Below are 56,444 nucleotides of genomic sequence, written 5' to 3' on the forward strand. Positions count from 1 at the left end.
CGGGCTGCCGGGCGGTGCCGTGACGTTCATCGGCGCGGTGGTCGGTGGCGCGCTGCTCAACGCCGCGGTCATCGGCTGGTGCGCCCGCACACTGCGCCGCGGCGGCCGTCCGGACCCCGCCGACTGAGCGGCGGGGTGCCGCGCGCCACCCCCTGGCGTCACGATCCCGGCAGGCGCCGTCAGGTGTCGTCAGCTGTCGAAGCGGTGGCGGCGGGCGACCGGGCGCATTTCGGCGGCCGCCACCCGGCCACCACCCGGTCGGCACCGTCGTCGGCGTCAGCGAGTTGACGTTCCCCGGTCAGATCGTCGAGATCGGCTGCGTCGTCGACACGGGGCCGGCGGCGTAGGTCCGAGAACCGCGTCCGTCGACGGCCGGCGGTGTCCGGGCGACGCGGCCACGCGGCCGAAGGGATCAACGGGCGGGTGACACGAACTCGGGCTGGTCGAGCAGGCGCAGCCAGCTTCCGTCGGGCTGGCGCCGGACGACCTGCGCGCGGGCGCCCGCCCCGTCCCCCGGCGGCGTCGAGGTGAGGGCGATGTCGCCGCTGACCAGGGTCGGAAGCGGCTGTTCCGGCTCGAAGCGGGGGCGGTGGGCCAGCACCTTCTCCCACAGCGCGCGGATCGCCTCCCGGCCCACGGTCCGGTCGCCGGGCGGGTACGCCATCACCGCGTCCTCTTCGTAGAGCGCGGCGACTCCGGCCGCGTCACCGGCGTTGGACCGTTCGACGAACAGGCGGGTGATGTCCTCGGGCCGCATGGCCTTCTCGTACGCGGACCCGCCCTCGTACTGGTGCCCCGATGTTCCCGGCATGGCTGCCTCCCGATCTCGCTCGGACTTCGATGCCTCCAGCGTGGTCGCCCACCGGTCAGAAGTCCAACAGATGGATCTGCTGGGAACTAGAATCCACAGTCATGGAACTGAGGCAGCTGGAGTACTTCGTCGCGGTCGCCGAGGAGCGGAACTTCACGCGGGCGGCCGAGCGGGTCCGCATCAGCCAGTCCGGGGTCAGCGCCCAGATCCGCCGGCTGGAACGGGAACTCGGCGCCGAGCTGTTCGACCGGTCGTCGCGTGCCGTCACCCTCACCGTCGCGGGAAAGGCCGCGCTCGGACCCGCCCGTGCCGCGCTCGCCGCGGCCGGGGCGGTGGGCCGGGCGGTGGGCGAGGTCACCGGCCTGCTCCGGGGCCGGCTCACGGTCGGGATGGTCCTGGGCTGCACGGTCACCCCGCTGTTCGACGCCCTCGCCGCCTTCCACCGGGCACACCCCGGGGTGGAGATCGCTCTGCTGGAGGACAACTCCGACCGGCTCGTCGAGGGCGTACGCGCCGGCACCGTCGACCTGGCCCTCGTCGGAACCGCGGCCACCGCCCCGGACGGGCTGGAAGCGCTGACGATCATCAGTGAGCGGCTCGTGGCGGCGGTCCCGGCCGGGCATCCCCTGGCGCGGCAGCGGCGGGTCACGCTGCGCGACCTGGCCGCCCATCCGATCGTCTGCATGCCCTCCGGCACAGGGCTGCGCACGGCGTTCGACCTGGCCTGTGCCGCACAGGACCTCCGGCCCGTGATCGCGCTGCAGGCCGGCGCGGCGGACGCCGTCGCGGACCTCGCCGCCCGCGGACTCGGGGTCGCCGTCCTCAGCGAGTCGATGGCCGCGGGCCATGGCGACCGGCTCACCGCCCGCCTCATCGACGACGTCGACACACCGGTGATGCTCGCCCTGGTCTGGAAGAGCGGACAAAGCGCTTCCGCGGTAAGGGAGTTGCTGCACCACAGCCGACGGGCGTTCGCCGAGCCCGCCCCCGCCCCGGCCCCGGCGTGACCGTGCGGGTGGCCGGTCCCGCAGGTCTCCTCCGTAGGCCTGGACCCATGGCACCCCGTCCGTCATGATGACGTCGCCATGACAATTTAGTCCTCGGGGTGGTGACCGTGCGCGGATCCTTCGGCAGGGCGATTCTGGCCGCCGTACTTCTGCTGGCGCCCGTGACGCCCGCTGCCGCCGCCACCGCGATGCCGCAGGAGTCCGCAGGCGGACCCCCCTCCGTCTCCGGCCCCGCGACGACGGCCGGCACGAGCGCCGCGTCCGCCACAGTCGGCACGTCCGCCGCCTCCGCCCCCGACTGGTCCGCGCCGCTCAGCACGCGCGGCCGCTGGATCGTCGACGCGGACGGTGACCGCTTCAAGCTGCGTTCCGGCAACTGGCATGGCGCCAGCGGCACATGGAACGGTTCGGGCAGCGTGGACGACGACGCCAACCACCACGCGGGCGAGAACGCCGGCCGGATCCCCCTCGGCCTGGACCGCGCCCCCATGACCGAGATCATCTCCGGCTTCCACGAGATCGGGATCAACAGCGTCCGGCTGCCTTTCTCCAACGAGATGATCCACGACACCCGCCCCGTGACGGACGGCGCCGTCGCCGCCAACCACGCCCTGCGGGGGAAGACCCCGCTCGAGGTCTACGACGTCGTGGTCCGCGAACTCACCGCCTCCGGACTCGCGGTGATCCTCAACAACCACACCAACACCACCCGTTGGTGCTGCGGTGTCGACGGCAACGAGCGCTGGAACGCGAGCCGGTCCACCGAAGCCTGGGAGAGCGACTGGCTGTTCATGGCCCGCCGCTACCGGGACAACCAGCGCGTCGTGGGCGCCGACCTCTACAACGAGGTACGTCGGACCGTCTGGGACGACCCCAACTGGGGCCTCGGCGACCACCACGACTGGTTCACCGCGTCCCAGCGCGTGGGCGACCGCATCCTGACGGAAGCCGACCCCGACCTTCTCATCATCGTCGAGGGCATCAACTGGACCGGCATCCCCGTCGACGGATTCGCGCACGGACGCCCCACCCTGGAGCCCGTACGCCATCTCTCGCACACGCTCGTCGACTCCGGCAAACTCGTGTACTCCGCCCACTTCTACGGGTACACCGGCCCGAACCACAGCGGCGCCACCGGAATCGGTGAGACCACCGACCCCCGCTACCAGGACCTGAGCCCCACCGAGCTGACCGACGTCCTGAACCGGCAGGCCCTCTACGTCACCGCCGAGGGGGAGCGGCACTTCACCGCCCCCGTCTGGATCAGCGAGTTCGGCGTCGGCGGCCGTGAGGAGACGGGAGCGAAGCAGCGCGCCTGGTTCACGAACTTCGTCGACCACCTGATCCGTACCGACGCCGACTTCGCGTACTGGCCGCTCGTCGGCTGGCACGACAACCGCAGGGGCAACGGCTGGGCGCTGCTGCACTGGGACGCCGCGGGCCACCGCATGGGCCCGTACGACGGTGACGACTGGCGGGCCGCCGACTGGACCCGGCTCGTCGGGGCCCCGGGCCGCACCGGGCACATCGCCCCGGTGGCCGACTGGTCGATGCTCAGCCCCGACCACGCCGACTTCATCGCCTCGCGGCGCATGCGCGCGCTCCCCGACTGGAACTCCGGCGCCCGCAAGGCCGTCTGCCCCGACGGACAGCGCCTTCTCGGCCTCAGCCACACCGGCAACCGCGGCCTGTGCTCCGACGTGACCGCCGGACCCCTGGCGGCCCCGGCCGGCGGACACGAGGTGGTGGTCGACGAACGGCACGTCGGGCCCGGCGGCGACTGGGCCTCCGGATACACCAAACTCCAGTGCCCCGAAGGCCACTTCCTCACCGGTTACAGCGTCCGCGGCGCCGCCGTCTCCGCCGCCCTGTGCGCGGCCGCCCGGCCCGGCGCGATCACCGGCACGAGCGGCCGTACGGTCTGGTTCGACCGCGGTGACAACAGGGGCCCGGCCCCCCAGGGCGGCGACTTCGCCCACGGCCACTACAAGGGTCAGTGTGCCGCCGACGAGTACGCGGCCGGCATCGCCTACACCGGCCGCCTCGGCTCCTCCCGCACCCCGGACGCGCTGCACTGCCGCAAGCTGACCTGACCTGACCTGACCTGACCTGACCTGACCTGGCCTGACCCGTGCCGGTCGCTCGATTCCGCGGGGCCGGCCACGAGGTTGCGTCCGTACGTGGCATGGCGGTGTGCGCGAACACGGCCAGATGATCCGAAGCGTGGCGCACTGGCGTCGGACGGCGGTCGTGTGCTGCGGGGGAAGGCGCGGACGAGGACGGAACCTCTGTGCGCGCCGGCCGCGCGCCTCGGTGCTGCCTGCCGCACGAGCCGACCGTCAGGGGTGGGTGGGCGCCGCGATGGGCGTCCGCGGCCGGGAGATGTCCGGGCGTAAGCCGTTACCGCGGAGACCTCGGACCGGTCACGGCGCCAACGCCGTCACAGGCCGCACCGGCCGGCGCGGACGGACGGCCCGGCGACGAGAGCGCGTTCCGCACCGCCGGGCACATCAGGGCCGTTGGTCCCTCCGCCCGGCGGACAGTGGGGACTGTTCGGCCCTGTCCGACCCCCCTGCCCCGGCGGCGATCATGTGGCAGCGGCCGGGAAGCGTCGCGTCCACTCCCGTCCACTCGGCATCTCCCGGCTCGCCGACGCCTGTCCGAACACCTACGGACAGGAGCGGAGCGTGAGCAGAAGGAGAGGGCACCGGCGGTGGCCGAGGGGCAGATACAAGAGGTGGGGACCGCGGGGGCGCACGCCGTGGCCCCCGGCGCGGGCGAGGCGCTCGGGCGCCCCGGGAACACCGCGCCGGAGACAACGCGCGCGTCGTGGGTGGACTGGCTGACGACCACCGACCACAAGCGGATCGGGACGCTCTACCTGGTCTCCGCGTTCGTGTTCTTCGCCGTCGGCGGTGTGCTGGCGCTGCTGATGCGCGCCGAGCTGGCCCGGCCCGGTCTGCAGGTCATGTCGAACGAGCAGTTCAACCAGGCGTTCACGATGCACGGTTCGATCATGCTGCTGATGTTCGCGATGCCGCTGTTCACCGGGTTCGCGAACTGGATCATGCCGCTCCAGATCGGCGCACCGGACGTGGCGTTCCCGCGGCTGAACATGCTGGCCTTCTGGCTGTTCCTGCTCGGCTCACTGATCGCGGCCGGCGGCTTCCTCACCCCCGACGGAGCGGCCAGCTTCGGCTGGTTCCTGTACGCCCCGCTGTCCAGCGAGCTCTACTCCCCGGGCATCGGCTCCGACCTGTGGATCATGGGCGTGGCCCTGTCCGGCTTCGGCTCGATCCTGGGCGCGGTCAACTTCATCACCACGATCATCTGCATGCGCGCTCCCGGCATGACGATGTTCCGCATGCCGATCTTCACCTGGAACGTCCTGCTGACCGCTCTGCTGGTCCTGATGGTGTTCCCGGTGCTCGCGGCGGCGCTCTTCGCGCTCGAGTACGACCGGAAGTTCGGCGGGCACATCTTCGACGCCGCGAACGGCGGCGCCCTGCTGTGGCAGCACCTGTTCTGGTTCTTCGGGCATCCGGAGGTCTACGTCCTGGCCCTGCCGTTCTTCGGCATCGTCTCCGAGGTGCTCCCGGTCTTCTCCCGCAAGCCGATGTTCGGCTACATGGGCCTGATCGGCGCGACGATCGCGATCGCGGGCCTGTCGGTGACGGTGTGGGCGCACCACATGTACGCCACGGGCGGTGTGCTGCTGCCGTTCTTCTCCTTCATGACCTTCCTGATCGCGATCCCGACCGGGGTGAAGTTCTTCAACTGGATCGGCACGATGTGGAAGGGGTCGCTGAGCTTCGAGACCCCGATGCTCTGGGCCACGGGCTTCCTGGTGACCTTCCTCTTCGGCGGTCTGACGGGCGTCATCCTGGCCTCGCCGCCGCTGGACTTCCACCTCACCGACTCCTACTTCGTGGTGGCGCACTTCCACTACACGCTCTTCGGCACCGTCGTGTACGCGATGTTCGCCGGCTTCCACTTCTGGTGGCCGAAGTTCACCGGCAAGATGCTCGACGAGCGGCTCGGGAAGATCACCTTCTGGACGCTCACGGTGGGCTTCCATCTCACCTTCCTGGTCCAGCACTGGGTGGGCGTCGAGGGCATGCCCCGCCGCTACGCCGACTACCTGGCCGCCGACGGCTTCACCGCCCTCAACACCCTGTCGTCCATCGGGTCGTTCATGCTGGGCATATCGGTCCTGCCGTTCTTCTACAACGTCTGGAAGACGGCCAAGTACGGCAAGAAGGTCGAGGTCGACGACCCCTGGGGCTACGGCCGTTCGCTCGAATGGGCCACCTCCTGCCCACCCCCGCGCCACAACTTCACCTCCCTGCCCCGCATCCGCTCCGAATCCCCCGCCTTCGACCTCCACCACCCGGAGATCACCGCCCTCGAGACGGTGAACTGAACCATGGCCCATTCCGTCCTGGCCCTCGGTGCGGCGGTGGTGACCGCGGCCGGCTCCGTCTGGTACCTGCCGGCCCTCGCCGATCTGCGGGCCGGGGCCGACCGGCCCGCTTCCCGCCGCACCGGGGCGGTGGCCTGCCTCAGCGGCTGGAGCACGGCCGCCGCCGTCGCCGTACTCCTCCTCCTGACCGACAGCTGGTGGCCGCCCTGCGCGGCGGCCCTGGCGGGCGCGACCGCCACGACCGGCCTGTGGACCCGCGCGGCCGTCCACCGCCGACGCGGCGCACGCGAAGCAGCCCGCATCTGGGCACAACTGGGGTGGTCCGGTCCTCCCGAACGTTCCCGCACCGCCTTCGTCGCCGTCGTCCTGACCGGGGGCCTGGTCGCGGCCACGGCCACGGCCGCAGGCGTCCTCTGGGCCCACGGCCAGGACACGGCCCCGCTCTGGCCGGCCGCCGCCACTTCCCTCACCCTTGCCGCCCTCGCCCTCACGGCCACCCGCAGAGCCCACCACCGCGAGCACGGCGCCCCGGCCCGCACGGCAGGGGAACGAACGACATGACGTCCCGGGACGATGACCCGTCTCCGCAGACGCGCTCCTGCGCGCCCGATCAGCCGTGCGACGCACGGGCACGGCGCCGGCCCCCGCTCCTTGATCAGACCGAATCGGGCCGAATCATGCTGAATCTTCTCCGATCCGGATCTTCTCTGATCCGGACTGATTCAAACAAAAGGTCCTATCCGTAGACCACCGACCACGGGCGCGGGGAATCGTCCGGTGGGCGGGGAACACCGTCGCGCCACGGGGTCGCGGTGTGGTCGCGGGCCAGGACGTCGGCCGCGAGTTCCGCGAAGCGGCGGGCAGCCGGGTGAGCGCCGCGACCGGAGGGCCAGGCGCCGCTGATGCGCAGGGTGAGGGGGCGGCCGGCCAGGGGCCGCCAGGCGACGCGGGGCTCTTTACGGGCCACCGGCCCCTGGTCGAAGGCGACGCCGTGTCCCGCCGTCACCAGCGCGAGCAGGAACTCGGGGTTCGACGCGTGCCGTACCCGGCCGGGTACGAAGCCCTCCGCGCGGCACACGTCGAGGATCCGGTCGTACCAGCCGGGCGCGTGGGCCCGTGGGAAGAGCACCAGGTCGTGGCCGGAGAGCTCGCCGAGCGCCACTTCCGGCAACCTTGCCAGAGGTGACGTACGCGGCAGGACGACACCCAGATCGAGCGAGATCTCGGGGCCGAGCCGCAGTTCGGTGGTGTCGACCGGATGGTGCACGAGTCCGACGTCCAGCCCGCCGGAGGAGAGCAGCCGTACCTGCTCCTCGGTGGTGACCTCCTGGAGGTCCACGGACAGCCCGGGGGCGTGGTGCGCGCAGGAGGCGAGCAGGGCGGACAGCACGGCGGCCGTGGTGTCGGGCGGTACGCCCGTGCGGAGCGTGCCGAGGCCACCGTCGGCGGCGCGGTGGGCCAGGGTGCGCAACCGCTGTTCCCGGGCGAGCAGTTCATGGGCCTCGTCCAGCAGCACCGCCCCCGCGGCGCTCAAGCGGACGCCACGCTGCGAGCGGTCGAACAACTCCGCACCGAGTTCCCTCTCCAGCCTGCGGATCGCCTGGCTGAGGGGCGGCTGTGCCATGCCCAGCCGCTCGGCGGCCCGGCTGAAGTGCAACTCGTCGGCTACGGTGACGAAAAGGCGCAGGTGGCGCAAGAGATCCACGGTCGATGACCTTACGGGAAGGCCGTGGTGAGGATGACGCATCCGTGGCCGGGTCCCCCGGACGGTGGCCGGGTCCGAAGGACCGTCGGCCGCGACGCGTTGACGACCGGACGGAACCACCGACCGGGACGGGCCGATGATCAGGTGCCGGGGTGCCGGGGTGCCGGGGTGCCGGGGTGCCGGGGTGCCGGTGACCGGGGGCAGGTGACCGAGGGCGAGGGGCGGGGCCGATGGTCGAGGACCGAGGACCGAGGAGAAACAGTGATCGAGGAGCGGATCCGACAGGTCTTCGCCGAGGCGAGGGCCGAAGGCCGGCTGCACGCGGTACCGGTCCACGGGCCTGCGGGGGCGCTCGGGGAGACGGGTGCCGGGGCGGGTGCGAAGTCCGCGGCAGGGGCCGACGCGGCGACCGGCGCGGAGGAGCCGGGTGGGTGCGAGGTCGGCATCGGGGCCGACGACCCTGTCGTGATCGCCTCGATCTTCAAGGTGCTGCTGGTCCTGGAGTTCGCCCGGCAGGTCGCCGCCGGCCAGCTGGACCCGCGGGAGCGGGTGCGGGTGACCGCGGCCGACCGGCTCGGCGGCTGGGGGACCGCCGGCTGTCTGGACGACGTCGAGCTGTCGCTGCGCGACCTGGCCCACTTCGCGATGTCGGTCAGCGACAACTCGGCGGCCGACCTGCTGCTGGCCCGCGTGGGCCTGGACACCGTACGGCTGCTCGCGGCGGAACTCGGCCTGGAGCGGACCCGGATCGTGGGCGGACCGCGAGACCTGCTGGAGTCGATGCTCGCGGAGGTCGGGGCGCGCGACGAGCGGGACTTCGCCGTCCGCTACCCCGCCCTGCCGGACGACCGCAAGAGACGGCTGGCCGTGCTGGATCCCCGCCGCACCACGGCGAGCACGCCCCGCGAGATCACGCGGCTGCTCCGGCTCATCTGGACCGACGCCGCCGGCCCGCCCGAAGCCTGCTCGCTCGTACGTGACTTGATGGCTCGTCAAGTCTTCCGGCACCGGTTGGTGTCGGGCTTCCCGGACGACGTCACGGTCGCGGCCAAGACCGGAACCCTGCCGGGACTGCACATGGAGGCGGGCGTCGTCCGCTACCCCGACGGCGGGTGCTACGCGGTCGCCGTCTTCGCCCGCACGCACGCCCTGGCCGCTTCACGCCCCACGGTGGACGCCGCGGCGGGCAGGGCGGCCGGAATCGCGGTCGGCTTCCTGCGCGGTGCGGGCCGGTGACCGGAGCGCATATGCGTTCGCATATCGGTGTAGCCGAATTACGGTCTTGGACAAGGGAGTTGGCGTCCTGATCTTCTGACGCCATGACCCAGGACACACGTGTCACAGACCGAACGGACCGACCGGACGCGCCTTCCCGACGGGGCTTCGACCGTCGTACGGTGCTGCGCGGCGCCGCGCTCGGCGCGGCCTCCCCGCTGATCCCGGCCGCCACCGCCACGGCCGCCACGGCCACCGCTGCTGCCACGGCCGCCCCCGCCACCGCTCGTGGCAGTGGCCGAGCCGCCGGTTCGGCATCATGGCGCTGGCTCGGCACCGCCGGCTGGCGCATCGACGTCGGCGACCGGACCGTACTCTTCGATCCGTATCTCACCCGCTTCCCCACGGGCCTCTTCGACGGCGCCTTCGACCCGGGGACCCGTCTGCGCACCCGGCCGGAGGTCGTGGACGCGCACATCGGCCGTCCCGAACTCGTCCTGGTCAGCCATTCCCACTGGGACCACCTCGGCGACGTGCCGCACATCGCCAGAACCACCGGCGCCCGCGTCGTCGGCACCGAGACCACCTACCACCTGCTGGTTTCCCTGGGGGTCGACCCGGGACAGATCTCCGTGGTGAAGGGCGGCGAGGTGCTGGACTTCGGCGGGGGGATCACCGTGGAGGTCGTGCCGAGCCTGCACAGCCGCAACAAGAAGTGCGCCTACTTCGCCCCGGGCACGCTGAACGCCCCGCCCATGACGGCCCCGGAAACCATCTCGGACCTGCCGGAGGGCGACACCCTCGCCTTCCGAGTGACGGCCGGGGACAGCGGTCCGTCGGCGTTCCTCATGGGCGCCAGCGACTTCTCCGAACGGGCGGTGAGGGGTTTGCGCCCCGACCTCGCGATGATCGCCGTACCCGCGGGCACCGCCACCCATCGGTACGTACCCCGGCTGCTGCGCGCGCTGGACAGCCCGGGCGTCGTCGTCCCCGTCCACTGGGACAACTTCGAGGTGCCACTGAGCGGCTCCCCCGTACGGGACCCGTCGATGGACCTGGAAGCGTTCCTCACCCAGGTCGAGAAGGCGTCTCCGGCGACGCGGATCGTCGTCCCGGACTACCGCACCGTGTACGACGCCGCCATGCGTCCGGGAGGAAGCCGCCGGTGAGACCGGGACCCGGGACCCGGGAGCTGGGAGCCGGGGACCGGGGAGCCAGGGAGCCGAGGTAGACGGATCATGACCTGGGTACTCGTCCCGTCCTGACGGAAAACGTGAACCGAACCCCGGCCGGAGGCGGACATGAGCGACGAGAACAGGGCGGACGACGTCTACCAGCCCACCGGTGGCAACGAGCAGCAGGAGGACGCGTCGCCGCTGGACCTGCAGGACGCGGTGGACGAGCGTTCGTACGACGACATGCTGGACGAGGGCTACCGGATCTAATCGCAGTGCACCGGGCTTCAGCCCGGTGGTGAAGCGATTCTGAGAACTGTTCTGGCCTTCGTTGTGCGCACGGATCTGCACTGATGGCCTCGGCCGAAGCGGAGGATCAGGCCGGCCGGTTCTGCTGCTCGATGTACTGCTTCACGATCGACAGCAGGGCTCCGCCGACCGAGCCGGCGAAGTACGAGCCGGGCCACAGCCTGTTGGCCTGCCAGTAGTGCCGGACGAGGTCGGGGAACTCTCCCCCGGCCTTCGGCCGGGAGGTGCCCCCAGACGGAGTCTGCGGGAGGACACGCCTGTGAGGGAGTTCACCGGCTTCGACAGGGCGACCTTGGGCGGGAAGGTCACCAGCAGGTGGACGTGGCTTTTCTCACCGTTGAACTCGACCAGCTCGCACTCGAAGTCGGCGCACACGGCCCGCATGACTTCCTCCATGCGTGTCAGATGCCGGTCGGGGAACACCTTGTGCCGGTACTTCGTCACGAAAACCAAGTGCACATGAACGACGAAAGCACAGTGACGGCCCGTGCAAATGTTCTGATACGTGGCCGTAAGTCAACTGCAGTACGGTGATCGGCGTGCAGCTTCGGTACTCCTTCCGTCTGTACCCGAACGGTCCTCAGCGTGCCGCGCTGGCGAGGGCGTTCGGGTGTGCGCGAGTGGTCTACAACGACGCGCTGCGCGCCCGTGAGAGCGCTCGCGCCGCAGGCGAGGCGTTCCCGAAGACCGGGGACCTGTCGAAGCTGCTGATCACCGAGGCCAAGCTCACCGATGAGCGAGCTTGGCTCGGCGAGGTGTCCGCCGTGGTGCTCCAGCAGTCCCTGCGGGACCTGGACACCGCTTACCGGAACTTCTTCGACGGTCTCACAGGCAAGCGTCCGCGCATGGGCGCACCCCGGTTCAAGAGTCGCAAGGACAACCGGCAGGCCGTCCGGTTCACCGCCAACGCCCGCTGGAAGATCACGACCGGCGGCGACCTGTCCCTTCCGAAGATCGGCGACGTGCGGGTGAAGTGGTCCCGCAACCTGCCCTCGATTCCGTCCACGGTGACCGTGATCAAGGACGCGGCCGGGAGGTACTTCGCGTCCTTCGTGGTCGCGACCGATCCCGTCACGCTGCCCGGGACCGAATCCGTCGTCGGCATCGACCTCGGCCTGGGACACTTCGCCGTCCTCTCCGACGGAACGAAGATCGACGCCCCGCGCTTTCTGCGCAGGGCCGAGAAGAAGCTCAAGAAGGCACAGCGGAACCTGAGCCGCAAGGCGAAGGGCAGCAACAACCGGGACAAGGCCCGCATCAAGGTCGCCCGCGCTCACGCGCAGGTGGCCGACGCGCGGCGCGAGTTCCACCACCAGCTCTCCACTTGCCTGATCCGCGACAACCAAGCGGTCGCGGTAGAGGACCTGGCGGTGAAGGGGCTCGCCTGTACGCGCCTGGCCAAGTCCGTGCACGACGCGGGATGGTCCGCGTTCGTGGCGATGCTGGAGTACAAGGCCGCCAAGTTCGGTCGCAGTTTCCACCGTATCGGGCGGTTCGAGCCGACCTCTCAGGTCTGCTCGGTCTGCGGCGTCAAGGACGGCCCCAAGCCCCTCCACATCCGCTTCTGGGAGTGTGGGGCCTGCGGAACCCTCCTCGACCGGGACATCAACGCGGCGGTCAACGTCGCCAGGGCCGCCGGACTGGCGGTTTCAGCCTGTGGAGCGCAGGTGAGACCGGTACTTGTACCGGCACAGCGCGTTGAAGCAGGAACCCACCGAGACGGTCGGACGACCGTGGTAGGAATCACCTCCCTCTAGGGAGGTGAGCGGAAGTCAATCCCCGCCCGAAAAGCCGCTGGGCGTCACCAAGCCCGGCACCACGGCCGCTGAGCAGTACGAGGGCGAGTCCCTCGACGAGAGGCTGCGACAGGAGGTTCCCGACGTGGAGGTGCCGGCCGGGGACGGTGTGGGCGACCTGCCCGGCGGTGAAGGGGAACCGCGGGACCCGGAGACCGGCACCGACCGCGCGGGGCGCATGGTCGCGCCGGACGAGGGCACGCGGACGGACACCACCGCGGAGCTGGTCGCCGACGACCAGGGCATCGACGGCGGGGCGGCGGGCGCCGAGGAGGCCGCGGTCCACGTGGTGCCCGAGGACCAGTCGCCCCCGGCGGACGGACGCGGGGAATGAGCGGACGGACGCGGGGAATGAAGGGAACGGCCACGCGCGCGGCCTGTGGCCTGTGCGGTCCGTGGACCCGTGGGGAGCAGGCCGGCCTGCTCCCCGGGAGGGCGACCGCCGGAGCCCCCGTGAGGTGGGGGACGGATGCCCCGCGATACGAGGGTCTTCACACCGCTGGAGCTGGGTACCCGGCGTCGTGCGGAACGGCCGCAGACCAGGAGGAATCAATGAGCACGGTGAAGGAAGCGGTGGACGTCGAGGTGCCCGTCCACACCGCCTACAACCAGTGGACGCAGTTCGAGGACTTCCCGAAGTTCATGGAGGGCGTCGAGGAGGTGCGGCAGCTCGACGAGCGGCGTAACCACTGGCGGACCAGTATCGGCGGGGTGCGGCGCGAGTTCGACACCGAGATCGTCGACCAGCTGGCGGACGACCGCATCACCTGGCGGTCCGTCGACGGCGAGACCCGGCAACGGGGATCGGTCAGGTTCGAGCGGCTGGACGACACCCGCACCCGCGTGGAGCTCACCATGGACGTCGAGCCGTCCGGCGTGGCCGAGAAGGGCGCGGACATGCTGGGCATGATCGACCGCCGGGTCAAGGGAGACCTTCACCGCTTCAAGGAGTACATCGAGCGGCACGGTGGAGAGACGGGTGCCTGGCGAGGACGCCTCCGGCCCGGGGACGCCGGTTAGGCCCACTGAGGCCGGGGAGAACTTCGTGCGGTCGGCGGATCAGCAGAGGGAGCCGGCCGGCGGGCACGCGGAACAGGCACGCGGAAGGCGGGGGCTCCTCCGGAACCGGAGGAGCCCCCGCACGCCACCGACGTCCACGCCGGAGGCGAGGAATCGGCCTACCGGGGCCGCCCCCGCGCCGTCACCTGCGAGGGCGTGCCGGCCGCTCAGTCCTCGCCCCGCACCACGTTCCAGTCGCCCCTTCGCCGTATCCGCCCAGCGTCGGCGTCGAGCGTCGCGCGCTCACAGGTGCGTATGCGCTGCCCGCGCAGACGGCGCGCCCTCGCCCAGCCCGTTTCGGCCGGGCGCACGGTGTACTTCTTCCTGACTTCCGCAGTCACGGCGGTCCATCTTCCTTCTGAGTCATTCCCGTTGGGGCCGGCTTGATTTCCGGCTCCTCCTGCCTTTCCCTCTCGGGTGTCCCATTGGGGCCATGGAAAACGTTGCCCGGCCGGCTCGCCCGACCACCGGCCGTCGATCGGCCGCATGTGCCGGGGGTCGTCCGGATGGTGGTCGGCCGACGTCCGTGGCCAAGCCCCTGCCCCTGCCCCGCTCCTGCCGGAACGAGCCCGCAGCGCGCACGGCACACTGGGGCGGGGAAGGCGCCGACGCTTCGGGCAGGGGGAGACGTGAACGAGGGCTGGCCCAAGCGCTGGTGGTCTGCGGCTCTCTTGGCCGCGGTGCTGACCGGCATCGTGATGTGGGACGTCCGGCGGGCCGTGGGGATCCTCACGGAGCCGGTGGTGGACCGGTGGGAGCTGCTCGGGCTGTGCGTGGGAGGCACTGTGTTCGCCCTCTTGGCGATGCAGACTGCCGTCCGCGCGGTCGGCCTTCGCCGAACGGCACGAGCCGTCGGCTCTGAGACGCGCGTCGACGACTGAGATCGCGGACAGGCCCGCGCCGGATGCGGGACACCCACCCGGCGCCGCTGACGTCCGACAGGGACGCGGTGCCGGCTGGAGCATGACCGGCCGGAACGTGGCGTGTGGCACGCGGGCGTATCGGGTCCGTCACCCCCGGAAGAACCCCTACGGGGGAAGGACGCGGCGGTACGCCGCAACGGAGTGGTGGAGGACCGGAGCCGGGCGTTCGATGCGCCGCGTGCGCCGGCCGGGACGCCCGACCGGACGCCGGCCGGCACACTGCTTGCTCCGCGTACCCCGTGCGAGCGGGCGGGCCCGGCCGGCCGCGCCCCCCACGAAGGCTCCGAGGCCCAGCACCCCAGGTCGAAGTACCCATGAGCCCGGAAAGCCTCACGGCCCCACCCGCGATCGACCGTGGCCGCCGCACCGTGGCCGCCGCGAGGTCCGGCGGTTAGGGTCGTGGCTGTTCAGCGCCGAGGAGGGGGATCCGAGGATGACCGGGACAGTGACGGCAGTCAGCAGCAACGGCGTGTACTCCTTCACCAAGCCGAACCGGGACAGCGTCGTGCTGCTCGCCGGGCTCGGTGTGGAGGGCGACGTCCATGCCGGCGTGACGGTCAAGCACCGCTCGCGGGTCGCGCAGGACCCCACCCGGCCGAACCTGCGCCAGGTCCACCTCATCCATGAGGAGCTCTTCGCCGAGGTCGGTGGAGAGGGGTTCGAGGTGGCGCCCGGTGACCTCGGTGAGAACATCACCACCCGCGGCATCGACCTGCTCGGTCTGCCGGTCGGCACGCTGCTGCGCATCGGCGACGACGCGGTGCTGGAGGTGACGGGCCTGCGCAATCCCTGTCTGCAGATCGACAACTTCCAGGACGGGCTGCTGAAGCAGGTGGTCGGTCGCGACGAAGCCGGGAACCTCGTGCGCAAGGCCGGAATCATGAGCATCGTGAGGGAGAGCGGTGCGGTGCGCCCGGGCGACGCGATCAGAGCGGAGCTGCCCAGCGGACCGCACTGGCCCCTGGACCGGGTCTGACGCCCTCCGTCGGGCAGGCCGCAGCTCGCCACGTCCTCGCGTGGATGAAGATCACGAGTGCCGTGGCTCCCACGGCGAGAACGGATCCCGTCCACACCGCCATCAGCCCCACGCACCGGAAGGTCACGTAGGACCGGGAGCAGCCGGCGTTCCGGACTGCCCCGTGCGCCCTGGCCGCCGCGTCCCGCCACCGACGGCACCCGGCGACAACGCCTTGCGGCCCCTGAGCATGCGCGGGAAGCGTTACACGACCAGGGTCACCACCATGGCGACCAGTCCGATCACCACCAGTGCCACCACCGCCATGATCAGGACGAGCGGCACCGCTCCCCACCCCTTGCGCAGCTCGGGCGGCTCCGGATACGAGATGCCGTACGTGCCGCCTTCGGCGGGAGGCGTCTCACCAGGGGAGACGCCGCTCCTCGGTGCGGCTTCCGGGGTTTGCCTCGGGTCGGGATCAGGAGTTGTCATGGCACACGCTCCTCTTGGCGCTCATCCGCCTGTGGGCTGGTTCTCCTCGACACCGCACCGCCTTCGCTCATACGGAGGGGGTGCGCTGCTTGTCGGGCCTTGCGGCGCTGATGTCGCCGAGGTCAGAGGTTCGGCGGTCGCCGGGGCACTCGTCATGACATCGCTGACACGCTGAGCCATGGGACCGTCCCTCCGCGAAGTGGGCGGTGCTCTCCGCCGCTCGGCCTGCCGAGTACCCGTGGGCGACCGGTCCTCACATGGTCGCCAGGGGCGTGTGGACGACGGTCGGGACCGGTGATCGTCCCGCTACCGCGATACGGGTACCGGGATGGGACCTTCCTCGCTGAGGGGGGCTCCCGAGGGGGTCGGGTGGGCCACGTCCGGAGGCGAGCCCTGCCGGCCGCCCAGCGCCACCGCCGCTCCTTGTGAGCGGGCCCGGGAAAGCACCGTCCGCGCCTGGTTCCCGTACACGTCGGCCCTGGTCGGGACGGACGTGTACGGCGGTGCGGCGGGCGTGGGAGGGTCCCGGTCGTGCGCGGGGTCCGGTGGCGCAGGCGGGCGAGGGGGCGCCGGGCCGCCCGGGTGGTGTGGGCGGGGGCGGGCCGGCGGTTCGCGGCGTCGACGGCGTTCGTGACGCCGTGGGTACTACGTCCCTACGGCGAACGGATTTCCGTGCCCGGGAAGCGGTTCGCCCGGCGGCACATACCGCAGCCGTCCGTCCTGGTCGGTCACCAGGGTGAACCCGGCGGCCTGCAGGAGAGAGGAGTACTTGGCTTTGTAGTGTCGGTTGATGGTGAACCCGATGGGTATCAGGGCCATCAGCGCGGCCCAGATGACGCCGACGAGGACAACGGCCGTGGTGCCCTCGCCGAGCGCGAAGCCGAGGGGCAGGGCCAGCGGGATGGCGGCGATACCTGTGATCAGGATCAGCTGCCTGTCGGTGTACATGGCGGTTATGTCGAACGCGATGCGTGCCTCGAGGAGCTCGAGCGCCTCGGGCACGAAGGGCGGCAGCGCGCCCCCGTCGCCCGCGTCCGGGTACCGCGCCCAGTTCTGCGCGGCCCGCGCCTGGGCCTGCGGGCTGGGGTCGGGCTCGATCCACATCACGTACCTGTCGTCCTGCTGCATGTCCGCGTAGTCGTACCCGAACTGCTGGGCGATGAAGGCGAGTCGGCTGAAATTCTTCAGGGATGCCGCCGTGGCGGGGGCGACCTTGACCGGCTCCCCGCTCGCCATCTGCCGCAGCATCTTCCGCACATGCCGTTCCTTCATCGGTCCCCCATCACCCGCACGGCCTCGGTGGCCATCGGCGGCGTCGTCGCTTCTCATGAGCATCACCAAGCTTGCCGATCACCAACTGTCGCCGCAATCAAGCGAACTCGCGCCTCAACGCCCCGGCCCCTCCGGTCGTACGAGTGATCAGATCAGCCCCGGGCCTTGAAAGGGAGGACGACCTTTAGGCTGCTGTTATTGATCAGCTCATCAGATCATCGACTCAGAGGGGCGGGGGGACGAGGACCGATGAACAACGCGACTGAGGTGTTCCGGCCGTTGCAGGCGGACGATCCGCCTGCGGTGGCCGGCTACCGCCTCGCTGCCCGGCTCGGCGCGGGAGGCATGGGGCGCGTCTATCTGTCGCACACGCAGGGTGGACGACCGGTGGCGATCAAGGTGGTACGGCCGGAATTGGCCGACGACCCGGCGTTCCGGCGGCGGTTCGGCCGGGAGATAAAGGCGGCCCAGCGCGTCCGGGGCGCGTACACCGCTGAGGTGATCGACGCCGACGCGGACGGCATACCGCCCTGGCTGGCCACACTGTACGTGCCCGGGCCCTCCCTGACGGAGGCCGTCGCCCGGCGCGGACCGCTGCCGGTGCCGGCGGTGCTGTGGCTCATGGCCGGGGTGGCCGAGGCGCTGCAGGCCATCCACGGTGCGGGAATCGTGCACCGGGACCTGAAGCCGTCGAACGTGCTGCTGGCCTCCGACGGCCCGCGGGTGATCGACTTCGGCATCTCGCTGGCCGCCGACGCCACCTCGTACACCGCCACGGACGCCGTCGCCGGCACGCCCCAGTTCATGGCTCCCGAGCAGGCGTCCGGGGGCGAGGTCACGGCGGCGACCGACATCTTCGCGCTCGGCCAGACAGCGGCGTTCGCGGTGCTGGGCGAGCCGCTGTACGGGAACGGTTCCTCGGCCGGCGTGCTGTACCGGATCGTGCACGTGAAACCCGACCTGTCCCTCATGCCCCCGCAGCTCCGTCCGCTGCTCGCCCGGTGCCTCGCCGCCCGTCCGGAGGAGCGGGCCACCCCGGCGGAGATCATCGAGTGGTGTCGGCAGCAGTTGGGCCAGGACGCCGACGCAGGGGCGGGTCCGGCCGTCTGGCGGGAGGTCACAGGGCCGGAGGTGATGGTTCCGCTTCCGGTCCCCGATCCCACCCCGGTGCACCACACGCTGCCGTTGCTCGCACGGACGCAGCCGGTCGGGCCGGACGAGCGGAAGGCCCGTCGACGGAACATCGCGCTGATCACGGCCGCCGCAGTGACGGCGGGTGCGCTGCTGCTGACAGGCATGGCATGGACGGTCAAGGACGCGATGGACCGGCTCCGCGACCGGAACGCGGCCGCCTCCTCGACGTCCGGACCGACAACGTCCGGACGGTCGTCGACCTCTTCGTCGGCACCCACGCCGGCCGCGGAGGCCGACGGCCGGACACCAGAGGTGCCACGCCCCTCCCCGACCGCGTCCAAGTCGCCGCAAGCCGTCGCGTATCCCCAGCAGTGGCTGGACGAGAAGAACTCACTGGACATCAAGGAGCCGGTCGAGCGCGAGGACCGCAAGGGGGACATCCGCTTCGTCTGCGAGGAGACCTGCGCGCTGGAGAGCGACACCAGCGTGATCAGCCTGCGCTACGGCAAGCCGGGCGCCTCCCTGGACTCGTGCCGCCTCGACCTCACCGGAGCCGACAGCCACGACCTCCCGCTGGCCGCAGTGGCGAACGGCAGTGAGATCTGCGTCAAGCACCCCTCCGGAGACATCGCCCTGCTCGTGGTCCAGGTGAAGTCGACCGCGCTGCCGGCCAGCGGGGTCAGCTTCGTGATGGCGGACATGACGGTCTGGCGGGCTGCCTAGAAGTCGTCTGCCGTCAGAGGCCGGATCCTCCATCCACAGGACGGACCCGGCGACGACCGCCGTTGTCCTCCGCTGTTGGTGTCAGTCGCAGATGTCAGCCGCAACGACAGGGCGTGACAGCTCTGGGCACTACACCATGATCAGTCCTGGACAGGCGTCCGGGCGTCCGTACTCCAGGATCCGGGGCGGCACTTCACGCATGCGCGCCACGTCTTCCACCGGCGCTTGGAGCACGACCTCGATGACGTGGTCCTCCAAGCCGAGGTCGTACAACGACCCAGGATCCGAGGTCACGCGCGACAGCTCCCGGTCGAGCTCCATCGTGTTCGCCGATCTGCGCCAGTACCTGCGGGAGGATGACGCGAGGCGCAAGGGCGTGGCCGACGAGCCGATGGAGCTGGACCAGGAGCTGGGGCCGCGCTGACATGACGCTCGTCGTGAGACGGACTCCGACTCGCGTGCCGGAAAGCAGCCGGGTGATCATGTCATCGCCGTCATCGCCGTCATCGCCGTCATCGCCGTCATCGCCGTCATCGCCGTCATCGCCGTCATCGCCGACTCGTCAGGTCTCCTCGCCTCCCTCGGCTCGACGTACCCGGAGTGGCGATGATCAGCAGGCGCAACACCGTTGAGCATGAGTGTTGTTGACACTTTCGGGGCTCGAAGAGGGCGAGGGCCCTGTGTGTGGGGGAGGCGTTGAAGAACGAGGTGGTGAACCGTTGGCCAACGCCGTACGCTCCCTCTGATCAATCAAAGACTTCGGGGGGACATTCATGCGCGCCACCACGCGCCTCACCCTGCTCAGCACCGGCGTCGCGCTGGTCGTCACCACAATCGGCGCCACCGCCGCCCAGGCGGAAGACGGCGGCAAGGGCAACATCACGATCGACAAGGTCGTCGTCAACGGCGGCAAGCCGGTCGTGGTCGGTACCACCGAGGTGGTGTCCGCCAAGGTCTCCGTGACCGCTTCGGACGATTCGGGCATCGCCGGGACCACGTACATCAGTGCCTCCGGTCCGAAGCCGAACTACGCGCAGATCTGGGACGACGAGATCACGTGCGTCAAGGCGAGCGCCACCACGTCGACCTGCACGGGCACGCTGACGTTCGACCCGCAGGCGTCGACCGGCTTCGTCGGCAACAACGCGGCGGCCACCTGGAGCCTCGGCACGCTGGTCTCCGCCAACGACTACGACTACATCCACCGGGACGCGGCCACCACGTTCAAGGTGCAGCGCCACTCGAAGCTGACGGTCAACGCCGCGCCGGAGCCGGTGAAGAAGGGCAAGACCCTCACGGTCACCGGCAAGCTGTCCCGCGCCAACTGGGAGACCAACAAGTACGCCGGCTACACCAACCAGTCGGTGAAGCTGCAGTTCCGCAAGAAGAGCTCCAGCACCTACACCACCGTCAAGACCATCAAGACGAACTCGACGGGCAACCTGAAGACCACGGTCACGGCCTCCGTCGACGGCTACTTCCGCTACAGCTTCGCGGGCACGGCGACGACTCCGGCGGTCAACGCGGCCGGCGACTTCGTGGACGTCCAATAGCCACGTGCAGCCACGTGCTGAGAGCGTTTCTGAGACCTGAGGCGGAGAGAACACCGATTCGCCCCAGGCGACCGTCACAGCACGCCTGGTCGGGTCTCAGTGGATGTCCGGCAGGGGCGCCGTCCTCAGGGGACGGCGCCCGGGTACCCGGGCGGCTCCGCGCGCCCCGGCCCGGTCACTGCGTTCGCCTTCACCAAGCCCGACACTGAGCCCCCTGGCCTGAGCAGCGAGCCGAAAAAGGGTTCGCCGGAGTACCGCGGACGCCACGCGGGAGCCCGCGTGGCGTCCGCGATGTTGCCGCCGGCCGCACCGCGCCCCGGTGAAGAAGGGACGCCCGGTGCGGCCGGCGGCGGCTGTGTCGCGGGATGCCGGGGCGGTTACCAGACGAGGGCGTCCGCCGCGTTGTCCTGCCAGTAGGTGACGGTGGCGGCACTGTTGAAGAAGACACCGCCGTTCGGCAGCTTCAGGGTCTTCTCGTCGTCGAGCGCGTTGCCCTTCTTGTCGGCGAGGAACACGCCCAGGGTCTTCGCGGTGCTGCCCCCTTCGCCGTCGGGGGAGAACGTCGTGATGCCCGCGTACGCGGACTGACCGGGCTTGAGCACCACCACAGCCTGCGGGGTGGTCTCCTTGGCCCACGGCAGCGGGGCCTGGGCGTCGGCGCCGGCCCTCAGGTGGGGGGCGCTGTAGGCGTAGCAGGGCTTGGTGCCGGTGTTGGTGGCCTTGAGCAGCAGGTGGTTGATCGGGCGGGACACCTCGGTGACGGTCAGCTTGGTGTTCGCCGTGGTGCAGGTGACGGCCGAGGGGGCCTCCTTCGTGGCGGCGGAGGCGGTCTGCCCGGCGGCCTGGAAGCCGACGAACGCGAGGGCGGCGGCGACGACCATGGAAGAGGCGGCCGTGCGGGAGGCGAAACGAGTGGCGATACGCATGAGTGGACTGCTTTCTCTGAACATCAGGAAGATGATTTTTTGGCGGTGAACCGCGTCGCCGACCGGCGGCCCGGCGGCCCGGCGGTCGGTCGGCCGGTCGGTCGGTCGGCCGGTCTTGTCCTGGCCGTGCTGCGCGGGGCGCGGGTGGGCACGCCGGAAGCGTGGGTCGTGAAAGGGAGTTGGGCGAGGCGGATCACCGTGTTCGGTGAGGCGCCGTGCTTGGATGACCCAAGGCTGTGTCATGCGGCGTCCCACGCGCCATTCCCTCGGGATTTTTGGGACGTTGGGATGCGCGACCGGCTCTGAGCTGGGGAAACGTGACCTTCATGGGATGCCGAACGGGATGGGGGACTGGTGGGGGCGGCTGAGGAGATTGCCGATTTCGCGGCACTGCTGCGTGAGTTGAAGCAGCGATCCGGGCTGAGTTACGAGGCTCTGGCGAAGCGGGCGCACATGAGCACCTCGACGCTGCACCGGTACTGCAAGGGGGAAGGCGTACCGGCCGACCACGAGGCCGTCTCCCGCTTCGCCCGGGTGTGCAAGGCGACTCCCGAGGAACGGGTCGAGTTACACCGGCGCTGGGTCCTGGCGGACGCGGCACGGGAACGTGCCCGGCGGGCCGCAGCGGAGGCGGAACCGGACTCCGCGGAGCGGGCCGGAGCGTCCACACCCGGCGGCTCGGACCCGGAGCCACGCTCCGCGCGGGTACGCACAGAGGGCCGGCCCCGGCCGGAGCCCGTGCCGGACGCCCCGCCCGCGCCGGGGCCCCCGACCCCGCCCGCGCCGGGGCCCCCGACCCCGCCCGCGCCGGGGCCCCCGACCGGACCCGCACCGGGGCTTTCGACCGGACCCGTGCCGCCGACCGCGTCCGCATCCACGACCCCCTCCCTGAGCGAGCCCGGGGACCCTTCCGAGTCCGTCGCCGAACCGTCGTCGGAGGAGACGGCTGTCCTCACTCGCCGCACGCCGGCGCCCCTCCGGACCGCCCGCAGCCGGTGGGCCCTGATCGCGGCGAGCACCGCCGTCGTCGTCGCCGTGTCCACCGCGCTCACGATCGGCCTGAAGGGCGGGGAGAAAGACCTGGCGGAGAACGGCCGGCCGGCCGACACCGTGACCTCCTCCGGAGAGTCGGCCTCCGCCGCCTCCACGCCGCCCCCCTCGGCGTCCACGTCCCCCTCCGCGGGTCCGAGCCGCTCCCCGGCCCCTGCTCCGGCCCCCGGAAAGCCCGACGCCGAGCCGTCGGCGCCCAGCACCGGCACGGGCCGCGCCCGGGGCGGCGACGAGGCCCCGCTCACGGTGAGCACCCGCACCTACGCCTGGGACGACCCGCAGTGCGAGGGGAAGTACCTGATCGACCGGCCTCCCGACGAAGTCTCACCGCCGGTGATGGGGCAGGACGTGCCGGGCTGGGTGAAGGCGCACGGCGCCATCGCCGCCGACCGGCAGCGGGTGGCGCTGACCGTCCAGGGCACCGGGGACGAAGCCGTCGTCATCGAGTCCCTGCACGTCCGCGTGGTCGGCTCGAGCGCGCCCCCGGCCTGGAACGCGTACCTGGGGTCGTCGGGCTGCGGTGGAGGCGTGGAGACGAGGTCGTTCGACACGGATCTCGACGCCGGTCACCCCACCGTCGTGCCGAAGGCCGGCCAGCGCGGTTTCCCCTACAAGGTCAGCCGGTCCGACCCCGAGGTGCTGTACGTCACCGCCCGTGCCCGTGCCCACGATGTGCACTGGTACGCGGAGCTGCAGTGGTCCAGCGGCGGCCGGCAGGGAACCACACGGATCGACGACCACGGAAAACCGTTCCGCACCAGCGGCAGCCAGGGCCGTCCCGTCTACGAGCACTTGCTCGGCGGCACCGAATGGTTCAGCGTGGCGGAGAACTGAACCCCGGGGCTCCGACACCGAGGACGTGTCCGGGCCGAAGCGTCGACGACGCCGGGCGCGTGCCGCGGCAGGTGCGGGTGAGGGCCGGTGATCGGACCGGTCCCGGATCGGAGCCTTCGCCGCTCACATGGGTGGGACGAGGCGGGGCACCCGTATGTCGGTCCACCAGCAAAGGAAGCCGATCATGGTAGTCGTCGCCGTCATCGCCGTGTGTGCGGTCCTGGCCGTCCTGGCCTTCCTCGTCCCCGGTCTCTCCCGCCGTCCCGAACGCGGCACGCACCGTACGCTCGGTGCCGGGGCGCGGGCCGGTGGCAGGGCGCCCGGCATCCTGGGCCGGCTCTTCAGCAAGCCCTTCCACACCGGTTCGCGCGCGGTGAGCCGCAGCGGTTCGGCAGGTCGCCGCTCCCGCGGCCGTATGTCCTTCTGACCGACTGTGCGGACCGAGCGGACCGAGCAGACCGAGCGGACCGAGCGGGGAGACCGGTGATGAACGCCGAAGAAGCGGACAAGCTGCTGGACGGGCTGACGGTGGACGCCAGTCGGCGGGAGCAGCCGATCGTGCTGGACGCGGACGGGCGTCCCATCCGGACATGGCAGGAGAACCATCCGTACGACCGCAAGGTGAGCCGCAGGGAGTACGAGCGGACCAAGCGCATCCTGCAGATCGAGCTGCTCAAGCTCCAGCGGTGGGTCAAGGACACCGGCGCACGCCTGGTCGTCGTGTGCGAGGGGCGTGACGCGGCCGGCAAGGGCGGCACGATCCAGCGGCTCACCGAGCGGCTCAACCCGCGTGGCGCACGCGTGGTCGCCCTGGACAAGCCCACCGAACGCGAGGCGGGCCAGTGGTACTTCCAGCGCCACATCGCGCATCTGCCGACGGCCGGTGAGATCGTCTTCTTCGACCGCTCCTGGTACAACCGGGCCGGCGTGGAGCGCGTGATGGGATATTGCTCCAAGGACGAGTACGAGCTGTTCCTCGACCAGTGCCCGGCCTTCGAGCGGATGCTGGTCGACGACGGCGTCCTGCTGGTGAAGTTCTGGTTCTCCGTGTCCCGCTCCGAGCAGCGCACGCGCTTCGCGATCCGGCAGGTCGACCCGGTCCGCCAGTGGAAGCTCTCGCCCACCGACCTGGCGTCGCTGGACCTCTGGGACGACTACACCGAGGCGAAGGTCGACATGTTCCGCGCCACGGACACCGCCCACGCCCCCTGGACCGTCGTCAAGAGCAACGACAAGCGGCGCGCCCGGCTGGAGACCATGCGCAGTCTGCTGTCGCGCATCGACTACGCCAGCAAGGACAGTGAGGCGGTCGGCACACCCGACCCCCTCATCGTCGGCGCCGCCGACACCCTTCTGGAACCCGGTGAGGAGGACACCACCCTGTCGCCCACTCCGCTGTTCCCCGGCGCCGAGGGGCCCGGCAAGCACCCCGGGACCGTATGACGCCCACGAGCCCCGCATGAGAGGACCCGGGCCTGCGTCATCGCTGCGCGGAAGCGCGCCTTCCCCGCGACGGTCGTAGTACGCCCCCACGGTCACCACCGTCACGGCAGTCGGCCCGACCGCCGGGACCCGCACGGCATCGGCATCACCCGCGAGGACGCCGAGTCCGCGACCCGGGATGTGTGAATCTTCGACAAGCACACGTTCGCCCACTTCGGCTCGCGGTCGTACACCACCAGGGACGAGGCCAGGGGCATCACGACCGACACGCTGTACGGCATCGACGCCGTCATGGTCCGCGCGGTCGTCGACCGTCACGGCGAGGAACCCGCCCGGGAGGAACCCGCCAGGACCGAGAGCTGACCCGGGCCGCGCAGACGGGGGCGCGCAGCGGTTCCTCGGCCCGGAGCCCGGGCGGGGCGGCGGGATCCTCGAAGTGCCAGGGCAGGGGTCTGATCCGCTCCTTTTCTCCGTGCTCCCGGCAAGGTTCGAATCTGCGACGTCCGCTTGAGGAGTTCGGCCGACAGGCGACCGAGTGCTTTGCTCGACCACTGGGCGAAGCACGTGGCCCGTGTGCGCGTCGTACTGGGCGGTGGGAAGGGGAGGCCGGCCCGGGCCGATCGGATCGGGCACAGGATGTCGGGTCGGGGAGGGGGTCTGCTTCCTAGCGTGGTGATGACGAAAGAGGAAGGAGACCGGGAGTGCTGGAGCGTCTCAACCAGGCCCTGGAACACATCGAGGGCCGTCTCGAGCAGCAGGTCGACGTGACGGAGCTGGCGCGCATCGCGGCCACCTCGGAGTACCACCTGCGCCGGATGTTCTCCGCACTCGCGGGCATGCCGCTGTCGGAGTACGTGCGGCGCCGTCGGCTCACGGTCGCGGGTGCCGCGGTGCTCGCGGGGCGGGAGTCGCTGCTGGAGATCGCGGTGCGCTACGGCTACGGCTCGGGCGAGGCCTTCGCCCGGGCGTTCCGTGCCATGCACGGCATCGGGCCGGGTGAGGCCCGGCGTACCGGTACCGTGCTCGTCTCCCAGCCCCGGTTGGCCTTCCGCCTCACCGTAGAAGGGAGCAGCAGCATGCGCTATCGCGTAGTGGACAGGCCGGACTTCAGCGTCGTCGGGCTCAAGGCCCGGGTACCGCTGGTGCACACGGGACCGAACCAGGCGATCATCGACTTCGTCCGCGGGATCGACCCGCGGATGCTGGAACGCCTGGAGAAGCTGTCGGACCAGGAGCCACAGGGCATCGTCGCGGTCTGCGACGACCTGGACCCCAGCCGCGCCGAGGGCACCGAACTCGACTACTACCACGGGGTGATCACGTCGGCGGCCGCCTCCGAGGGCGCCACCGTGCTTTCCGTCCCGGCCGGTACCTGGGCGGTCTTCACCACCTCCGGGCCGGCCCCGCAGGCCATCCAGGAACTGTGGCGGGACGTGTTCACCCAGTGGTTCCCCTCCACCCCGTACCGCAGCCGCCCCGGCCCCGAGATCCTCCGCACCCGCTTGTCCGCCGACGGGACCGAGGCCGATGCCGAGCTGTGGCTCCCGGTGGAGCGGGACCAGGGCTGAACACGACATCGAGCCCATGGGCCCGGAGCTGCGACCGAGTGCTTCGGACGGCCGGAGGAGAAGCCGACTGAAGCACTCGGTAGGGGCCGGCCCGGGAGGGGACCCTCCTGAGCCGGCCCTTACTTCTGTGCCCCTGGCAGGACGCGAACCCGCGACACGGCTTGAGGAGTTCGGTCCGAGGCCGCTCCGGCTGCTTCCTCCGACTGGTGTGACGGCCGAACGGAGTCGTTGGTGTACGCCCCCGTCCGGCGTCGTCGAGGTCAGCCGTGGATGTCGGGCGGAGGGCTTACCGGGGTCTCGGAGATCTGTCGCGCCAACTCCTCGACGACCTGCGGGACGACCCGCTGAGCGTCCTCGTCCTGTAGTGCTTCGGTAAGTGCTTGATGCACTGCCGCATACGGCTGTCCGGCGTGTGAGGTGCGGGTCCGATCGACCGCCCGCTCGATCTTCGCGAGGTGGGCTGCCACGAGTGGCATGGCCTTCTCGTACTCGCTGGGGTCCGTGGTCATGGGCTCAGCCGATCAAGGTGGGCCGACGGGGTCAAGGCCGGCGGTAGGCCATCAGCTTGGGAAGCTCGGGTCTTCAACGGGCGGTTGTTGGACTGACCTGTGGCGGAGTGTGGTTTTAGCCCTGGTCGTACCTGCGGTCAGTCTCCGCTGTTCCCCGTGGTTCCCCGGAGGATCTGGCACACGAATGGCACGTTCCCTCCTCTGAGCCGCCGGGGACGAACCTCGACCTTGGAACGTGCTGGCACTGGCTATGTGTATTGCGCAGTTTGACAAGAGCTGCAGGCCTCGGAGACCACCTGGTCCGGCGAGGGGAGCACGTTAGGAAATTGGGGGTGATGTGTCGGTTCAGGGAGCTATCGTCGCCACATGAGATCAACCGTTCGGCCTCGGCTCTCCGTTCGCGTGGGCACGGCCCCTGTGCCGGCCCTGGTAGAGGGGGTGCCCGCGTCCCTCGAACCTGCGCTCCGTGACTGGATCTTCGACACGGCGGCTCAAGGCCGGCAGGAGGCGCAGCACGTTCTGATCCGGTTGGATCTCGAACTGCCGAGGCGGTACCTGAACGATTATCAGCGGGAGTTGAGAGAACGTGAGGCGGAGCTGGCGGAGCTCACCGCGCAATGGGAGGCGGAGAGTTCGATGCGGGAGGAGAAGGCGTACTTTCCCGGTCGGCCGTCTGTGCCCATGCCCCCGGACCCGTACGTGTGCTTTCTTGCTTACGGCACGGAGTCGGAGATCCTGTGGGACGTGGTCGATGACCTCCTCTCCGTGTTGTGCAGGGAGCCACTGCCCCCGGAAACTTCGCCGATTGTCGCCCGGTTGAACAGCGGCGCCAGGCGGACCAAGCGGATCATCGAGCCGTTGAACCGCCTGCTGATTGAATCCCGGTCGGTGTATGAGGTCGCCCCGGATCAGCGCGGCCTCCAGCGGAGAATGGAGGAGGGTCTCAGCGAGGCACTGGCCATGGCATCAGACGCGGCTGAGAGCAGTGGTTACCTGGCAGCCCGGCGGCACTTGGGGCGAGCCCGCGACAAGCTGTTCGCGGTGCACGCTGACGCAAGCGGTGCCTACGTTGACCTGATCCGCGCGGTGGAGGCAGTGGCCTGCCCGATGTTCCTGCCGCGCAGCCCGCTGCCCACCCTCGGCAGGGTCCGTGATCATATCCGGGACGCAGAGGCGAAGTACGAGTACGTACTGACCGACAAGTCTGGGACGCAAGGCACGACAGCTGGGGTAGTCGCGATGCTCACTGATCTGTGGGAGGGGCACGGTGACCGGCATGCGGGCGGTCCGCGCGAAGTCCCGGTATCTCAGGAAGCAGCTGAAGCAGCGCTGAGCGTCGCGAGCGCTTTGGTGACGCTCTTCAGTAAGAGAGCGGTGCGTTTGCGCCCCGTGGGGCAGCCTGGAGTGTGATGGTCAGGGTCGGGTGACGAGGCGCCGGGTTAGGCCCGCGGAAGGCCGTCGCGCGGTGGCCAGCGATCGGTAAGTGGCAACGAACCGAGCCACAGCTTGGGAAGCTGCGATCATTTGCGGCTGGATAGGGCCCTTACCTGGGCATACGGCTGGCGCGCGCCCTCGTCGGACTCGGCGTTTTTACCGTGAGTCCCCGCTGTTCCCCACTCCAGCTGGTGCGCTTGTGGTGCGGTGCTCAGACGAATGCGCGCGCAGGAGGACACCTGACGGCGTGTACTTCACTATCGCCTGGTTGGCCGTCCCAGCAACTCGGTCAACTTGCAGCGGTACTCATTGCTCCCGGCGTCAGCGTTTGCTGTACACAAACCAGTCGGAGACCTCACGATGTACACACCACCGTGAGAGGCCACACATGACCACGACTCTTGCCAAGGGCGGCAACACGCCCCTGTCAGTAGGGGTATGCCATGTCACCCTTACATCGCCCACAACTAGCATCGACGTCTCCGCCGTCCTTCTAGGGACAGACGGCAGGGTGCGGAGCGATGACGATCTCGTCTTCTACAACCATCCGTCGCAAGACAGCGTCACCCTGAAAGGGCAAACCATCATCGCGGACCTGGTGGCGGTCCCGTCCACGGTCGACAGAATCGCTGTCGTCGCCAGCATCGACCCCGAACTACCGGCCACCCACTTCGACGCAAGTAACACCCCACAGGCCGTCATCGAGTGTGGGAGCACGCGGATCAGTTTCATGCCACCGCCTCTGACGAATCGAGAGACAGTAGCCATCCTGGTCGAGCTCTACAGACGAGCAGGTGGGTGGAAAGCTCGAGCAGTAGGCCAGGGCTGGGACACAGGACTGGCGGGTCTGGCTACAGACGTTGGGATCGTTGTGGATGATCCGGGGCCGTCCCCGGCCCCGCCCTCACCTGCGCCAACGCAACCTCGCCCTACGGCCCCCCTAGGTAAGGTCGCGCTCACCAAGGCTGGTCAAGCAACCATCGACATGCGCAAGGACGACCCAAGCCTCGTCGTCACCGCCAGCCTTGAGTGGAATGGTGGAAGCGCAGCCCGGCGACAAGCCGGCGCCGACCTCGACCTATACGCCCTCTACGTCCCCAGAAGTCTTGTTACGCCCCAAGGGAAACGCCCGAACAAGACAGACCACGTCGTCTACTACCGCCAACTTGGATCTATCTCCGCACCGCCCTACATCGCTTTGGACGGCGACTCCCGAGTGCCCGGCCGTGAGACGGTCACGATCCGTCGTCCCGACCTCCAGGGATACGTCCTCTTGTGTGCATACAGCGCTGTGGAGAATGGTACGGGCTCGTTCAAGTCCTACGGCGCCCACGCGGTCATTACTGATGGGCGAGGCTCCACCGTTACGGTGCCACTGTTCAACAACCGCAACCAGTCCTACTGGGTAGCCATTGCCCTGATTGACTTCACTGTTCCCGGCGGTGTTCAGATCCGGCACGTGGAGAAGTACAGTGGAAACCATGTCGAAGCCCGCCCGATGCTGTACTCCAACGGGAACTTCAGGATGAGCACCGGAAGGGTCGAATTTAAGACCAGGTAGTAGGTGCCGAGGGTCGCGCGCACCGAGAGCTGAAAGCTGCCTGTGAGCACCGCTTTAGGAGTTCGATCCGCGCCCGCTCCGGCTGCTGCCGCCGACTGGTGCGACGGCCGGACAGAGACGCTGCTGTACGCCCCCGTTCGGCGTCGTTGATGTCAGCCGTGGATGTCAGCGATCTTCTGATCCGTGGCTCTATCCGGAACGGACGCTGAGGGTCATTCCGGTTGCTCGGGGGTGGCTGCTTAGGTTGCTGTATCCGGTTGCTGTACGGTCTCGGCAGCTTCACGGGCGGTGGCGAGGTTGTTGCGGCTTTGCAGGGTGTCGGGGTGGGTGTCGCCGAGGATCTGCTCGCGCTGGGTGAGAGTGGCCTCATGCAGGGGGATGGCCCGTTCCAGGTCTCCGGCCTCCTGGTAGGCACCAGCGAGGTTGTTGCGGCTGGTCAGGGTGTGGGGGTGGGTGTCGCCGAGGATCTGCTCGCACTGGGTGACAGTGGCCTCATGCAGGGGGATGGCCCGTTCCAGGTCCCCCGCCGCCCGGTAGGCACCAGCGAGGTTGTTGCGGCTGGCCAGGGTGTGGGGGTGGGTGTCGCCGAGGATCTGCTCGCGCTGGGCGAGAGTGGCTTCGAACAGGGGGATGGCCCGTTCCAGGTCTCCGGCCTCCTGGTAGGCACCAGCGAGGTTGTTGCGGCTGGCCAGGGTGTTGGGGTGGGTATAGCCGAGGACCTGCTCGCACTGGGCGAGAGTGGCCTCGTACAGGAGGATGGCCCGTTCCAGGTCTCCGGCCTCCTGGTAGGCACCAGCGAGGTTGTTGCGGCTGGCCAGGGTGTCGGGGTGGGTGTCGCCGAGGACCTGCTCGCGCTGGGCGAGAGTGGCCTCGTACAGGAGGATCGCCCGCTCCAGGTCCCCCGCCGCCCGGTAGGCACCAGCGAGGTTGTTGCGGCTGGCCAGGGTGTCGGGGTGGGTGTCGCCGAGGACCTGCTCGCGCTGGGCGAGAGTGGCCTCATGCAGGGGGATGGCCCGTCCCAGGTCCCCGGCCTCCTTATAGGCGTAGGCGAGGTTGTTGCGGCTGGTCAGGGTGTCGGGGTGGGTGTCGCCGAGGACCTGCTCGCACTGGGCGAGAGTGACCTCGTACAGGGGGATGGCCCGTTCCAGGTCCCCCGCCGACTCGTAGGCACCAGCGAGGTTGTTGCGGCTGGTCAGGGTGTCGGGGTGGGTGTCGCCGAGGACCTGCTCGCACTGGGCGAGAGTGACCTCGTACAGGGGGATGGCCCGTTCCAGGTCCCCCGCCGACTCGTAGGCACCAGCGAGGTTGTTGCGGCTGGTCAGGGTGTTGGGGTGGGTGTCGCCGAGGGTCTGCTCGCACTGGGCGAGAGTGGCTTCGAACAGGGGGATGGCCCGTTCCAGGTCCCCCGCCGACTCGTAGGCACCAGCGAGGTTGTTGCGGCTGGTCAGGGTGTTGGGGTGGGTGTCGCCGAGGGTCTGCTCGCACTGGGCGAGGGCGGCCTCGAACAGGGGGACGGTGCGGGCGGTATGGCCTTGCTCGCGAAGGCGATCGGCAGCGGTGCCATACGCGTCGGTGAGTGGGGCGTTGTGGTGTCCAGGTGGGGTGGTAGCGGCAAGGGTGACCAGGTGGGGAGTGAGGGTGTCCCACTGGCTATCGGTGGTGCTGTCCTGGCCTGGAGGCGGAGCCAGACAATGGAGGACTGTTCGTTCAGCGCGGTCGCGTCCTTGAAGGTGCCGGGGTAGCTGGGTGGCGTCGGTGTTCTGGGCGGTGCGTAGGACGGTTTGGACCAAGCGGTGGATGCTGAGAGTGGTGCCGGTGTCGGTGACCATGCTGTAGGTGGCCAGGGTGCCGATGGCTTCCGCGGTGTCGTCCGGGTCGGTGCCGGACGGGGCGAGCAGAGTGTGGGGAATGTCGTCGGGGGCGAGCCAGGCGGCGATGTGCAGTACCTCTACAGCCAGCGGATTGTCCTTCTCCAAGGCGTTAAGGGTGACGTTCCAGATGCGGGCGATGGTGCGTTCGGCGTCGATGCCGTGGGCGGCCTTGCCCAGTTTGGTGCCCAGGCGACGGCGGTAGGCGTCGAGGCTGATGCCGCGGTTCTGGGCGAGGTAGGCGCTGGCCTGTTTGATCGCCAGAGGGAAGTGCCCCAGGTCGGCGGTGAGGGCGCGGGCATCGGCCTGCTGCCGTGGTGTCGGAGCTGCGTCCTTGAAAACGAGACGGCACAGCAGCGCCATGGCGTCGTCGGGGTCGAGGTTGCCCAGGGCCAGGGTGGGGGCGCTGTCGGGCCAGCCCGTGGTACGGCGGCTGGTTGCCAGGTGGTGCCCCTGGTGGAGTGCACCGATGTACGGGGTGAGGTCGTCAGGGTCCTCGACGTTGTCGTAGACCAGCAGCCAGCCCGGATGCCAGGCCAGCCACTGCCTCGCCCAGGCCACCTGTGCTTGGCGCCCGGCTGTGGCGGCCCAGCCGGGAACCAGGGTGTGAGTGAGGCTGGTGAGGGATGTCTCGATCTCGTCGGGGGACGCCGCATTGATCCACCAGATCAGGGTGTAGTCGCTGCGGTAGCGGTGGGCGTAGTGCAAGGCGAGGGTGCTCTTGCCGACTCCGCCCAAGCCCTGCACTGCTCCGCTCTGCGTGATCGCGCCCTCACCCTGGAAGGTCAGGACACGGCGCAGCCAGACCAGTTCTTCCTCACGTCCCAGACAGAGGGCGGCCGGAGGCAGGTTCGAGGTGCCCCGCGCCGCAGGGACTCTCTCCGGCGCGTGCAACGCCTCGGCGGGCAGCACGTCCCCCGTGTAGGCGTTTTCGACGTGCTTGGCCGCTATCGATCGCTGTCCGGCGGCCTCGATCCGCGGCCTGGACACGGCATCGTCAGCGCTCACGGCTGTGGCGGGGTGTGACCGTCACCGGTGATCGCGGTGCCGATGTGCTGCCCGGCGATCGAACGGGTGCCGGAAGCGGTGATGTTGACCGTGCCCGCGGCCGGGGTGGGCAGCATGGCGGCCAGCTCCTCCCGCAACTGGGAGTCGTTCTGCAACGCGTGTTTGAGCAGCCTGCTCAGCACAGCCGTGGTGTACGTGTCGTCCCGCTCGTCAGCGGCCTCGTCCACCACGCGTTCCAGCTCGGCCCGGCCCGTCTCGTCCCGGCGCCGCCACACCGACTGGAGGATCCGCTGTCCGAGACTGACCGTGGAATCGGCGGCGGCGTCCTCCGCCCGGGTCAGCACCGCCGCCCCGTAAGCGCTCACCGCGGCCGTCACGGCAGGCCCAGCCTGCTGCACCCACTGCACGATCTCCGCATTCACCATGCCCAACCCCCGTCACGCACATGTCTGTCACCGGGAAACCCCAGCCGCTCGTGCGCCCCAGGATAGGTCTCTCGTACCCCCGTGTGCCGGGTGTGCGGGAGACCCGATGGGATGCACGGGAGCGTGCGGTCGGCGGAGTCTCAATGGATGTGGCAGGCGCCGGCAACTGCGGTCAGTAGCCGGTCTACTGATCATCGGTTCGGCTGACCAGCAGGACAGAAGAAGCCCACGGCTCTGACCAGTTCAGATGCCGCGGGCTTCTGTCGTTGTTGGTTGATGTTGAGTGGCCTCGGATGGCCCAGGGGCGGCCCGGCCTCAGCATCGAACCGTCACCAGTTTGGAAGACTGGGTACGCGCCCGCCGTGCGACCTGGGAAGTTGCTGACCTGCGTGTTCTTGGTCAGTTCCCCGTGAGTCCCCGCCGCGCCCCGTCTTTTGCCAGCCTGACAGACACGGGAGAGACACGGTGGTGCACGCTCACATCAGCGTGCTAACCCACGGGTAGACCACTGCGGCTAGACTCGCGGCCGCAGCAAGGCACTTCATGACCGTCGTGGCTGACTCCAGCCGAGTCTTCCACGTCCGTCGTGTGGGCTTGCAGGCTGGCAGCGGGTGAGTGCACTCCAGCATCACGTGTTGCGCATTGCACTGCCATGCTTTGCGCGGTACGGTGGACCCCAGCTCGGGCATCTAGACTCCTGTAAGTCGATGTTGCTCGGACTAGCTCTGTAGAAGCCGTGCTGCGCGGCCCTTTCCCCAAAGTGCGCGCAGGCACGGCTACAGGTGTTCCCCGAGAGGAATACCTGTCAGGAGTGTACCTGAGGGGCCGTTGGCACTGCTTCGCATGCCTGTTGGCCAACCGCCCACCTGTACCCATCACTTGCCCCAGCTCCCATCCCGTCTGCTGTCGACCCACACACCGTGGACCGCGTCTGCTCGGCTCTGCCTGGGTCGATGGTGGTCGGGATGGGAGCTCCCCGCGCACACCACACTCGGCCGGCACTCGCGTACGGCGCCCCCTCCATCCCGGATGCAGGAGCGCCCCCGCCGGAGGCACGTCTTTGGACGCGGCCAAGTTCGTTCGGCGCTCGCCTTCGTCACCCGGCCCTATCCCACTCGTGGGCGCGCGTCGGCGCAGCGCCCGCAGCGCGGGCCGAAGGCATGAGCGCGGAGGGCGGCGGAGCCGGGAGCGCGCCCGGCGGAGCGGAGCGCAGCCGGGGCTTGAACCAGTAGAGAAGGTTGTAACTCTCTGGCTGAGAGCCTTGCTGTCTGGTCCCGGGAGACGCTTGATACTCCGGTCGTCAGACGCCCTGTCGAGCTACCAGCGCCGGGATCGTGGCGATCTTCTCCGCCGTGAGGGCCGACCAGTCGACTCCTGACGGTCGGTGGGGGTTCGGGCAGGTGATGGTCTGGTCGGGGGTCACGATCAGGTCGACGCCGACGTCGTGCTCGGTGGTGGGGATCGAGGTCTGGGTCACCTGGAGTGCGTGGACGGTGGTGACGACGATGGTCTCCGGCGTTACCAGGCCGGCCTCGGTGAGCAGGGCGAACTCGATGTCGGAGTAGCCGGCGCCTTTGCCGATGCGGGAGCCATCGCGGTTGACGGCGACGCTGCCGAGGACGATCAGGTCCAGTGGGCGGAGAGCGTCCACCTCGACGGTGGGGGCGATGACGGCAGCGGTGCGGCTGGCTGCGGCCTCGGTGGGTGAGATGGTGAGGGTGGCCGGGTCGAGGAGGTAGAAGGGCTTGAGGGTGGCCAGCTTAGGGACCGCCATGTAGACGGTTTTGCCCTCCTCCAGGGCCCTCACTCGGACTGGGAGTTGGGCCTTGTCCGGTACGGCTTTGACGATACCCGCCCGCTGCCAGGCCGGGAGTTCCGCGAGTTGGGCCGCGGCTTGCTCGGTGCCCTTGAAGTGGGGGATGCGGCCGTGAACGGAGGAGTCGTGGACGGCGTCCGCGGCGGTCAGGGCGTTCCAAACCTGTATGCGTACCGCCTGCTTGGCGCGGTCCAGGGAGTTGGCTGCCACCGGTGTCTCCTTCTCTCTTCTACGCTGCCGTCATCAAGCCGAGCAGTCTGTCGTGAACCTCTGCGACGAAGGGTTCCTGTCGCCAGGGGCGCAATTCGCGGGCGGCTCCGAAGACGATGTTCATGCCTCCGCCTCCGCGTGTGGTCTCCAGTTCGGCGATGGCTTCGGTGAGGCTGGCCACCCCCGCCTCGACATCGCGTTGACGGATACGGGCGAGCGTAAGGTTCCCCAGCACGATCGCGCGTGACTTTCGTCTGTCCCGTAGCTTCTCCGCCGTGCTGGCCAGCAAGGTCTCGGCCCGTCGGTGGTCTCCGAGGGAGAGGTAGCAGGATCCTGCGAGGCGCCCGAACTGGGTGGGTGACACCAGGCCGGCGGCGGCGTCGCTGCCGTCCACGTGGGCGAGTTGGCGTTCTGCGCGGGAGAGAGCGCGTTCGCAGTCCGAGCTCGACCGAAGTATGGCGTGTGCCTCGGCGACGTGTAGGAGTGCCAGTCCGGTCAGGGCGGGACTCGTGTGCTCGGCGGTTTCGGCTGCTCGCTCCGCGAGTGCGAGCCCGGCCTGCTTGTCGCGGGCGCCGTACAGCGCGACGTAGCAGGTGCGCAGTAAGGCGTGGGCTTCGAGAGTGGTGTCCCGTAGGTGGCGGGCGAGGTCGGCGCTCTGCTCGTAGTACGTCTTCGCGGTGGTGTGGTCGCGGCGCTGGGAGGCGTCCCAGACCAACTGCCCCATGAGAGTGCACGCGTCGGCGTGCAGGGCGTGGAGTTCCCTTTGAACGCGTCCGCGGGCGGAGCCGGCGGCAAGCTGGTCGATGCGGTTGAGCTGTGCTGCTGCTTCTGCGATGAGGCTGGCCGAAGGTACACGGTCGTAACGGGCGGCGCAGTCGTCGAAGCGCGTGCGAAGGGTGGCGACGGCGGGCAGATCGATGCGGCCCGGGTGAAGCATCGCGTAATCGAGAGCGTCCTGTTCCTGCGTGCCACCTGGCAACCGTGCGGTCAGTAGGTCATTGAGGCCCTCGGCATTGACGCGCAAAAGGCGGGCCAGCCGTGGACGCATCCAGGGCTGCGGGGCGGTGCGGCCTGATTCCCAGCGGGTAATGGTGGAGCGGTCCACTTGCATGTGCTCGGCGAGAGCCTCTTGGGTGAGGCCCATGGTTCGGCGGCGCGCTGCGAGGCCGTTGCGGTGGTGCGCCATGACGCTGTCTCCCCGTTTCGCCTGCCCTGTCAGGGACGTGCGGCTGCGTAATTCCCCCCAGGTGAGGCGTGGGTGTGACGCACGGATGCCGCATTAATGCGTCCATTGTGCTCTGGGAGTTGTCGGCTGTGGGCGGTTGTGTGGAACTCCGACGCACACAGCCAGGAAGGTTCGCCCTCCATGACGTTCCGAACACCCGTCCCGAAATCCTCGTCCTTCCGTGTCCCATCCGACGTCGGCTCCGTGTCTTCCGCTCGTCGCAGGGTTGTCGCGATCGTCCGTGACTGGGACTTGCCGCTCGCGGAGGACACGGTCGAGACGCTGGAACTGCTGGCCGGCGAGGTGATCGCGAACGCCGTGGTGCACACCGGTGAGGGCTGCCAGGTCACGGTGAACTGGGACGGGGCCCGCGTGCGGCTGGAAGCCGAGGACGCGGAAGGCGACCTTCTCCCGCAGCGGGCGCCGGCCGACCTGGACGAGGAGAGCGGGCGCGGACTGCAGTTGGTCGCAGGTCTTGCCCAGAGGTGGGGCTCACGGCCGACCACAGACGGAAAGGCGGTCTGGTTCGAGATCGGCGGTTGCTCACCCTCGCTGTCCCGCCTGCCTCCCGCCGCATGCGAAAGCGATCCCTCGTTCGGGGGTGCACAGCGGCCGGTGGCGGTTGCCGAACCGGGATGCGACGTGCTCAGCGGCTCCCGTGCGCATGTCACTGCCACCTGATCACTGCCCCTGACCACCGACCACCTGACTTCGGATGCACGAGTCCCGAAGTCGGGTACAGGTGCCTCCGGCCGGGCCGCCACCGCCTGGTGGAGCGACCTCCGCACGACCCTCGCCTGTCTCTCGGCGGTCCGTACCGACCGCACGGCCGTACGCCAGGCATACCTGGACCGCGCCATGCCGAAGTACCTCGCCTTCCTCGGCGGGCCCGTCCCTACGATGCCGCCCGCGTGGTCCACCGCACATGGCGACCTGCACTGGGCCAACCTCGCCGGTCCCGAACTCGGCATCCTGGACTGGGAAGGCTGGGGTACCGCCCCGGCCGGCTACGACGCCGCCTTGCTGCACGCCTACAGCGTCGGGATGCCGGCGACCGCCGAGCGCGTCCGCCAGGAACTTTCCACCGTTCTCGACAGTGAGGGCGGGCGCTTCGCAGAGTTGGTGGTCATCACCGAACTCCTGCAGAGCGCCGAACGCGGGGACAACGTGGAACTCGTTCCCGCCTTGCGGCAGCGGGCGGAAGAGGTCTGGCACCGGATGGCGAGCGACGGGGCGACCGGTCACTGAGCCGCTCACCGCCGAGTCGGTGGGGACGCCGGGCGACCCCGAGCCGGTGGCGCTGATCCATCAGGACGAAGCCCAGCCACAGGAAGTCATCGCCGGGCTCGGCGCCCGGCCGCTCAGGAGCGGGTCCGACAGCTTTCCGACGGGGGTGGTGGGAGGCCGGCCCCACTTGCCTCGTACCGGCGGCAGACCGCTGGTCGGCGGCAGGAGCCGGATGACGTCTCACGTCGGGCCGCCGTCTCCCACATCGGCATCCACGATCCACGGCCCACGGCCCACAACCCCCGGGCGTCGACAGCGCCGAGCGAGGCCGCGGCGGCGACGGCCGGGCGGAAAATCGCCGTCCCGGTGCCCTTTCCGCCCCGGTCGGCTGGCGGGACCACCACCCTGCAGGCGCCGGGATTTCCGCACTCCGCAAGTGAATTATCGATTCGGCTTCGTTTCCCTTTTCCCATCCGCCCCTGGTGAATCTGCCGTCCGTCAAAAGAAAACCGAGCAGGTCGAATTTTCGTCAAGCGGCGTGATCGGTGGTTTCTGGACTTTATCTGCCGAAGGATCCGGGAAACCGTTTCTCCATATCTACGATCGCAAGCTATGACCGACATTCCACGGGAAAACTCGGCCATCCGTGAGCGCTGGCAGACCTGTCTCAGGCTTGCCCGCGAACTCCTTCTCGTCGGGCCGGACGGCGAGGACCTCAAGCTCGGCTATCTCCGCACCCTGATCGACACGGGCGACCTCGGCCCCACCCGTCACCCGCGCAAGAAGATCCTCGTCATCGGCGCCGGCGTCACCGGCCTCGTCGCCGGCCGCCTGCTCAAGGAAGCCGGCCACGACGTCACCGTCCTCGAGGCCAACGCCGGCCGCGTCGGCGGGCGCATCAAGACCTTCCGCGCCACCGAGCACCACCAGCCCTTCGCCGACCCCGCCCAGTACGCCGAAGCCGGCGCCATGCGGCTGCCCGACTTCCACCCGCTCGTCCTCGCCCTCGTCGACAAACTGGGGCTCGGCCGCCGCCAGTTCTACAACGTGGACGTGGACCCCTCCACCGGCAGCGGCCCCGACGTCCCCCTCCCGCCGGTGACGTACACCTCCTTCACCGGCCGGACCTGGACCCACGGCGACGACAGTCCCGACTTCCGTGAACCCGACAAGCGCGGCAACGCGTGGATCCGCGCCAACCGCGTCCAGGTGCGGCGGGCCGACTACGCCGCCGGTCCCGAACGGATCAACGAGGGTTTCCACCTCACCGACGACGAGGTCCGCTCCCCCGTCGTGAAGATGGTCGACGACGCGCTGGAAAGCGTGCGCGACTACTACTCCGACGTCGTCGACGGCACGCGTGTCAACAAGCCGTTCGACGAGTGGGTCGAGGGCTGGGCCCGGGTGATCCGCGACTTCGACGGCTACTCCATGGGCGGCTTCCTGCGCGACCACGCCGGGCTCAGCGACGAGGCGATCGAGGCCGTCGGAACGCTGGAGAACATGTCCTCACGGCTGCACCTCTCCTTCTTCCACAGCTTCCTGAGCCGCAGCGACATCAATTCCGCCGTCCGCTACTGGGAGATCCCCGGCGGCAGCTGGCGCCTGCCGCACGCCCTCCACCAGGGCCTGCGCGACGAGGTGCGGCTCGGCCACCGCATGATCCGCCTCGAGTACCACGACCCCAGCCGCGACGCCGGCCCCGAGGGCACCGGCGCCGTCGGTCCCGACGGTCGGGGCGTGGCCGTGCAGACCGTCGCCGAGGACGATCCGCAGGCCCCGCCGCGTCTGTGGACCGCGGACCTGGCGATCGTCACCGTCCCGTTCTCCGCCCTGCGCTTCGTGGAGATCGTCCCCTCGATGTCGTACAAGAAGCGCCGCGCCTTCATCGAGACCCACTACGACCAGGCCACCAAGGTGCTGCTGGAGTTCAGCCACCGCTGGTGGGAGTTCACCGAGGACGACTGGCGCGGCGAGCTGGAGAACATCGCACCCGGCCTCTACGCGTACTACCGGCTCGGCGCCGGGGCGGACACCGAGCCGCACCTCACCCTCCCCGATCCGGAGGCCGGCCTGCTCGGTGCCGCGGCCAAGGACAGCGGCGTCACCGAGGAGATGCGGCGGCTCGACAGGACCATGCCGCTGCGCGGCCCCGCCGTCCGCCCCGCCACCCACTGCTTCGGCGGAGGCTCCGCCGCCGACAACCCCAACCGGTTCATGTACTACCCCTCGCACCGGGTCGAGGGCAGCACCGGCGGCGTCGTGCTCGCCTCGTACTGCTGGTCCGACGACGCCGCACGCTGGGACTCCCTGCGCGACGCGGAGCGCTACGTCTACGCCCTGCGCAACCTCCAGGCCGTGCACGGCCGCCGCGTCGAGGTGTTCTTCACCGGCCGGGGCGCCACCCAGAGCTGGGCCCGCGACCCGTACGCCTTCGGCGAGGCGGCCATCTACACCGCGCACCAGATGACCAGCTTCCACCTGGACGTCTCCCGGCCCGAGGGCCCCGTGCACTTCGCCGGAGAGCACACGTCCCTCAAGCACGCCTGGATCGAGGGCGCCCTGGAGAGCGCCGTCCGCGCCGCCGTCGCCGTCCACCGGGCCCCGCCGGTCACCACCCCGGGCCCGGACAGGGAGGAGTACTCGTCGTGATCGCGATCACCCCGAGGTGCACGGTCGCCCGCTACCTCGCCCTGCGCCTGGCCGAGTTGGGCATCACCCACCTGTTCGGCGTCCCCGGCAACCACCTCGGCCCGTTCCTGACCACCCTGCGCGCCGAGGGCGACATCGAGTGGGTCGGCACCCCCACCGAGGGCGGCGCCGGCCAGGCCGCCGACGCCTACGCCCGCATCCACGGCATAGGCGCGGCCGCCGTCACCTACAGCGTCGGCGCGTTCAACCTGCTGGGCGCGTGCGGCGGCGCCTACGTCGAGCAGGTCCCGCTCGTCGTCGTCAACGCCTCCCCGCCCTACGAGCAGTGGCAGAACTACCGCGCCCTCGGCCTGCTCACCTCCCACATGAGCCCCCGCCCGGAGAGCAACCTGGACGTCTACCGGCAGGTCACCGCGGACGCGCAGATCATCTCCCACCCGGGTCTCGCCCCCGGCCAGATCGACGCCGCGCTCACCGCGTGCCTCTCCGAGCGCAGGCCGGTCTACCTGGAGGTCATGGAGGACCTGTGGGACGAGCCCTGCGTCGAACCCGGGGAGCCGATCCTCCGCCGCGAGCGGCCGTTCGGCGCAGGCGACCAGACCATGCTGGACAGTGCCGTGCACGCGATCCTCACCCTGATCGAGGAGCACCCCGGCCCGGACGGCAGGCCCCGCCCGATCGTGTGGGCCGGCGAGGAGATCGACCGGTTCCGCCTCGGCGGGCAGCTCACCGACCTGGTGGAGGCCACCGGAGTGCCGTTCTGCACCACCGTCGGCGCCAAGGCCGTCGTCGACGAGGACCAGCCGCAGTTCCACGGCGTCTACAACGGCCGCGCCAGCCACCCGGACGTGCACTGGATCTTCCAGGACTGGGCCACCTGCCGTATCGGGCTCGGCGCCTGGTCCACGTCGAAGAACCTCGGCGGCGAGCAGTCCGTCGGCACCGACTGGGTGATGGCCGCGCACGGCGGCCTCAGCGTCGGCACCTCCTACTTCCCCGACGTCCGGCTCGAACAGCTGCTGCCCGCCCTCCAGGGCGCGCTGGTCAAGGGCTACGGCTCCGGGGGCCTGGCCGCCGACTACTATGCCGAGGCCCACGCCCACCACGGAGCGCCCGAGGACCGCCCCGCCGCCCTGGAACACCACCGCGCCTCACTCCGGGTCTCCGGCTCGCCGTCCCGGCACCCCGAACGGCTCACCTACGACGGCGTGTTCGACCGGATCAACCACTTCCTGGGCCACGAGACCCGGGAGGACTGGACGGTCGTCTCCGACGCCGCCTTCTCCCTCATCGGCTCGATGAACCTGTCCCTGCCCGCGGGCGGGTTCCTGTCCCAGGTCAGCTGGCTGTCCATCGGCTGGTCGGTCGGCGCGGCCACCGGCGCCGCGCTCGCCCCCGAGCGCACGCCCGCCCGCCCGATGGTGTTCGTCGGCGACGGCGCCTTCCAGGAGACCTGTCAGGAGATCTCCACCCACACCCGGCTCGGGCTGCGGTCGGTGGTGTTCGTCATGGACAACGGACACTTCTACGGCATCGAGCAGATGCTGGTGCGCCCGTCCTACTACGCCGAGCCGGGTTCCACCGGCCCGGACGGCTCCGTCGGCCTGGACGGCTTCACCGGCCCCGTCGACCCGGACGGCCCGTACGACCCGGACTTCTACAACGTCCTCCACCCGTGGCACTACGACCGCCTCGCGGCCGTCTTCGCCGGCGGGAACACCCCGGCGAACGGGATCGTCGTCGCGGACACCTCCGAGCTGGACGCCCTGCTGGCCCACCTCACCGCCCCCGCCGACCCGGTCAACGCCGGACCGCTGCTGGTCCGCGTCCGCCTGCGCTGGCACGACTACCCGCGAGCGATGGCGTACAAGGTGCCGAAGCCCGCCACGACCGCCTGACGGGCCGCCCGGCCCGGCAGGAGCAAGAGGCGCGCCAAGGCGGTGCGCCAGGAGGAACCCGTGTCCGAAAGGGGCAGGAAATGGCTGATCTCAACGTACTGATCGCATTCGATGCGGCCACGATCGTCGAGCGGTACCCCGACGCGTCGAAGAACCCCGACGCGCCGACCTACGTCGACGAAAGCCTGATCTACATGACGACGCGCCAGGACCACATCATCGGCACGTCGGGCGCCGAGCTGAACCTCCGGGCCGAACCCGGGGACAGCGTCAAGTGGCGGGAGACGACGCTGTCGCTCGACACCGACCACAAGGCACTCCTGTACCGGTACGTGAGCAGCGACAACGAGCACGTGCTCATCAGGACGCCGGAGATCGAGGTGATCGACGGCGTCTATCCGATGCCGAAGGAGGGAACCGAAGGCAGGCCGGAATTCGTGACGCAGAACTACCAGGACCATTACTGGCGGACGACGGTCAAAAGGACCGGAAAAGTCGTGTACCACTTCTCCTTCCAGATCCTGGACCGCCATCGGCAATTGAAGGGGTACTTCCAGTGGGACCCCTTCATCACCATCGAAAACCCCTGACAGCTCGGGTGGTGGGGGGCGGTCGGCAGAACGGCCGCCCCCCACCATCAGGGTGTCGTCCTCCGTTCGGGCCATGCCCACGTTCTTGTCGGTGACGTGGAAGCCGCCGGTCCTGTCGACGACGGGCGGGTGAAGGGCGCCTCCTGTGCGGAACTCCTGCTCCGCGGAGGCGACCGCACCCACGCAAGCATCGAGATGCTGCTCATCCTCGCCTTCGCCCGATGTGACGCGACTCGTTCGGCTCTGCTGCTCCTCGGCCCCGCTCGGAAGCGGTCACCATCGGGTGAGCAGCAGATGGTTGAGGAGCAGGGCGAGCAGTGCCTGGGCGGTGAGCCAGGCGCGGACGGGGGTCCCCCCTGCTGGTGGGGGTCCCCCCTGTTCGAGCAGAGTCGAGAACTCGGGGGAGGAGCCGGGACCTCGGGGGAGGGTGAGGAACGCGCAGGCCGGGAGCAGCCACAGGGTGAAGGGCAGCCAGATGCGTTCCGTCTCCGCCTTGCTCATGCCGGACAGGTCGGCGACCAGCAGGGCGAGGAGGGCGGCGGACACGAGGAGCGCGAGGCGGGCCTCGGCTGCCCGGTCGGGGGCGCCGCGGCGGCGGCGGACGAGCACCGCACCGGTCCGCCGCAGGCCCGCCGCCGTCGCCAGGCCCGTGACGAGCACCGTGCAGGCGAGGTTGGCCCACACCCAGTAGCCGTAGGGGCGGATGCCGCCCACGCCCTGGTGGTAGCGCGTGCCCAGCAGGTGGTAGGCCTCCCACCAGTTGAACCCGGCGAGCGTGAACGCCGTCGGGACCACCGCCAGTCCGGCGAGCAGGGGCGCCAGCAGGGCGGGGCGCCCCCGGATCCCGTGCCGGCCGAGGACCATGACCGTCGCCGCGATCAGTGCGACGAGCGTGAGGCCGTACGACAGGTAGCAGGTCAGGCCGAACAGCAGCCCGGACGCCCCCGCCCACCACAGGGACCGTCCGGTGACCGCCAGCGCGAGCAGCGCCACCGCCCACGCCGCCACCGCCGCGAAGTACGCGTCGGCCGAGGTGCCCATCCACACGGCGGCCGGGGCCAGGACGAGGAAGGGCGCCGCCCTTCGCGCGAGTGCCTCGTCGGCCAGGGCGCGGATCGTGACCAGTACGGCCGCGCAGGCCGTCGCCCCGACGGTGATGCACCACACGCCGGCCCAGCCCCCGCCCCGCAGCCCGATCCGGTCGAGCAGGACGAAGGTGAGCGCGGCCGCGGGCGGGTGGCCGGCGATGTGGGCGGGCCAGTGGTCGGGGGAGCCGAGCAGGATGTGCTGGGTGAAGTCCCGCAGCGCCGCCGGGATGTCATGGAAGCGGTCGACGGCCTGGAGGTACTCGTGGGGGGTGGTGAGCCGGACGGCGATGCCCCGGTGCCAGCCGTCGACCAGGGCGAGGGAGAAGGTCCACGCCAGGGACGTGCCCCACGTCAGGGGGACCAGGGCCCGCCAGGGGAGACGGGCCGCGAGGGCGGGGCCGTACGCCACGGTGGCGAGCGCCACCAGGACGGCCGCGGGAGTGCCGGGGCCGAGGTGGGGGCCCCAGGACGCCAGCAGCGGCGGCCAGTCGGCGAACAGCGTACGGCTGGTCCCCTGGATGCGGCGGCCGACCAGCACGGCCGCCGTCACGAGCAGCACGGCGGCCCCGGCGGCGTACAGGTCACGGCTCGGGCCGCGCGGCACGCCGGAGTGCGCTGCGCCGGGCTCGGCGGAGGGCGGGGTGCGGTTCACACCGGAACGCTAGGCCGCGCGGCCGGTCACGGACCGCCGACCGGGCCCGATGTCGGCGTTTCATCACGGGTTGCTCACCTTTCGCCGGGTGGTTCCGGCCTACCGTCGGGACATGCGCGACCCCGCCGCCCCACGGCTTCCCTCCTCGCCCGGCTTCTGGCGCAGCCCCCTGCGCGGCCCCTGGTTCACCTCGGTGCTGGGCCTCGTCCTGCTCGTCGGCATCACCGTGCTGTTCGTGACGGGCCTGGTCTCGTACGCCGCCTACAACCCCGACCTGTCGCCGGTGAACGACAAGACGCCGGACAAGGGGATCCTCGGCTTCTACCTCTTCGCCTGGCCGACGGACCCGCACTGGCTGTACCGGCTCAACCAGGGCGTCCACGTCACCCTCGGCATCACCCTGATCCCCGTCCTGCTCGCCAAGCTGTGGTCCGTGGTGCCGAGGCTGTTCGCGCTGCCGCCGGCCCGCTCGCTCGCGCACGCCCTGGAGCGGATCTCGCTGCTGCTCCTGGTGGGCGGCGCACTGTTCCAGTTCGTGACCGGTGTGCTCAACATCCAGCTCGACTACGTCTTCCCCGGCTCCTTCTACACGCTGCACTTCTACGGGGCGTGGGTGTTCTTCGCCGCGTTCGTCGCCCACGTGCTGCTGAGGATGCCCACGGTGCTGCGCACTCTGCGGCACCCGCGGGAGGAGCGGAACGACCTGGTGACTCCGCGCCCCGCCGAGCCGACCTTCTCCCGGCGGGGCGCCCTGTGGTTCGTCGGGGGCGGCTCGCTGCTGCTGTTCGCCACCACGGTGGGGCAGAGCTTCGACGGTCCGCTGCGGCGCACCGCCCTCCTGGCACCGCGCGGCGGCGGCGATCCCGGCAGCGGCCCGAACGGCTTCCAGATCAACAAGACCGCCGCGTACGCCGGGATCGACGCGGCGGAGACGGGCGAGGACGTGTGGCGGCTCGTCGTCACGGGGCGCGCGGGCACCGTCCGCCTCCGCCGGGACGAGCTGCTCCGGCTCCCCCTGCACAGCGCGGCGTTGCCCATCGCCTGCGTGGAGGGCTGGTCGACGTCGGACCAGTGGTGGCGCGGGGTGCGGCTGCGCGACCTCGCGGCGCTCGTCGGGTACGACGACGACCCGCCGGACGTGTTCGTCGAGTCCCTCCAGCGGAGCGGCGCCTTCCGGGAAGCCGCGCTGCGCGCCAACCAGGTGGCCGACCCGCGCTCCCTGCTCGCCCTGTACGTCAACGGCGAGGAGCTGTCCCCCGACCACGGCCACCCGGCGCGGATCATCGTGCCCGCCGCGCCCGGTGTGCTCAACACCAAGTGGGTGGCCCGGATGACGTTCGGAGACCTGTGATGCCTCCACGGCTTCCAAGGCTTCCGCGCCTTCCCTGGCTTCTGCGGCTTCCGCGCCTTCCGATCGGCAGCCCTCTGCAACTCCTACTGCTGGCCTGCTCGTTCGCGCTCGCCGCCTACGCGGGGGTACGGCTGCTCGCGGACGACTGGTTCGGTGTGGCGCTGTGGTTCGTGGGGGCGGCACTGCTGCACGACCTCGTGCTGCTTCCCTTGTACGCGGTCGCGGACCGGGCGATCGTACGGGGGCTCGGTGCGGTCCGGCGCCGGGAGTGGGTGCCGTACGTACGCGTACCGGCGGCCCTCTCCGTACTGCTCCTTCTGGTGTGGTTCCCGCTGATCAGCGGGAGGGTGGAGCGGCGCTACCGGCTCGGCACCGGGCTGTCGGCGGACGTGTTCCTCGGCCGCTGGCTGCTGATCACCGCCGTCCTCTTCGGCGGCTCGGCGCTGCTGCTGACGCTGCGGCTGCGGCGGCTGCGCAGGGCGGCGAAGCAGCGCCCGCCGGCCGTCCACTGACCGGCCGGTGGCCGGTGGCCGGTGGCCGGTGGCCGGCGGACGGCGGACGGCGGGGCACGGGGTGCTCATCGGGGTGCGGCCGTGGGCGGATTCGGTTCCGCGACGGGTCAGGGGCCCGGTGGGGAGCACGGTCGGCCGTCCGGTGGAGAGTCCGGCCCGGATCCCGGCTCCGTGGCCGGTGGCGAGTCGACCCCCGTGACCGGCGGCGAGTCGCCTCCCGTGACCGGCCGCGCATCCGGCCCCGCGACCGCCGCGCACCGGGCCAGCCGTGCGGCGAAGCGGCCGTACGGGGCCAGGGCGGCGACGGCGTGGGCGTCGGCAGCGGTGTCGACGTCGCGCAGGGGTGGCAGGTCGCGCACCCGCAGGCCGGCGGTGAGGAGCCGGTTCCGTTGGGCCGCTCCCGTCCCCGGGGTCGACATGGGCACGCCCCGCAGCAGGGCGGGATCGGGGTGCGCCAGACCGAGGGCCCAGAAACCGCCGTCCTCGGCCGGGCCGAAGTGGGCGTCGCAGTCGGTGAAGTCCACGGTGAGCAGCTCCGGCGTCACCTGCGGGGTGTCCATGCCGATGAGCAGGGCCGGGCCGTCGCAGTGCGCGAAGGCGTCCGCCAGCCGCTCGTCCAGCCCGCCCGCGCACTGCGGTACGACGTCGAAGCCGGGCGGCAGCCAGGGGCCGGGGGCGCCGTCGAGGACGAGGACGCGCCGGGAGGCGGGCGTGGCCGCCACGGCGTGCAGGGTGTCCGCGAGGGCCGCCTCGGCCAGCTCGGCCGCCTGACCGGGCGTGAACGGCGGGGTGAGCCGGGTCTTGACCCGGCCCGGCTGCGGCTCCTTGGCGATGACGAGGAGCGTGGTCAACGGACGGTTCCTCCTCCGCGCGCGGGGGGCTCGCGCAGCACACGCCTCATGTCCCGTACGGCCTGCCAGGTGCCGCGCCAGGTGCCCGTCACCTTCGACGCCCCGGTGCGCGGCAGGTACGGCACGTCGTGCTCGGCGATCCGCCAGCCGGCGTCGGCCGCGCGGACGACCATCTGGAGCGGATAGCCGCTGCGCCGGTCGGTGAGGCCGAGGGCGAGCAGGGGTGCGCGGCGGGCGGCGCGCAAGGGGCCGAGGTCGTGCAGGCGCAGCCCGGTGCGGCGGCGCAGCATCCGCGCGAGCGCGAGGTTGCCGGCGCGGGCGTGCGCGGGCCACGCGCCCCGGCCCCGCGGACGCCGTCGGCCGAGCACCAGGTCGGCCTCGCCGTCCCGGACCTCGCGGACGAAGGGGACGAGGAGCGACGGGTCGAGGGAGGCGTCGCCGTCGCAGAAGCACACCACGTCGGCGGTGGCGGCGGTCAGTCCGGCGTGGCAGGCCGCGCCGAAGCCCCGGCGCGGTTCGTGCACGACGGTCGCGCCGTACGCGCGGGCGACCTCGGCCGAGCCGTCGGTGGAACCGTTGTCGACGACGAGGGCGCGCCAGCCCGGCGGGATCCGTTCGAGCACCCAGGGAAGGGCCTCGGCCTCGTTCAGGCAGGGCAGCACCACGTCGACGTCCGGGAGAGTCGTCGTCACGGGGTCACCCTACAAACGCGAATCAGGCATACCGGACTTTCTCTCCTCGGGAAACGCGGACGTTCGAGACCGGGGCGGTGCTCGGTGCGCACCGGCGATGGCGCGGTCCTGCGCCCCTGCGCGGTTCTATGCCCCTCGCATTCCGGCCCGCGCGAACTCCGCCATGCCCTCCTCGAAGCCGACCTCCGGCTTCCACCTCAGCCCGACCCGCAGCCGCGACGAGTCCGCGGTGATGTGCCGTACGTCCCCGAGCCGGTACTCGCCGGTGACGACCGGATCGGGCCCGCCGTACGCGGCGGCCAGCGCCCGCGCCATCTCGCCGACGGTGTGCGGCTCACCGCTGCCGGTGTTGTACACCGTGAGCACACCTCCGGTGGCTTCTGCCTCCAGCGCCACCGCGTTGGCCGCCGCCACGTCCCGGACGTGCACGAAGTCCCTCAGTTGCCGCCCGTCCTCGAACACCCGCGGCGCTTCGCCCCGGGCGAGCGCCGAGCGGAAGAAGGAGGCGACACCGGCGTACGGGGTGTCGCGGGGCATCCCGGGCCCGTACACGTTGTGGTAGCGCAGCGACACCGCCGACCCGCCGGTGCAGCGGGCCCAGGCGGCGGCCAGGTGCTCCTGGGCGAGCTTGGTCGCCGCGTACACGTTCCGGGGATCGGCCGGGACGTCCTCGCCGACCAGCCCGGGGGAGAGGCCGCCCCCGCACACCGGGCAGGTGGGCTCGAACCGGCCCGCCTCGAGGTCGGCGACGGCACGCGGCCCGGGCCGTACGACTCCGTGCCGCAGGCACGCGTACCGTCCCTCCCCGTAGACGACCATCGACCCGGCCAGCACGAGACGCCCGACGCCGGCCTCCGCCATGGCGGCGAGCAGCACGGCGGTGCCCAGGTCGTTGTGCGAGACGTACTCCGCCGCGTCGGCGACCCCGTCGCCGAGCCCGACCATCGCGGCCTGGTGGCACGCGGCGTCCACACCGGACAGGGCGCGGCCGACGGCTGCCGGGTCCCGCACGTCGGCGCCGGGATCCTTCCGCACGTCGAACACGAGCGGCTCGTGTCCGCGCTCCCGGAGCACGGCGACGACCTGGGACCCGATGAACCCGGCGCCGCCGGTGACCAGTACGCGCATACGGCCACGCTAGGCCCGCACCGGCGCCGCACCGCGGGACCGCGCCCGTGGGCCGTGACTCCGTCAGGCATGCGGGGGAGGTGTGCGCGAGTGCGTCGAAGCGGGGCAAACCGGAAATCGTGCGAGAGGCTGCCGCCCATGACAGCCTCACCCTTCACCGAGACCCCGTACCGCTACGACGACCTGACCGCCCTTTACTTCAACTGCACCCTCAAACCGTCTCCGCAGCTCAGCCACACCCAGGGCCTGATCGACAAGAGCCGGGCCGTCATGGACGCCGCCGGCGTGACCACGGACCTGATCCGCGCCGTGGACCAGGACATCGCACCCGGCGTCCACCCGGACATGACCGAGCACGGCTTCGCCACCGACGCCTGGCCCGAGCTGTACGAGAAGGTGATGGCCGCCGACATCCTCGTGCTCGCCGGCCCGATCTGGCTGGGCGACAACAGTTCCGTCACCAAGCGGGTCGTCGAGCGTCTCTACGCCTGCTCCTCACTGCTCAACTCCCAGGGCCAGTACGCCTACTACGGCCGGGTCGGCGGCTGTCTGATCACCGGCAACGAGGACGGCGTGAAGCACTGCGCCATGAACGTCCTCTACAGCCTCCAGCACCTCGGCTACACGATCCCGCCCCAGGCGGACGCCGGCTGGATCGGCGCGGCCGGCCCCGGGCCGTCGTACCTCGACCCCGGCTCGGGCGGCCCGGAGAACGACTTCACCACCCGCAACACCGCTTTCATGACCTGGAACCTGATGCACCTCGCCGCCCTGCTGAAGCGCGCCGGAGGCATCCCCGCCCACGGCAACCAACGCTCGCAGTGGGACGCCGGCTGCCACCCGGGCGCGGACAACCCCGAACACCGCTGACCGGTCCCCGGCGGCCGCAGGGCTTTCGTGGTGCGGCCGCCGGGCAGCCCGGGACGGCCGCTCCGTCCGCCGCACGGGAGTCGGACGAGGGACGCCCGGGAGACGGGCGGTGCGGGAGCCGGGCGGTGCGGGAGACGGGCGGTGCGGGGCGGGGACGAGCGAAGCGGCCGACGTCGGACGAGCCTCGTAGGACCGGCTCGGCCCGGTCCGCCGCCGTCCGGCACGGTTGACGCCCCTCGCCGAGGGCGGGCGACGGCTGTGTCGTCGTGCGCCGCGGCTGCGTCGTGTGCCGCGGCTGCTCCGCGTCGGCCGGCGCACACGCGTCCCCGGCTGTCGACTCACCCGTCTGGATCTCTCGGACTGTGCAGGCGGTGCGGTCGGTATGACGCTGGAAGCCAGCCCGTGGACGGCCGGAGAGGTGACCCGGTGCGCCGGGCCCACCCGCCGAACCGAGGAGCGGCCGGGTTCCCGCGCCGCGCTTCACTGCTGCCGGGCATCCGCCGCGCCGGACGTCCTCGTCCGGGGACGCCACGACCGGGGGCGCCTTTCTGCCGCCGATCCTCCAGGAGCGTGATGATGGCCCGGAACCGCTGTCTGATCCTGAGCTCACCGTCCGAAGTCTGGAGCCTGCTGTCCGACGGCCACCGCTACGGGGAGTGGGTGACGGGAACCCAGCAGGTCCTCGCCGTGGACCCCCACTGGCCGGACGTGGGCGCCCGACTGGAAGTCCGCGTCGGCGCCGGCCCGCTGACCCTCGACGACACCTGCGTCGTCCGCATCTCCGAGCCCCCGCACCGCCTGGAACTGGACGCGAAGGCGGATCCCTTCGGCGCGGCCCGCATCGCCATGAAGTTGACCCCTTGGGGCGAGCACACCCTCTTCACCCTCGATTGGCACCCCCTCCGGGGCCCCGGCACCCGGATGCACGGACTCCCCGTGGACTACTTCGTCGGGGTCCGCAACGGCATGATGCTGACGAAACTGGCCCGGATCGCGGTGCGCGAGCATGCCGTGAGCGTTTGAGGCACCCCACGAACACCCGAGGCGGTTCACCGCCCCTGGAAGGCCCCCTACCGACGCCGGTAGGGGGCCTTTCTCGCGGGTTCCGGCAGCGCTGGTGCCGGGACGGGTGCCTTCGGAGGGCAGCTGCCCGGAGGCTTCAGCCGCTGGATGAACCCCGCGAGGTGGCGAGAGGCCGGAAAACCGGCTGTGCCGGTGATCATCCACAGGAAGGATGTAAGACGCATTGACGACCCGTGAGGATTACTCCGAAAACGGTTCGACACCAGGAAGGGAAAAGCCTTGCGCATCGACCGACTCGTCGGAATCGCCCTCGGCACCGCGCTGTTCATGACCACCGCGGTGCCGACGGCAACGGCCGACACCGAAACCGTCTCGTCGACGGCCGAGTCCTTAGACCGTGCCGCTCTGCACGCCACGCTGGATGCTGTCCACGAAGCGGGCATGTACGGCGGCTATTCGTCCGTCCGCGAGGGGGCCGAGCGGTGGACCGGCGCGTCCGGGCTCGCCGACGTGGACACCCGGCGTCCGGTCGAGCCCGGCATGCGACACCGAGTGGGCAGCATCAGCAAGACGTTCACCGCTGTCGCGGTGCTCCAGCAGGTGGAACGCGGCCGGATCCGGCTCGACGCACCGATCGGCGACTACCTCCCGGACCTGGTCGAGGGGGAGCGGGGCCGGGACGTGACCGTACGAATGCTCCTCAACCACACCAGCGGGATCGGCGACTACTTTCTGGGCGCCTTCCCCTCCCTCGCCGACAGCTCCACGGCCGACCTCGACGAAGGACGCTTCCGTTCCATCCGGCCCGAGGAACTGGTGCGGCTCGGTCTGGCGGCACCCGCCACGGGACGGCCCGGCGAGCAGCCGGGGTCGTACTCCAACACCAACTACGTGATCGCCGGGCTGCTCCTGGAGAAGGTCACCGGCCAGAGCGCCGGGACGTACATCACCCGCAACGTCATGGACCGGGCCGGACTGCGCGCGACCTCCTACCCGCGCACCCCGTACATCAAGGGCCCGCACTCCCGGATGTACGAGTCGTTCTACGGTCTGATCGACCCGCCTCGTGACTACAGCGTCTACGACATGTCCTGGGCGTCCACTGCGGGCTCGATCGTCTCGACCACCGACGACCTGAACCGCTTCTACCGCGTCCTGCTGGCGGGCGGGTTGGTCGGACCGGCCGCCCTGGACGAGATGCTGCGCACGGTCCCCGTCACCGCCGGTGGCGTCGGCATCGACTACGGCCTCGGCATCTACGTGCTCGACCTGCCCGGCTGCGGACGCTTCTGGGGCCACGACGGAGCGGTCTTCGGCGCCGGCACGATCGCGTTGTCCAGCCGCGACGGCAAGCGCCAACTCGCCATGGGCTGGAACCTCATGAAGTACCAGCGCCTCAACGAGGACGGCACGGCGCTGGAGCCGAGCGCGATCGACCACGCCATCAACGAACACATCGTCCAGGCGCTCTGCCGGGCCCCGGAGTCCCGTGAGGCGGCCGCGGGCGCCCGGCAACCGCTTCCCGAGGGGCTGCCCGGAGCGGACCTCTCTTCCGGTCAGTGGGTCACCCACAGCTGAGACCAGGCCCGCCCGGTGGGGACGTACGGACGAATCCCTTCCCCGGCGCCCCTCACCACGGTGTGCCAGCCGCTCACCGGTCCGGACGGCACACAACCCCCGGGTCTTCGGCCCGGGGGTCTGTCGTGGAGCGGGTGACGAGAACCGAACTCGCGCCCTCAGCTGGGGAAACTGCGGCCATTCGCCACCAGTCGGGGTGCTGACCTGGGCGAACGGCTGAGGGGTGGCCACTTCGGGCTGGGGCTCTTTCACCATGGTTCCCCGCTGCTCCCCGTCTCGGCCGGTGCGGTAGTGGTGCACGTCGCGACGTTGCCGACACCTACTCGTCATCGATGTCGGAGGCGGGAAGGACGGCTGCCGGCTCCTTTGGAAGCTCAAGCCCGTAGCGGGCGGCGACGACGCCGAGCCGGACCCCGAGAACCGCGCGCGGCTCACCAGGTGCCGCACCGAACGTGGCCCTCTGGAAGCGCCCGCGAACATGTCCGGGGTGGTGGGGACCCACGGCGTCCAGGAACCGGCGGGCTTACGGCTGTGCGGCACGCGTCACGGGTGGCGGAGGCCCATCTCGGTCATGCCGCTGCCCGTGAGGCCGGGGGCCAGCAGGGGCACCCAGAAGACGGCGATCGCGAGCGCGAGCGAGGTGAGGCCGACGACCCGGGCGACAAGACGACCCCGCGGCAGGCGTTTCTCCGCGGTGACGAGGGCGGCCAGGCCCACCATGGCCCAGAGGTTCATCACACCGAACGCCGTGAGCAGCAGCATCAAGGACCAGCAGCATCCCAGGCAGAACGCGCCGTGATGCGCTCCGGCACGCAGGTGGCGCGAGGGGCCGCGGTACGACGCGTAGCGCAGCAACAGGCCGATCGGCGAGCGGCACTTGGTGAGACAGAAATCCTTGAGGGCGGTGAGCTGGTAGACACCGTTGACGGCGAAGACGGCGGCGGCCGCCACCGTCCCTGCCGTGGGATGTGCGGTGGCGACGTGCGCCGCGCCGACGGCCAGGGCGTATGCCGGCAGCCCGGCGGCGGCCCAGACCAGTACGTAGCCGGCGGTGAACGCGATCATGCGCGGCGCCTGGTGAACGGGGGCCGTCCGCGCGTACAGCGAGGCGACGGGTGCCGTGGCCGGCAGCATCATCGCGGCCATCATGATCGTCCATGTGCCCACGAAGGCGGGCAGCTGCCCGGCCATGGTCCGGGACCCCATGTCCCCCCAGCGCAGTGCCACCCACGCCCACGCTGCGGCCGCCGTGAGCAGCACCAGCCCGGAATAGCTCGCGCTGTGCCGGGCGGTGATCGTCGTCGGGGTCACGCCGACCATGAGAAGGGCGCCGAGTGTGCGTTGCGGCCGGTGAAGTCCCATGAGCGGCCGTGTACGCCGTCGCCGACGGCCCGCGTCGACCGGGCGATCGTCAGCGTGCTGTTCGCCGGGTGGAACATGCCGGTCAGCCCCATCACGGGACCGTCCTCGCCGAACTGCGGGGCCACCTGGTCCTCGATCTCGATGTCGATGGCGTCCGCCACCCGCACCGTGTGACGGCGACCGTCGTCGTGGAAGTCGATGGAAACGCGTTCGACGCCGAGGACCTCGCCGATGAGGGGGGCGAGCGCCGCCATCGGTCCGCCCACCTGCCCGGAGAAGACCTTGCCCAGCGCGTCCGCCTGGCTGTCGTCGGCCGAAGCGTCGACGTACAGCACGACCTGCCAGCCGCCGTCGGCCATCACGCGGGGCGCGTCGGCGAAGACGACGACGCTGTGGTCCGCCACGTCCACGCCGTCGACCTCACCCCGTGCGACGTGGAACGCGAGAGTCACCTGGCAGCGCTCGTGATCGGCGGGTGCGGTCAGACCTGAGGTGGTGCACGGACACACGGTGTCGCAGTTGCAGCTTTCAAGATATGTACCGTTCACATTCCAAGCCATTTTTGTACTCCCGCCTGGTTCACCCGCATGTCGGTGATGCGAAGCGGCGCCCGGTCGACGGAGCGAAAGGCCTGGTGCGAGCGCCGGCCTTGTGCGGCGCCTCGACCTCATGAGGGAAAACGGGACCGTGGACGCGCGCCGCGCGCCCGCTCGGCCGCGAGATCGACACCGGGAGAGCTCCTGGTCCCGAACGGCCGCCCGAGTACTTCCCAGGCTAGTCCCGCACCCGCACCCGCACACCACGCCCGTCACGCCTGCCTGCACGGCCTGGCTTCAGGCGGCGGCAGGCGCAGATGTACCAGATCGTTGCCCTTGCGGTGGTGGAAGCGGAATCCATGACGAATCCATGACCGCGACCAGGCTGTCGCTGCTCCGCTCGGTGCCGTGATGCGGGCGGTGGTAGCGGCCTTGGGCCTGGAGACGTGTGAGCCTCGGTGACCTCAGTCACCGAGGCCCGGGACTCTGCCGGCCTCCTCCTGTCGCATCCGGAGGCCCCGCCGGCTCGGTACGAGGCTGCGCTGGAGAGGCACGGGATCCCGCGGCCGTACCGAGTGAACGGACCACTGGTTCGGGGTGCTGCGGTCGCTCGGGGGGCTGTGATCGCTTACGACCGGATCAGGCACTGACCCGACCGACCCGGGAGAACGGCTGAGCCGCGGCCTCGTCGGCGACGCGTGCTTCCCCCGTGGGTCCCCCGCTGTTTCCCCGCTCGATCCGGTGCGGCTGTGGCGCGGGGTGAGCATCGCGCGAGGTGCCGGGACACGGAGGCCGAGTGCGCTGTCCGTGCTCATGGCCCCGGTCCCGGACGCGCGGTCGGCTTCCGAGAGGTTCAGCTACGAAGAGCAGACGTGCCCCCGCCCCCGGAGCTCACCTGCCGGGGGCGCGGAAGGCCACCTGCCGGCGGGCGGCCTCGTCGATCTCGTCGAGGGTGAGGAGAGGGGTGGCCCGGGTGCGGAGGGCTCCGCTGGCCTTGACGGCGAGGCTGGCGGCGGCCATGGAGACCGGGTCGGGGAAGTCGACGATGAGCACGATGTCGTTTTCCCCGAAGGTGAAGTACATGGCCTCGACCTGCCCGCCGAGGCCGGTGACGACCTGGTCGACAGCGGCGTGACGGCCGCTCGCGCCCTCCTTGAGCAGCCCTTTGGTGCCCTCGGGGGTGTAGGTGGCCTGGATGAGGAACTTCGGCATGGGGATGCTTCCTGCCCGTCGCTTGTCGGTGTGCAAGGGACTTCCCGCTGTCACATCGGCCGCTGCTCGCGGACGGCCGAATTCACTCGTTGGAACCCGAGCCTTGTTCCACCCGATGGCGGGAGGACGCGCACGAGGTGGTGGCGGCATACGCCAATCCGGTACATGGACTTCCTTCGGTGCACGTCCAGGAAACGCACCAACGTCTGCGCCGACCCAGAGGACCCGGCGATCATCAAGGGTGCTGCCAAACGCCGGGGGACAAGCGAGACCGAGAGCATCCGTCAGGGGATCCATCTCGCGGCCACGGCGAACCGTGTCCGGGAGAAGCCGTTGTTCTCGCGCACCTTCGAGGGGGGCGGGCGCACGCCGTCCAGGGACGAGGTCCGTGACGCGGTCGCCGACGCGGTCCGGCGCGAGACGGCCTCCGGAACTGCCGCGTGATCACCGTTATCGCGGACACGTAAAGAACCTCCGGGTCGCTGACCCGGAGGTTTCGTGTGGAGCGGATGACGAGTGCCGAACTCGCGCTCTCAGCTGGGGAAGCGACGGCGCTTGGGCGGGCTGCATGGCTCTGAACAGCGCAGATACCTGGTGCTCGAAGTGGTCGTGTGGGTCGGATCGCACCGTTGTCGACCGTGGTTTTCCGTCTCTACGGGCACGCGGAGGGCACGGAACCTCGGCAGGGGAGAGACCGGCGTTGCCGACGGTGCAACCGCGCATGGGCTGCCTCGTACGGAGACCAGCTGTTGATGTGACGTTGCAGCTGCATACGAGTGGCCCAGCTGGGGTA

Annotated in this window: 51 protein-coding genes and 2 pseudogenes (1 of these 53 running past the window's edge); 32 read left to right on the forward strand and 21 right to left on the reverse strand. The window is 70.4% G+C overall.

Annotated features, from left to right (window positions below):
* Nucleotides 1-127, forward strand: the 3' end of a protein-coding gene (locus OHB56_RS22050) for an SCO4225 family membrane protein (RefSeq protein WP_406355161.1). It extends 227 nt beyond the left edge of the window; the window shows 127 of its 354 coding nt (coding positions 228-354); its start codon lies beyond the left edge, outside the window; its stop codon occupies nucleotides 125-127.
* Between the two features lie 285 nt (nucleotides 128-412).
* Here the strand turns inward: OHB56_RS22050 and OHB56_RS22055 are convergent, their stop codons facing one another.
* Complete coding sequence (locus tag OHB56_RS22055) at nucleotides 413-811, reverse strand: nuclear transport factor 2 family protein (RefSeq protein ID WP_326753807.1); 399 nt, start codon at nucleotides 809-811, stop codon at nucleotides 413-415.
* A gap of 101 nt (nucleotides 812-912) precedes the next feature.
* Here OHB56_RS22055 and OHB56_RS22060 point away from each other — a divergent pair, with 101 nt between their 5' ends.
* The 4 genes from OHB56_RS22060 to OHB56_RS22075 all read left to right on the forward strand — a co-directional run bounded on the left by OHB56_RS22060 (nucleotide 913) and on the right by OHB56_RS22075 (nucleotide 6,802).
* Nucleotides 913-1,818, forward strand: a complete 906-nt coding sequence (locus OHB56_RS22060; RefSeq protein WP_326753808.1) for a LysR family transcriptional regulator — start codon at nucleotides 913-915, stop codon at nucleotides 1,816-1,818.
* Nucleotides 1,819-1,916: 98 nt separating this feature from the next.
* A complete protein-coding gene (locus OHB56_RS22065) occupies nucleotides 1,917-3,911 on the forward strand; it encodes a cellulase family glycosylhydrolase (RefSeq protein ID WP_326753809.1) in 1,995 nt (664 codons plus the stop codon).
* A 620-nt stretch (nucleotides 3,912-4,531) separates the two neighbouring features.
* Complete coding sequence (gene ctaD, locus OHB56_RS22070) at nucleotides 4,532-6,241, forward strand: cytochrome c oxidase subunit I (RefSeq protein ID WP_406355164.1); 1,710 nt, start codon at nucleotides 4,532-4,534, stop codon at nucleotides 6,239-6,241.
* 3 nt (nucleotides 6,242-6,244) lie between these two features.
* A complete protein-coding gene (locus OHB56_RS22075) occupies nucleotides 6,245-6,802 on the forward strand; it encodes a hypothetical protein (RefSeq protein WP_406355165.1) in 558 nt (185 codons plus the stop codon).
* 175 nt (nucleotides 6,803-6,977) lie between these two features.
* Here OHB56_RS22075 and OHB56_RS22080 read toward each other — a convergent pair whose 3' ends face one another.
* A complete protein-coding gene (locus OHB56_RS22080) occupies nucleotides 6,978-7,937 on the reverse strand; it encodes a LysR family transcriptional regulator (RefSeq protein ID WP_351122409.1) in 960 nt (319 codons plus the stop codon).
* A gap of 270 nt (nucleotides 7,938-8,207) precedes the next feature.
* Here OHB56_RS22080 and OHB56_RS22085 point away from each other — a divergent pair, with 270 nt between their 5' ends.
* The 3 genes from OHB56_RS22085 (at nucleotide 8,208) to OHB56_RS22095 (ending at nucleotide 10,606) form a co-directional block, all read left to right on the forward strand.
* Nucleotides 8,208-9,182 carry a serine hydrolase gene (locus OHB56_RS22085; RefSeq protein ID WP_406355167.1) on the forward strand — a complete coding sequence of 325 codons (975 nt, stop codon included), beginning with the start codon at nucleotides 8,208-8,210 and terminating at the stop codon, nucleotides 9,180-9,182.
* A gap of 161 nt (nucleotides 9,183-9,343) precedes the next feature.
* The gene (locus OHB56_RS22090; protein ID WP_406355169.1) at nucleotides 9,344-10,330 is read left to right on the forward strand and encodes an MBL fold metallo-hydrolase; all 987 of its coding nucleotides are present in this window, start codon (nucleotides 9,344-9,346) and stop codon (nucleotides 10,328-10,330) included.
* Between the two features lie 132 nt (nucleotides 10,331-10,462).
* Nucleotides 10,463-10,606, forward strand: a complete 144-nt coding sequence (locus OHB56_RS22095; protein ID WP_406359324.1) for a hypothetical protein — start codon at nucleotides 10,463-10,465, stop codon at nucleotides 10,604-10,606.
* Between the two features lie 106 nt (nucleotides 10,607-10,712).
* Here the strand turns inward: OHB56_RS22095 and tnpA are convergent.
* Nucleotides 10,713-11,140 (reverse strand): annotated as a pseudogene (gene tnpA, locus OHB56_RS22100) (IS200/IS605 family transposase).
* A 44-nt stretch (nucleotides 11,141-11,184) separates the two neighbouring features.
* Between tnpA and OHB56_RS22105 the strand changes: the two are divergent.
* The 3 genes and pseudogenes from OHB56_RS22105 to OHB56_RS22115 all read left to right on the forward strand — a co-directional run bounded on the left by OHB56_RS22105 (nucleotide 11,185) and on the right by OHB56_RS22115 (nucleotide 13,461).
* On the forward strand, nucleotides 11,185-12,402 hold the full coding sequence (locus OHB56_RS22105) for an RNA-guided endonuclease InsQ/TnpB family protein (protein WP_406355171.1): 1,218 nt from the start codon (nucleotides 11,185-11,187) through the stop codon (nucleotides 12,400-12,402).
* A gap of 19 nt (nucleotides 12,403-12,421) precedes the next feature.
* Nucleotides 12,422-12,775: pseudogene (locus OHB56_RS22110) on the forward strand (DUF5709 domain-containing protein); the annotation flags it as partial.
* 218 nt (nucleotides 12,776-12,993) lie between these two features.
* The gene (locus OHB56_RS22115) at nucleotides 12,994-13,461 is read left to right on the forward strand and encodes an SRPBCC family protein (protein WP_350845380.1); all 468 of its coding nucleotides are present in this window, start codon (nucleotides 12,994-12,996) and stop codon (nucleotides 13,459-13,461) included.
* A gap of 206 nt (nucleotides 13,462-13,667) precedes the next feature.
* Here the strand turns inward: OHB56_RS22115 and OHB56_RS22120 are convergent, their stop codons facing one another.
* The gene (locus OHB56_RS22120) at nucleotides 13,668-13,841 is read right to left on the reverse strand and encodes a hypothetical protein (protein ID WP_406355173.1); all 174 of its coding nucleotides are present in this window, start codon (nucleotides 13,839-13,841) and stop codon (nucleotides 13,668-13,670) included.
* A gap of 288 nt (nucleotides 13,842-14,129) precedes the next feature.
* On the opposite strand from OHB56_RS22120, the gene OHB56_RS22125 reads away from it, so the two are divergent.
* Nucleotides 14,130-14,381, forward strand: coding sequence for a hypothetical protein (locus OHB56_RS22125; protein WP_406355175.1), 252 nt, complete (start codon nucleotides 14,130-14,132; stop codon nucleotides 14,379-14,381).
* Between the two features lie 475 nt (nucleotides 14,382-14,856).
* Nucleotides 14,857-15,399, forward strand: coding sequence for an MOSC domain-containing protein (locus tag OHB56_RS22130; RefSeq protein ID WP_406355177.1), 543 nt, complete (start codon nucleotides 14,857-14,859; stop codon nucleotides 15,397-15,399).
* 243 nt (nucleotides 15,400-15,642) lie between these two features.
* On the opposite strand, the gene OHB56_RS22135 is transcribed toward OHB56_RS22130, so the two are convergent.
* Both OHB56_RS22135 and OHB56_RS22140 read right to left on the reverse strand, forming a co-directional pair.
* On the reverse strand, nucleotides 15,643-15,870 hold the full coding sequence (locus OHB56_RS22135; RefSeq protein WP_406355178.1) for a DUF6480 family protein: 228 nt from the start codon (nucleotides 15,868-15,870) through the stop codon (nucleotides 15,643-15,645).
* Between the two features lie 645 nt (nucleotides 15,871-16,515).
* Nucleotides 16,516-17,142 carry a hypothetical protein gene (locus OHB56_RS22140; protein ID WP_406355180.1) on the reverse strand — a complete coding sequence of 209 codons (627 nt, stop codon included), beginning with the start codon at nucleotides 17,140-17,142 and terminating at the stop codon, nucleotides 16,516-16,518.
* Between the two features lie 249 nt (nucleotides 17,143-17,391).
* Between OHB56_RS22140 and OHB56_RS22145 the strand changes: the two genes are divergently transcribed.
* The gene (locus OHB56_RS22145) at nucleotides 17,392-18,999 is read left to right on the forward strand and encodes a serine/threonine-protein kinase (protein WP_406355182.1); all 1,608 of its coding nucleotides are present in this window, start codon (nucleotides 17,392-17,394) and stop codon (nucleotides 18,997-18,999) included.
* A gap of 129 nt (nucleotides 19,000-19,128) precedes the next feature.
* Here the strand turns inward: OHB56_RS22145 and OHB56_RS22150 are convergent, their stop codons facing one another.
* Complete coding sequence (locus OHB56_RS22150) at nucleotides 19,129-19,293, reverse strand: hypothetical protein (RefSeq protein WP_406355183.1); 165 nt, start codon at nucleotides 19,291-19,293, stop codon at nucleotides 19,129-19,131.
* Nucleotides 19,294-19,479: 186 nt separating this feature from the next.
* Nucleotides 19,480-19,635: a hypothetical protein gene (locus OHB56_RS22155; RefSeq protein WP_406355185.1), complete on the reverse strand. Its 156-nt coding sequence runs from the start codon at nucleotides 19,633-19,635 to the stop codon at nucleotides 19,480-19,482.
* 137 nt (nucleotides 19,636-19,772) lie between these two features.
* Between OHB56_RS22155 and OHB56_RS22160 the strand changes: the two genes are divergently transcribed.
* Nucleotides 19,773-20,552, forward strand: coding sequence for a calcium-binding protein (locus tag OHB56_RS22160; RefSeq protein ID WP_406355187.1), 780 nt, complete (start codon nucleotides 19,773-19,775; stop codon nucleotides 20,550-20,552).
* Nucleotides 20,553-20,929: 377 nt separating this feature from the next.
* Here OHB56_RS22160 and OHB56_RS22165 read toward each other — a convergent pair whose 3' ends face one another.
* Complete coding sequence (locus OHB56_RS22165; RefSeq protein WP_406355189.1) at nucleotides 20,930-21,478, reverse strand: DUF4232 domain-containing protein; 549 nt, start codon at nucleotides 21,476-21,478, stop codon at nucleotides 20,930-20,932.
* A gap of 354 nt (nucleotides 21,479-21,832) precedes the next feature.
* Between OHB56_RS22165 and OHB56_RS22170 the strand changes: the two genes are divergently transcribed.
* The 4 genes from OHB56_RS22170 to OHB56_RS22185 all read left to right on the forward strand — a co-directional run bounded on the left by OHB56_RS22170 (nucleotide 21,833) and on the right by OHB56_RS22185 (nucleotide 26,373).
* Complete coding sequence (locus OHB56_RS22170) at nucleotides 21,833-23,362, forward strand: helix-turn-helix domain-containing protein (RefSeq protein WP_406355191.1); 1,530 nt, start codon at nucleotides 21,833-21,835, stop codon at nucleotides 23,360-23,362.
* Between the two features lie 184 nt (nucleotides 23,363-23,546).
* Nucleotides 23,547-23,789 (forward strand): DUF6411 family protein, encoded by a 243-nt coding sequence (locus tag OHB56_RS22175; RefSeq protein WP_406355192.1) that lies wholly within the window; start codon nucleotides 23,547-23,549, stop codon nucleotides 23,787-23,789.
* Between the two features lie 59 nt (nucleotides 23,790-23,848).
* Nucleotides 23,849-24,805 carry a polyphosphate kinase 2 gene (gene ppk2, locus OHB56_RS22180; protein WP_406355194.1) on the forward strand — a complete coding sequence of 319 codons (957 nt, stop codon included), beginning with the start codon at nucleotides 23,849-23,851 and terminating at the stop codon, nucleotides 24,803-24,805.
* 701 nt (nucleotides 24,806-25,506) lie between these two features.
* Entirely contained in the window at nucleotides 25,507-26,373 is an 867-nt protein-coding gene (locus OHB56_RS22185; RefSeq protein ID WP_406355196.1) for an effector binding domain-containing protein, read from the forward strand.
* Nucleotides 26,374-26,633: 260 nt separating this feature from the next.
* Here OHB56_RS22185 and OHB56_RS22190 read toward each other — a convergent pair whose 3' ends face one another.
* Nucleotides 26,634-26,882 (reverse strand): hypothetical protein, encoded by a 249-nt coding sequence (locus OHB56_RS22190; RefSeq protein ID WP_406355197.1) that lies wholly within the window; start codon nucleotides 26,880-26,882, stop codon nucleotides 26,634-26,636.
* A 438-nt stretch (nucleotides 26,883-27,320) separates the two neighbouring features.
* Between OHB56_RS22190 and OHB56_RS22195 the strand changes: the two genes are divergently transcribed.
* A complete protein-coding gene (locus OHB56_RS22195) occupies nucleotides 27,321-28,292 on the forward strand; it encodes a hypothetical protein (RefSeq protein ID WP_406355199.1) in 972 nt (323 codons plus the stop codon).
* Between the two features lie 412 nt (nucleotides 28,293-28,704).
* Nucleotides 28,705-29,877 carry a TerD family protein gene (locus OHB56_RS22200; protein ID WP_406355201.1) on the forward strand — a complete coding sequence of 391 codons (1,173 nt, stop codon included), beginning with the start codon at nucleotides 28,705-28,707 and terminating at the stop codon, nucleotides 29,875-29,877.
* A 239-nt stretch (nucleotides 29,878-30,116) separates the two neighbouring features.
* Here OHB56_RS22200 and OHB56_RS22205 read toward each other — a convergent pair whose 3' ends face one another.
* From OHB56_RS22205 to OHB56_RS22220, 4 genes are all read right to left on the reverse strand, one after another.
* Complete coding sequence (locus OHB56_RS22205; RefSeq protein ID WP_406355202.1) at nucleotides 30,117-32,753, reverse strand: tetratricopeptide repeat protein; 2,637 nt, start codon at nucleotides 32,751-32,753, stop codon at nucleotides 30,117-30,119.
* A complete protein-coding gene (locus OHB56_RS22210; protein WP_406355204.1) occupies nucleotides 32,750-33,178 on the reverse strand; it encodes a hypothetical protein in 429 nt (142 codons plus the stop codon). Before OHB56_RS22210 ends, OHB56_RS22205 begins: the two co-directional genes overlap by 4 nt.
* A 1,300-nt stretch (nucleotides 33,179-34,478) precedes the next feature.
* On the reverse strand, nucleotides 34,479-35,204 hold the full coding sequence (locus OHB56_RS22215; protein ID WP_406355206.1) for a 5-formyltetrahydrofolate cyclo-ligase: 726 nt from the start codon (nucleotides 35,202-35,204) through the stop codon (nucleotides 34,479-34,481).
* A gap of 19 nt (nucleotides 35,205-35,223) precedes the next feature.
* A complete protein-coding gene (locus tag OHB56_RS22220) occupies nucleotides 35,224-36,390 on the reverse strand; it encodes a helix-turn-helix domain-containing protein (RefSeq protein WP_406355207.1) in 1,167 nt (388 codons plus the stop codon).
* Between the two features lie 180 nt (nucleotides 36,391-36,570).
* Between OHB56_RS22220 and OHB56_RS22225 the strand changes: the two genes are divergently transcribed.
* The 5 genes from OHB56_RS22225 to OHB56_RS22245 all read left to right on the forward strand — a co-directional run bounded on the left by OHB56_RS22225 (nucleotide 36,571) and on the right by OHB56_RS22245 (nucleotide 42,796).
* Entirely contained in the window at nucleotides 36,571-37,110 is a 540-nt protein-coding gene (locus OHB56_RS22225; protein WP_406355209.1) for an ATP-binding protein, read from the forward strand.
* A gap of 24 nt (nucleotides 37,111-37,134) precedes the next feature.
* Nucleotides 37,135-37,677, forward strand: a complete 543-nt coding sequence (locus OHB56_RS22230) for a phosphotransferase (protein ID WP_406359188.1) — start codon at nucleotides 37,135-37,137, stop codon at nucleotides 37,675-37,677.
* A gap of 591 nt (nucleotides 37,678-38,268) precedes the next feature.
* Nucleotides 38,269-40,308 (forward strand): flavin monoamine oxidase family protein, encoded by a 2,040-nt coding sequence (locus OHB56_RS22235; RefSeq protein WP_406355211.1) that lies wholly within the window; start codon nucleotides 38,269-38,271, stop codon nucleotides 40,306-40,308.
* Nucleotides 40,305-42,206 carry a thiamine pyrophosphate-binding protein gene (locus tag OHB56_RS22240; protein WP_406355213.1) on the forward strand — a complete coding sequence of 634 codons (1,902 nt, stop codon included), beginning with the start codon at nucleotides 40,305-40,307 and terminating at the stop codon, nucleotides 42,204-42,206. Before OHB56_RS22235 ends, OHB56_RS22240 begins: the two co-directional genes overlap by 4 nt.
* A gap of 80 nt (nucleotides 42,207-42,286) precedes the next feature.
* Nucleotides 42,287-42,796 (forward strand): inclusion body family protein, encoded by a 510-nt coding sequence (locus tag OHB56_RS22245; protein WP_055596858.1) that lies wholly within the window; start codon nucleotides 42,287-42,289, stop codon nucleotides 42,794-42,796.
* A gap of 273 nt (nucleotides 42,797-43,069) precedes the next feature.
* Here OHB56_RS22245 and OHB56_RS22250 read toward each other — a convergent pair whose 3' ends face one another.
* Complete coding sequence (locus OHB56_RS22250; RefSeq protein ID WP_406355215.1) at nucleotides 43,070-44,536, reverse strand: hypothetical protein; 1,467 nt, start codon at nucleotides 44,534-44,536, stop codon at nucleotides 43,070-43,072.
* 112 nt (nucleotides 44,537-44,648) lie between these two features.
* Here OHB56_RS22250 and OHB56_RS22255 point away from each other — a divergent pair, with 112 nt between their 5' ends.
* Together OHB56_RS22255 and OHB56_RS22260 are read left to right on the forward strand one after the other, a co-directional pair.
* Nucleotides 44,649-45,887 (forward strand): molybdopterin-dependent oxidoreductase, encoded by a 1,239-nt coding sequence (locus tag OHB56_RS22255; RefSeq protein WP_406355216.1) that lies wholly within the window; start codon nucleotides 44,649-44,651, stop codon nucleotides 45,885-45,887.
* Nucleotides 45,887-46,399 carry a hypothetical protein gene (locus OHB56_RS22260; RefSeq protein ID WP_406355218.1) on the forward strand — a complete coding sequence of 171 codons (513 nt, stop codon included), beginning with the start codon at nucleotides 45,887-45,889 and terminating at the stop codon, nucleotides 46,397-46,399. The genes OHB56_RS22255 and OHB56_RS22260 overlap by 1 nt, the downstream gene beginning before the upstream one ends.
* A gap of 107 nt (nucleotides 46,400-46,506) precedes the next feature.
* Here the strand turns inward: OHB56_RS22260 and OHB56_RS22265 are convergent, their stop codons facing one another.
* From OHB56_RS22265 to OHB56_RS22275, 3 genes are all read right to left on the reverse strand, one after another.
* Entirely contained in the window at nucleotides 46,507-47,250 is a 744-nt protein-coding gene (locus OHB56_RS22265) for a DUF2064 domain-containing protein (RefSeq protein WP_406355220.1), read from the reverse strand.
* Entirely contained in the window at nucleotides 47,247-47,942 is a 696-nt protein-coding gene (locus tag OHB56_RS22270) for a glycosyltransferase family 2 protein (protein WP_326753833.1), read from the reverse strand. The genes OHB56_RS22265 and OHB56_RS22270 overlap by 4 nt, the downstream gene beginning before the upstream one ends.
* 126 nt (nucleotides 47,943-48,068) lie before the next feature.
* Entirely contained in the window at nucleotides 48,069-49,070 is a 1,002-nt protein-coding gene (locus OHB56_RS22275) for an NAD-dependent epimerase/dehydratase family protein (protein ID WP_406355222.1), read from the reverse strand.
* 138 nt (nucleotides 49,071-49,208) lie between these two features.
* On the opposite strand from OHB56_RS22275, the gene OHB56_RS22280 reads away from it, so the two are divergent.
* From OHB56_RS22280 to OHB56_RS22290, 3 genes are all read left to right on the forward strand, one after another.
* Entirely contained in the window at nucleotides 49,209-49,940 is a 732-nt protein-coding gene (locus OHB56_RS22280; RefSeq protein ID WP_406355224.1) for a flavodoxin family protein, read from the forward strand.
* Between the two features lie 576 nt (nucleotides 49,941-50,516).
* A complete protein-coding gene (locus OHB56_RS22285) occupies nucleotides 50,517-50,963 on the forward strand; it encodes an SRPBCC family protein (protein ID WP_326757094.1) in 447 nt (148 codons plus the stop codon).
* Nucleotides 50,964-51,242: 279 nt separating this feature from the next.
* Nucleotides 51,243-52,541 (forward strand): serine hydrolase domain-containing protein, encoded by a 1,299-nt coding sequence (locus tag OHB56_RS22290; RefSeq protein ID WP_406355226.1) that lies wholly within the window; start codon nucleotides 51,243-51,245, stop codon nucleotides 52,539-52,541.
* Nucleotides 52,542-53,084: 543 nt separating this feature from the next.
* Here OHB56_RS22290 and OHB56_RS22295 read toward each other — a convergent pair.
* From OHB56_RS22295 to OHB56_RS22305, 3 genes are all read right to left on the reverse strand, one after another.
* Nucleotides 53,085-53,852 carry a DUF2182 domain-containing protein gene (locus OHB56_RS22295; protein ID WP_406355227.1) on the reverse strand — a complete coding sequence of 256 codons (768 nt, stop codon included), beginning with the start codon at nucleotides 53,850-53,852 and terminating at the stop codon, nucleotides 53,085-53,087.
* On the reverse strand, nucleotides 53,849-54,463 hold the full coding sequence (locus tag OHB56_RS22300; RefSeq protein ID WP_388219426.1) for a DUF1326 domain-containing protein: 615 nt from the start codon (nucleotides 54,461-54,463) through the stop codon (nucleotides 53,849-53,851). Before OHB56_RS22300 ends, OHB56_RS22295 begins: the two co-directional genes overlap by 4 nt.
* A gap of 867 nt (nucleotides 54,464-55,330) precedes the next feature.
* Complete coding sequence (locus tag OHB56_RS22305; protein ID WP_406355229.1) at nucleotides 55,331-55,651, reverse strand: GYD domain-containing protein; 321 nt, start codon at nucleotides 55,649-55,651, stop codon at nucleotides 55,331-55,333.
* A 165-nt stretch (nucleotides 55,652-55,816) separates the two neighbouring features.
* Between OHB56_RS22305 and OHB56_RS22310 the strand changes: the two genes are divergently transcribed.
* Entirely contained in the window at nucleotides 55,817-56,095 is a 279-nt protein-coding gene (locus OHB56_RS22310; protein WP_406355231.1) for a hypothetical protein, read from the forward strand.
* Nucleotides 56,096-56,444 lie beyond the last annotated feature (349 nt).

Source organism: Streptomyces sp. NBC_01635, assembly GCF_045209715.1.
Lineage (GTDB): Bacteria > Actinomycetota > Actinomycetes > Streptomycetales > Streptomycetaceae > Streptomyces > Streptomyces hirsutus.

Bases quoted from the DNA above. Each gene is read 5' to 3' on its own strand.
- OHB56_RS22055 (WP_326753807.1), bottom strand. From the start codon at position 811: ATGCCGGGAACATCGGGGCACCAGTACGAGGGCGGGTCCGCGTACGAG.
- OHB56_RS22060 (WP_326753808.1), top strand. From the start codon at position 913: ATGGAACTGAGGCAGCTGGAGTACTTCGTCGCGGTCGCCGAGGAGCGG.
- OHB56_RS22075 (WP_406355165.1), top strand. From the start codon at position 6,245: ATGGCCCATTCCGTCCTGGCCCTCGGTGCGGCGGTGGTGACCGCGGCC.
- OHB56_RS22095 (WP_406359324.1), top strand. From the start codon at position 10,463: ATGAGCGACGAGAACAGGGCGGACGACGTCTACCAGCCCACCGGTGGC.
- OHB56_RS22115 (WP_350845380.1), top strand. From the start codon at position 12,994: ATGAGCACGGTGAAGGAAGCGGTGGACGTCGAGGTGCCCGTCCACACC.
- OHB56_RS22130 (WP_406355177.1), top strand. From the start codon at position 14,857: ATGACCGGGACAGTGACGGCAGTCAGCAGCAACGGCGTGTACTCCTTC.
- OHB56_RS22135 (WP_406355178.1), bottom strand. From the start codon at position 15,870: ATGACAACTCCTGATCCCGACCCGAGGCAAACCCCGGAAGCCGCACCG.
- OHB56_RS22140 (WP_406355180.1), bottom strand. From the start codon at position 17,142: ATGAAGGAACGGCATGTGCGGAAGATGCTGCGGCAGATGGCGAGCGGG.
- OHB56_RS22145 (WP_406355182.1), top strand. From the start codon at position 17,392: ATGAACAACGCGACTGAGGTGTTCCGGCCGTTGCAGGCGGACGATCCG.
- OHB56_RS22155 (WP_406355185.1), bottom strand. From the start codon at position 19,635: ATGCTCAACGGTGTTGCGCCTGCTGATCATCGCCACTCCGGGTACGTC.
- OHB56_RS22160 (WP_406355187.1), top strand. From the start codon at position 19,773: ATGCGCGCCACCACGCGCCTCACCCTGCTCAGCACCGGCGTCGCGCTG.
- OHB56_RS22165 (WP_406355189.1), bottom strand. From the start codon at position 21,478: ATGCGTATCGCCACTCGTTTCGCCTCCCGCACGGCCGCCTCTTCCATG.
- OHB56_RS22175 (WP_406355192.1), top strand. From the start codon at position 23,547: ATGGTAGTCGTCGCCGTCATCGCCGTGTGTGCGGTCCTGGCCGTCCTG.
- ppk2 (WP_406355194.1), top strand. From the start codon at position 23,849: ATGAACGCCGAAGAAGCGGACAAGCTGCTGGACGGGCTGACGGTGGAC.
- OHB56_RS22190 (WP_406355197.1), bottom strand. From the start codon at position 26,882: ATGACCACGGACCCCAGCGAGTACGAGAAGGCCATGCCACTCGTGGCA.
- OHB56_RS22200 (WP_406355201.1), top strand. From the start codon at position 28,705: ATGACCACGACTCTTGCCAAGGGCGGCAACACGCCCCTGTCAGTAGGG.
- OHB56_RS22210 (WP_406355204.1), bottom strand. From the start codon at position 33,178: ATGGTGAATGCGGAGATCGTGCAGTGGGTGCAGCAGGCTGGGCCTGCC.
- OHB56_RS22220 (WP_406355207.1), bottom strand. From the start codon at position 36,390: ATGGCGCACCACCGCAACGGCCTCGCAGCGCGCCGCCGAACCATGGGC.
- OHB56_RS22225 (WP_406355209.1), top strand. From the start codon at position 36,571: ATGACGTTCCGAACACCCGTCCCGAAATCCTCGTCCTTCCGTGTCCCA.
- OHB56_RS22235 (WP_406355211.1), top strand. From the start codon at position 38,269: ATGACCGACATTCCACGGGAAAACTCGGCCATCCGTGAGCGCTGGCAG.
- OHB56_RS22245 (WP_055596858.1), top strand. From the start codon at position 42,287: ATGGCTGATCTCAACGTACTGATCGCATTCGATGCGGCCACGATCGTC.
- OHB56_RS22255 (WP_406355216.1), top strand. From the start codon at position 44,649: ATGCGCGACCCCGCCGCCCCACGGCTTCCCTCCTCGCCCGGCTTCTGG.
- OHB56_RS22260 (WP_406355218.1), top strand. From the start codon at position 45,887: ATGCCTCCACGGCTTCCAAGGCTTCCGCGCCTTCCCTGGCTTCTGCGG.
- OHB56_RS22275 (WP_406355222.1), bottom strand. From the start codon at position 49,070: ATGCGCGTACTGGTCACCGGCGGCGCCGGGTTCATCGGGTCCCAGGTC.
- OHB56_RS22280 (WP_406355224.1), top strand. From the start codon at position 49,209: ATGACAGCCTCACCCTTCACCGAGACCCCGTACCGCTACGACGACCTG.
- OHB56_RS22285 (WP_326757094.1), top strand. From the start codon at position 50,517: ATGGCCCGGAACCGCTGTCTGATCCTGAGCTCACCGTCCGAAGTCTGG.
- OHB56_RS22300 (WP_388219426.1), bottom strand. From the start codon at position 54,463: ATGGCTTGGAATGTGAACGGTACATATCTTGAAAGCTGCAACTGCGAC.
- OHB56_RS22305 (WP_406355229.1), bottom strand. From the start codon at position 55,651: ATGCCGAAGTTCCTCATCCAGGCCACCTACACCCCCGAGGGCACCAAA.
- OHB56_RS22310 (WP_406355231.1), top strand. From the start codon at position 55,817: ATGGACTTCCTTCGGTGCACGTCCAGGAAACGCACCAACGTCTGCGCC.